Annotated in this window: 29 protein-coding genes and 3 pseudogenes; 15 read left to right on the top strand and 17 right to left on the bottom strand. The window is 66.6% G+C overall.

Annotated features, from left to right (window positions below; all coding sequences use genetic code 11):
* Positions 1-106: 106 nt before the first annotated feature.
* Together AWC27_RS33340 and AWC27_RS33335 are read left to right on the top strand one after the other, a co-directional pair.
* Positions 107-238 (top strand): annotated as a pseudogene (locus AWC27_RS33340) (hypothetical protein); the annotation flags it as partial.
* A gap of 3 nt (positions 239-241) precedes the next feature.
* Positions 242-12,028, top strand: a complete 11,787-nt coding sequence (locus tag AWC27_RS33335; protein ID WP_211281695.1) for a non-ribosomal peptide synthetase/type I polyketide synthase — start codon at positions 242-244, stop codon at positions 12,026-12,028.
* Positions 12,029-12,353: 325 nt separating this feature from the next.
* On the opposite strand, the gene AWC27_RS23135 is transcribed toward AWC27_RS33335, so the two are convergent.
* The gene (locus tag AWC27_RS23135; RefSeq protein ID WP_085672610.1) at positions 12,354-13,523 is read right to left on the bottom strand and encodes an FAD-binding domain; all 1,170 of its coding nucleotides are present in this window, start codon (positions 13,521-13,523) and stop codon (positions 12,354-12,356) included.
* A gap of 97 nt (positions 13,524-13,620) precedes the next feature.
* On the opposite strand from AWC27_RS23135, the pseudogene AWC27_RS23130 reads away from it, so the two are divergent.
* Positions 13,621-14,910, top strand: a pseudogene (locus tag AWC27_RS23130) (TIGR03086 family metal-binding protein).
* Positions 14,911-14,923: 13 nt separating this feature from the next.
* On the opposite strand, the gene AWC27_RS23125 reads toward AWC27_RS23130, so the two are convergent.
* Both AWC27_RS23125 and AWC27_RS23120 read right to left on the bottom strand, forming a co-directional pair.
* Positions 14,924-15,277, bottom strand: a complete 354-nt coding sequence (locus AWC27_RS23125; RefSeq protein WP_245847446.1) for a SpoIIAA family protein — start codon at positions 15,275-15,277, stop codon at positions 14,924-14,926.
* Between the two features lie 16 nt (positions 15,278-15,293).
* On the bottom strand, positions 15,294-15,653 hold the full coding sequence (locus AWC27_RS23120) for a hypothetical protein (RefSeq protein ID WP_085672608.1): 360 nt from the start codon (positions 15,651-15,653) through the stop codon (positions 15,294-15,296).
* 106 nt (positions 15,654-15,759) lie between these two features.
* Between AWC27_RS23120 and AWC27_RS23115 the strand changes: the two genes are divergently transcribed.
* Positions 15,760-16,173, top strand: coding sequence for a MerR family transcriptional regulator (locus AWC27_RS23115; RefSeq protein ID WP_085672607.1), 414 nt, complete (start codon positions 15,760-15,762; stop codon positions 16,171-16,173).
* Between the two features lie 36 nt (positions 16,174-16,209).
* Here AWC27_RS23115 and AWC27_RS23110 read toward each other — a convergent pair whose 3' ends face one another.
* Positions 16,210-16,512 (bottom strand): hypothetical protein, encoded by a 303-nt coding sequence (locus AWC27_RS23110; protein ID WP_139837166.1) that lies wholly within the window; start codon positions 16,510-16,512, stop codon positions 16,210-16,212.
* A gap of 373 nt (positions 16,513-16,885) precedes the next feature.
* Positions 16,886-18,079 (bottom strand): PPE family protein, encoded by a 1,194-nt coding sequence (locus AWC27_RS23105; RefSeq protein ID WP_169726847.1) that lies wholly within the window; start codon positions 18,077-18,079, stop codon positions 16,886-16,888.
* 500 nt (positions 18,080-18,579) lie between these two features.
* On the opposite strand from AWC27_RS23105, the gene AWC27_RS23100 reads away from it, so the two are divergent.
* From AWC27_RS23100 to AWC27_RS23085, 4 genes are all read left to right on the top strand, one after another.
* Complete coding sequence (locus tag AWC27_RS23100) at positions 18,580-21,543, top strand: PE domain-containing protein (RefSeq protein WP_085672616.1); 2,964 nt, start codon at positions 18,580-18,582, stop codon at positions 21,541-21,543.
* An 81-nt stretch (positions 21,544-21,624) separates the two neighbouring features.
* Positions 21,625-22,431, top strand: a complete 807-nt coding sequence (locus AWC27_RS23095; protein ID WP_085672615.1) for a PPOX class F420-dependent oxidoreductase — start codon at positions 21,625-21,627, stop codon at positions 22,429-22,431.
* Positions 22,432-22,618: 187 nt separating this feature from the next.
* Positions 22,619-22,975, top strand: coding sequence for a hypothetical protein (locus AWC27_RS23090; RefSeq protein ID WP_085672604.1), 357 nt, complete (start codon positions 22,619-22,621; stop codon positions 22,973-22,975).
* A gap of 158 nt (positions 22,976-23,133) precedes the next feature.
* On the top strand, positions 23,134-24,462 hold the full coding sequence (locus AWC27_RS23085; protein WP_139837165.1) for a PE family protein: 1,329 nt from the start codon (positions 23,134-23,136) through the stop codon (positions 24,460-24,462).
* Between the two features lie 10 nt (positions 24,463-24,472).
* On the opposite strand, the gene AWC27_RS23080 is transcribed toward AWC27_RS23085, so the two are convergent.
* Together AWC27_RS23080 and AWC27_RS23075 are read right to left on the bottom strand one after the other, a co-directional pair.
* Complete coding sequence (locus tag AWC27_RS23080) at positions 24,473-27,043, bottom strand: PE family protein (RefSeq protein WP_085672602.1); 2,571 nt, start codon at positions 27,041-27,043, stop codon at positions 24,473-24,475.
* Between the two features lie 112 nt (positions 27,044-27,155).
* Complete coding sequence (locus tag AWC27_RS23075; protein ID WP_085672601.1) at positions 27,156-29,924, bottom strand: PE family protein; 2,769 nt, start codon at positions 29,922-29,924, stop codon at positions 27,156-27,158.
* A gap of 245 nt (positions 29,925-30,169) precedes the next feature.
* On the opposite strand from AWC27_RS23075, the gene AWC27_RS23070 reads away from it, so the two are divergent.
* Positions 30,170-30,505 (top strand): DUF732 domain-containing protein, encoded by a 336-nt coding sequence (locus AWC27_RS23070; protein WP_085672600.1) that lies wholly within the window; start codon positions 30,170-30,172, stop codon positions 30,503-30,505.
* A gap of 226 nt (positions 30,506-30,731) precedes the next feature.
* Here AWC27_RS23070 and AWC27_RS23065 read toward each other — a convergent pair whose 3' ends face one another.
* Entirely contained in the window at positions 30,732-32,789 is a 2,058-nt protein-coding gene (locus tag AWC27_RS23065) for a PE family protein (RefSeq protein WP_085672599.1), read from the bottom strand.
* 222 nt (positions 32,790-33,011) lie between these two features.
* Here AWC27_RS23065 and AWC27_RS23060 point away from each other — a divergent pair, with 222 nt between their 5' ends.
* The gene (locus AWC27_RS23060; RefSeq protein WP_169726846.1) at positions 33,012-33,671 is read left to right on the top strand and encodes a CDP-alcohol phosphatidyltransferase family protein; all 660 of its coding nucleotides are present in this window, start codon (positions 33,012-33,014) and stop codon (positions 33,669-33,671) included.
* A gap of 15 nt (positions 33,672-33,686) precedes the next feature.
* On the opposite strand, the gene AWC27_RS23055 is transcribed toward AWC27_RS23060, so the two are convergent.
* The gene (locus AWC27_RS23055; RefSeq protein ID WP_085672614.1) at positions 33,687-34,184 is read right to left on the bottom strand and encodes an Rv2253 family sensor-like surface protein; all 498 of its coding nucleotides are present in this window, start codon (positions 34,182-34,184) and stop codon (positions 33,687-33,689) included.
* Here AWC27_RS23055 and AWC27_RS23050 point away from each other — a divergent pair.
* On the top strand, positions 34,183-35,019 hold the full coding sequence (locus AWC27_RS23050; RefSeq protein ID WP_085672597.1) for a thioesterase II family protein: 837 nt from the start codon (positions 34,183-34,185) through the stop codon (positions 35,017-35,019). The genes AWC27_RS23055 and AWC27_RS23050 overlap by 2 nt on opposite strands.
* 11 nt (positions 35,020-35,030) lie before the next feature.
* Here AWC27_RS23050 and AWC27_RS23045 read toward each other — a convergent pair whose 3' ends face one another.
* The gene (locus tag AWC27_RS23045; protein ID WP_211281697.1) at positions 35,031-35,516 is read right to left on the bottom strand and encodes an NUDIX domain-containing protein; all 486 of its coding nucleotides are present in this window, start codon (positions 35,514-35,516) and stop codon (positions 35,031-35,033) included.
* Positions 35,517-35,600: 84 nt separating this feature from the next.
* Between AWC27_RS23045 and AWC27_RS23040 the strand changes: the two genes are divergently transcribed.
* Entirely contained in the window at positions 35,601-36,524 is a 924-nt protein-coding gene (locus tag AWC27_RS23040) for a DUF2971 domain-containing protein (protein ID WP_139837164.1), read from the top strand.
* Between the two features lie 5 nt (positions 36,525-36,529).
* Here AWC27_RS23040 and AWC27_RS23035 read toward each other — a convergent pair whose 3' ends face one another.
* Entirely contained in the window at positions 36,530-36,997 is a 468-nt protein-coding gene (locus AWC27_RS23035) for an SRPBCC family protein (protein WP_169726845.1), read from the bottom strand.
* A 95-nt stretch (positions 36,998-37,092) separates the two neighbouring features.
* Here AWC27_RS23035 and AWC27_RS23030 point away from each other — a divergent pair, with 95 nt between their 5' ends.
* Positions 37,093-38,763 (top strand): NAD-binding protein, encoded by a 1,671-nt coding sequence (locus tag AWC27_RS23030; protein ID WP_211281694.1) that lies wholly within the window; start codon positions 37,093-37,095, stop codon positions 38,761-38,763.
* On the opposite strand, the gene AWC27_RS23025 is transcribed toward AWC27_RS23030, so the two are convergent.
* Complete coding sequence (locus tag AWC27_RS23025) at positions 38,760-39,638, bottom strand: LLM class flavin-dependent oxidoreductase (protein ID WP_085672593.1); 879 nt, start codon at positions 39,636-39,638, stop codon at positions 38,760-38,762. The genes AWC27_RS23030 and AWC27_RS23025 overlap by 4 nt on opposite strands.
* A gap of 38 nt (positions 39,639-39,676) precedes the next feature.
* Here AWC27_RS23025 and AWC27_RS23020 point away from each other — a divergent pair, with 38 nt between their 5' ends.
* Both AWC27_RS23020 and AWC27_RS23015 read left to right on the top strand, forming a co-directional pair.
* Positions 39,677-40,090, top strand: coding sequence for a VOC family protein (locus tag AWC27_RS23020; protein WP_085672612.1), 414 nt, complete (start codon positions 39,677-39,679; stop codon positions 40,088-40,090).
* A gap of 92 nt (positions 40,091-40,182) precedes the next feature.
* Positions 40,183-40,569: a VOC family protein gene (locus tag AWC27_RS23015; RefSeq protein WP_085672592.1), complete on the top strand. Its 387-nt coding sequence runs from the start codon at positions 40,183-40,185 to the stop codon at positions 40,567-40,569.
* Between the two features lie 28 nt (positions 40,570-40,597).
* On the opposite strand, the gene AWC27_RS23010 is transcribed toward AWC27_RS23015, so the two are convergent.
* The 5 genes and pseudogenes from AWC27_RS23010 to AWC27_RS32890 all read right to left on the bottom strand — a co-directional run.
* Entirely contained in the window at positions 40,598-41,080 is a 483-nt protein-coding gene (locus tag AWC27_RS23010; protein WP_085672611.1) for an Rrf2 family transcriptional regulator, read from the bottom strand.
* 49 nt (positions 41,081-41,129) lie between these two features.
* A complete protein-coding gene (gene cysC / locus AWC27_RS23005; protein WP_085672591.1) occupies positions 41,130-42,986 on the bottom strand; it encodes an adenylyl-sulfate kinase in 1,857 nt (618 codons plus the stop codon).
* Positions 42,986-43,915: a sulfate adenylyltransferase subunit CysD gene (cysD, locus tag AWC27_RS23000; RefSeq protein ID WP_085672590.1), complete on the bottom strand. Its 930-nt coding sequence runs from the start codon at positions 43,913-43,915 to the stop codon at positions 42,986-42,988. The genes cysC and cysD overlap by 1 nt, the downstream gene beginning before the upstream one ends.
* 256 nt (positions 43,916-44,171) lie before the next feature.
* Positions 44,172-44,663 carry a beta-class carbonic anhydrase gene (locus tag AWC27_RS22995; RefSeq protein ID WP_085672589.1) on the bottom strand — a complete coding sequence of 164 codons (492 nt, stop codon included), beginning with the start codon at positions 44,661-44,663 and terminating at the stop codon, positions 44,172-44,174.
* Positions 44,664-44,805: 142 nt separating this feature from the next.
* A pseudogene (locus tag AWC27_RS32890) lies at positions 44,806-45,511 on the bottom strand (PE family protein); the annotation flags it as partial.

Raw genomic sequence — 45,511 nt, 5'->3', positions numbered from 1 at the left:
CATCCACACCCCCCGCCTCACCCGAACCACCACCCTGACACCACCACCCACCCCCACCTGGCAGCTCGACACCACCGGCAAGGGCGACATAGCGAATCTGGCCTTGGTGCCAACTGAGCCCACCGCGCTGGCTCCCGGGCAGATCCGGGTGGCGATCCGCGCTGCCGGCTTGAACTTCCACGACGTGGTCGTCGCTGTAGGCGCTATCCCATACGAGGGCCTCGGCGGTGAAGCTGCCGGGGTGGTCGTCGAGGTTGCCGACGATGTGCACAGTGTGCAGTGCGGGGATGCGGTGATGGGGTTGTTCCCCGCCAACGCCTTTGCCCCGACGGCGGTCACCGATCATCGCATGGTGGTTCCCATCCCAGCGGGATTGTCGTTTACCCAGGCCGCGTCGGTGCCGGTCGCGTTTCTGACCGCATATATCGCCCTAGTCGAGGTGGGCGGGCTGACTGCCGGCCAGCGGGTCCTCATCCACGCCGGCGCCGGCGGCGTCGGCCAAGCCGCGATCCAGATTGCCAACCACCTTGGGGCGCAAATCTTTTCGACCGCGCATCCCAACAAACAACAGATACTCACCAACCTAGGAGTCCCGCCCGAGCAGATCGCCTCCTCGCGCACGCTGGATTTCGCCGACGCCTTCACCGCGGCCACCGACCACCAGGGCGTGGACGTGATCCTCAACAGCTTGGCCGGCGACTTCGTCGATGCTTCGCTGCGATTGCTTTCTCGCGGTGGGTCTTTCATCGAAATCAGCAAGACCGACATCCGCGTGGCCGACGAAATCGCCGACGCTCATCCCGGCGTGACCTACCACGCCTACGACCTGCAGACGGCGAGACCCGAAGACCTGAACCAGGCATGGGCCACGCTGACCGACCTGTTCACCGCGGGCATCTTGGCGCCGTTGCCCACAACCACCTACAGCCTGCTGCAAGCCCCACAAGCCTTCCGCGACATGAGCCAAGCCCGGCACACCGGAAAGATTGTGCTCATCCCCCCCAGCGAACTCGATCCTGACGGGACCGTTTTGATCACCGGAGGAACCGGGATGCTGGGCGGGGTTTTCGCCGAGCACCTGATCACCGAGCACAGGATCAAGCATCTGTTACTGGTGTCGCGCCGCGGGGCAGCCGCCCCGGGCGCCGAGGAACTGGCCCAGCGGTTGACCGAACTAGGTGCACAGGTCACGATCACCGCCTGCGACACCAGCAACCGCGCGGAGTTGGCCACGCTGCTGGACTCCATCCCCACCCAACACCGGTTGACCGCGGTCATCCACACCGCCGGCGTCCTCGACGACGCCGTCGTCACCGAACTCACCGAAACCCAACTCGACACCGTGCTGGCCGCCAAAGCCGACGCCGCCTGGCACCTGCATCGCCTCACCGCAGAACACGACCTGGCGGCGTTCGTCCTGTTCTCCTCGGCCGCAGCCACTTTGGGCAACCCCGGCCAAGCCAACTACGCCGCAGCCAACGCCGTCCTGGACGCCCTGGCCCACCACCGACACCGCCACCAATTTCCGGCCACCAGCCTCGCGTGGGGCTACTGGCAAAGCGCCTCGGAAATGACCGCCCACCTCAGTCAGCTCGATCAAGCCCGCATCGGGCGCGCCAGCCTGACCCCGATCACCACCCAACACGGCCTGGCCCTGTTTGACGCCGCCCTGACCTACCAGCAACCCGCGCTGGTCCTGGCCCCGCTGAATCTGCGAGCTCTAAGCCGGCGCACCGACATACCGCCGATCCTGTCGGCACTGACCACCACCCGCCCCCAGGCGGCCACCGCCAGCCCACACACCCTGACCACCCAACTCGCCAGCCAAACCCCCGACCGACAACGACACACCCTGACCACCCTGGTCGTCACCACCACCGCCACCGTTTTGGCCCACCCAGACCCGGCCAGCCTGAACCCTGAACAGCCCTTCAAAGACCTCGGCATCGACTCGCTGACCGCACTCGAACTACGCAACGCCCTAACGCAACACACCGGCCTGAAGCTGGCGCCGAGCCTGATCTTCGACCACCCCACCCCCAGTGCCCTGGCCCACCACCTCCACCAACAACTCGGCGGCATCCAGTCCGAATCCGACGAAGCAAAGCTGCGGCTCGGGCAAGCCGACCAGGAAACTCTGCGGCGCACCCTTGGGTCCATCCCGGTCGACGAGCTCCGTGACGCGGGCCTACTGGACAAGCTTTTTTCCCTGGCACCCAAGGGCACGGAGCCACAAAGCCATCAGAAAACGCTCAAAGATTTCAACGACTTCGTAAGCCTGCGAGAGCCGATCGCTGTGGTGAGCATGGCGTGTCGCTACCCCGGTGGGCTGGATTCGCCTGAAGATTTATGGAGCGCCGTCGCCGAGGGCCGCGATCTGGTGTCGGGCTGGCCGACCGATCGCGGCTGGAACGCCGACAGCAATTCCCATGTGCGCTTTGGTGGATTTGTGTCCGGCGCCGCCGACTTTGATGCGGCATTCTTCGGGATCAGCTGGCCCGAAGCCTTGACTATGGATCCCCAGCAGCGACTTGCACTTGAGTCTGTGTGGGAGCTCTTCGAACGAGCGGGTATCGATCCGGCGGCGGTTCGGGGAAGCGACACGGGGGTCTTCCTCGGAATGATGCCCAACATCCGAGGGGGTACTGAGCCCGAGGATGAGATCCCCGACGCCGGCTTGCCCTACTTGACGACCGGCAACGCGCCCAGCGTGGCTGCCGGGCGGATTTCTTATTTCCTAGGCCTTGAGGGGCCAACGCTTGTTCTCGACACTGCGTGCTCATCGTCCTCGGTAGCCATCCACGAAGCCGTGAAATCCCTGCGATTACGTGAGTGCTCGTTGGCGTTGGCCGGCGGAGTGACGGTGATGTCGACTCCGGCAGTTTTCACCCAGATCCCGGGACAGCAAACGCTGGCTGCCGACGGACGGTGCAAGTCATTCGGGGCAGCCGCCGACGGTATCGGGTGGGCTGAGGGTGTCGGCGTCCTGTTGTTGGAGCGGCTCTCGGACGCACGCGAGAACGGCCACCGGGTATTGGCCCTAGTACGGGGTTCGGCGGTTAATCACGACGGGGCGTCCAACGGGCTGACGACGCCGAATGGCTTGGCACAACAGCGGGTGATCCGACAGGCACTGGCGAATGCCGACGTTGAAGCGGCTTCGGTGGACATGGTGGAGGCACACGGCACCGGCACAATGTTGGGCGATCTGATCGAAGCGGGCGCACTGATGGCGACCTACGGCCGCAACCGGCCGCCAGGTCGGCCGGTATGGCTCGGTTCGCTCAAATCGAATATCGGCCATACTTCGGCCGCGGCCGGCGTTGGCGGAGTTATCAAGGCGATCGAGGCGATGCGCCACGACGTCATTCCGCCGACACTGCACGCGAAAGAACCTGCGCCATTCGTGGATTGGTCACCGGAAAGCGTTTCGCTGGCGATCGCGCCGCAGCCGTGGCCGCGCCGGGGTGAGGCGCGTCGGGCCGGTGTGTCGGCATTTAGTTTAAGCGGCACCAACGCGCACTTGATCATCGAAGAAGCTCCGCAAGTGCCTACCGCGGATGGCACTGATGATGCGTCGAACGATGAACTTATCCCGGTTATCCCCTGGGTGGTTACCGCGAAATCCGAAGAGGCACTGCCGATGCAGGCCGCTCGGCTGGTGAAGCTGCTTGAGCAGAATTCTGATTTGCGTCCACTCGACGTCGGGTTCTCGTTGGCCAGTTCTCGAGCGCAGTTCGAGCATCGCGCAGTCATCGTCGGGCGGGATCGCGACGCATTGCTCGGCGGCTTGCGAGCGTTGGCGACGGACGCGGCGTCATCGGCTGTGGTGCGTGGCGTAGCAGGTGTGTCCACGAGAACTGCGGCCGTATTTCCTGGCGACGGCGGACAATTGCTGGGTGTCGGAGACCAGCTGTATGCAAGTTTTCCGTTATATGCCAACGCATTCGACGAAGTGTGCTCTTTCTTCGGCACACGGCTTGAGCGACCGGCGCGCTTGTTTGCTATCGAGGTTGCGCTCTTCCGGCTCGCCGAGTCCTGGGGTTTCCGCCCGGACTTCGTAATGGGACATTCCGCCGGCGAAATCACCGCCGCCTACGTGGCCGGCTTGTGGTCCCTGGCAGACACGTGTGCTCTGGTAGCGGCCACGGCCGCAGATGCCATCGCGGTGTGCGAGCGTCTGAGTTACCTAACCCCGACGATCGGGATCATCTCGGGGGTGACGGGCAAGCCTGTCGAGAGCGCTGTGCTGAGTCGCCCCGAATATTGGGTTGATCGACTGAAAGAATCTGTGCCCGGTACAGATGACGGCCGGGCGCCGGGCGAGGTTGACAATGTCCTCGAAATCGGTCCGGCATTGTTGCAGCAATCTGAATCCGACGAAACACTATCGTTTGCAGCGGAATTGGCCAGGGTGTATGTCTGTGGTACGCCAATCGATTGGCCCAGCGCGTTCGCGGGCTCGAGCGCCCGACGCGTGGATCTGCCGACATATGCCTTCCAGCGCAAGCGGCTTTGGCTTGACCCTGCGGTGAACGGCAACGCCCCGCCACGCACCCGCAGTGCTGCTCGGCCGCCGACGTCGACGACGCAGGGCAACGCGTCGAGCGAACCGCCGCGCACCGATACCGAACGAACCCTTGCCGCAACCATCGAGCAGGTCCTGGGCGTCCAGCACGTCGGGCGCACCGATCAGTTCCTCGCCCTCGGCGGTGACAGCATCAGTTCCTTGCAATTGGCCAACCGTGTCCGGGCAGCGGGCCTGCCATTGTCCCCACAGATGGTCTTCGAGCACCGCACCATCATGGAGCTAGCCGCGGCCTTGGACGAGGCTGAAACAGAGTCTGGCAGTGACACTTTCGGGCTGAACGATGATGACGTCCGCTACCCGCCGATGAGCATGTCGGGATTATCGCCCGCGGAGCTGACGGCTCTGCAGGCATCCGGCCTAGACGACGTCATGATGCTCAGTCCCCTGCAACAGGGGCTGTTGGTGTTCGCCCTCCTCAACGACACACCGGCTGACGACCCCTACGTGATGAGGGTGGCCGTCGACGTGTCCGGATCTCTAGACGCCGAGTTGTTGCGCGACTGCGTGTCGGCGACGCTCAATCGCCACCGGAATGTGCAAGTCAGTTTCATCACTGATGGCCTGCCCCATCCGGTACAGGTAGTGCCGTCTGAAGTGGACCTGCCGTGGCGGCAGCTGCAGGTCGACCCGGAGGCGGCGGCTGCGTTGGAGACCGAGGAACAACGACGCGGATTCGACCTCGAACGCGGTCCGGCTATCCGCTTCCTGCTCCTCGAATTGCCCAATGCGCGTTGGCGATTCCACATTGCCGTCCACGCCATTGTGCTTGACGGCTGGTCGCTGGCACTGTTCGTCGGCGAGCTCTTCACCCTGTACCACGCGGGCGGCAATGTTGCTGCGCTTGCTCCTGCACCGCGACCGTATCGCGACTACATCGGCTGGCTGAACCGGCGCGACCTGGCGCCCAGTGAACAGGTTTGGCGCGAGCACCTCGCGGGTCTGCCGGCACCGACGCTGCTATCAGAGGCCGTGTCAGCATCACCCTCCGGCGGGTTACCCAAGCGCGCAAAGCTGGTACTGGACACGGCTGCAACCGCTGGCCTGGTCGACTGTGCGCGCAACTGCGGGGTCACCGTGAACACGCTGACGCAGGTCGCCTGGGCGCTGGTGTTGTCCGCGCTGACCGGCCGCGAAGACGTGGTCTTCGGGGTCGCGGTTTCGGGTCGGCCTACCGAACTGGCCGGTGTCGAATCGATGGTCGGTCTGCTTATAAACACCGTGCCCCTGCGCGTTCGGCTCGACCCCAAATCAAGTGTGGCCGAACACTGCTCGACCGTACAGCGGGATGCCGCCCGACTGCGTGAGCACGCCTACTTCAGCCATGCCTGGCTGCGTCAGCTCGCCGGGGTCGGCGAAATGTTCGACACCCTACTGGTATTCGAGAACTTTCCGTCCGACGGGCTGTTCGTCAACGACTTGACTGCCGGCGCCGCGACTTTCCATTTGTCGGAAGTGGTTAGCCCGACACATTTTCCGGTCACCGTCGTTGTCGAACTGATAGCCGGGGAGTTGACGCTGCGGGTAGAAACCACCGTCAACTCGGGTGTGCTAGCCGCGCCAACGGGTCTCGACGTCGCCGACCTGGCGGACCGGGTGGCGCGGGTGTTGGTGGCGATGGCGGCCGATCCGGCCCGAGCATTGTCGTCGATCGACATGCTCGACGAGGATGAGCACACCCGCCTGGATGGGTGGGGCAACCGTGCGGTATTAGCGGCCTTGGCCGAGCCGGCCACGCCACTGTCGATTCCGGAGATGTTCGCCGCGCAGGTGCAGCGCAGCCCGGCGGCCGTCGCCGTGGTGTCGGGCGAGCGTTCGCTGAGCTACCGCGAGCTCGACGAGGCCGCTAACCGATTGGCGCACTTACTGATCGAGCACGGAGCGGTACCCGGCACCAGCGTGGCGCTGCTGTTCACCCGCTCTCCTGAGGCGATCGTGGCGATTCTGGCGGTGCTGAAAACCGGGGCAACGTATCTGCCCATCGATCCGATGCACCCCCAGGCGCGGGTGGAGTTCATGCTGCAGGACGCACGTCCGGTGGCCGCGGTCACCACCACCTCCCTGCGGAAGCGACTGGCCGGACACGACCTTTTGGTGCTTGATATCGAGGCCCCCCGCATGGCCGCCGGCCCCTGCACCGCCTTGCCGGCGCCGGCCCCCGACAACATCGCCTACATGATCTACACCTCGGGCACCACCGGCACCCCAAAGGGTGTGGCAATCACCCACCAGAACGTGACCCAGCTCCTCCGGGCATCGAATGCGGGCCCGGCGTCGGCGCCGGGAAAGGTTTGGATGCAATGGTTTTCGTACGGATTCGACACCTCGGTGTGGGAGATCTTCAGTGCGCTGGTGCACGGAGGGCGGCTGGTGGTGGTCCCCGAGTCGGTGACACGCTCGGCGACGGACCTGCACGCCGCGCTGGTGGCTGAACAAGTCGAGGTGTTAATCCAAACCCCGTCGGCGGCGGCAGTGTTATCGCCGCAGGATCTGGATTCGCTGGCGCTGATCGTCGGGGCCGAGGCTTGTCCGGCCGAGGTGGTCGACAAGTGGGCGCCGGGGCGATTGATGGTCAATGGCTACGGCCCCACCGAGACCACCATCACCTGTTCGACCAGCGCGCCGTTGCTCCCCGGGTCAGGGGTGCCGCCGATTGGCAGACCGGTGTCAGGGGCAGCGTTTTTCGTGCTCGACGGGTGGTTGCGGACGGTACCGGCGGGCGTGGTCGGCGAGTTGTATGTGGCGGGTCGCGGGGTGGGCTGCGGATATGTGCGCCGGCCGGGGTTGACGGCGTCGCGGTTTGTGGCGTGCCCGTTTGGCGGACCTGGTGCGCGCATGTACCGCACCGGGGATCTCGTGCGGTGGCGCACTGATGGACAGCTGGATTATGTCGGGCGAGCCGACGAGCAGGTCAAGATTCGTGGGTATCGCATCGAGCTCGGCGAGGTCGCATCCGCCCTGGCGCAGCTCTCGGGGGTAGAGACCGCAGCGGTGATCGCCCGCGAGGACAGCCCCGGCAAGAAGCGGCTGGTCGGTTATGTCACCGGGACGGTGGATACCCGCTGGGCGCGCGAGGCGCTGGCGGACAGGCTGCCGCCGTACATGATCCCGGCGGCGGTGGTGGTTTTGCCGGCGTTGCCGTTGACCGTCAACGGCAAACTCGACAAACGCGCCCTGCCGGCACCGGAGTACGGCGACGCCGAACGTTACCGGGCGCCGGCGACGCCCGTCGAGGAGACCATTGCCGGCATCTATGCGCGGGTGCTGGGTATTGACCGCGTCGGCGTGGATGAGTCGTTTTTCGACTTAGGCGGAGATTCGCTGCTGGCGATGCGGATGATCGCCGCGGTCAACTCCTCCCTCGGCGCCCAGCTCGTGGTGCGCAACCTGTTCGACGCACCGACCGTTGCCCGGTTAGCGGAGCACATCGATGCCGGGCGCGCGGGGGCGGCAAGGCGTACACCATTGGTGGCAACCGAGCGACCGCCGGTGATTCCGCTGTCGTTCGCGCAAAGCCGGTTGTGGTTTATCGATCAGTTAGAGGGACCCTCGCCCGTCTACAACCTGGCTTGGGCATTGCGGTTGCGCGGGCGGCTGAATATCGATGCGCTGCGCCTGGCATTGGCTGATGTGGTGGCGCGCCATGAGAGCCTGCGCACAATATTTGTGGCGGTCGCGGGAGTACCGCAACAGGTAGTCCTGCCCGCTGAGGGCATCGACTTCGGTTGGCAGGTAACGGATTCGGCCGCGTGGCCGGAATGGCGGTTACATGAAGCCATCGACGCGGCGGCACACTACAGTTTCGATTTGGCGAGCGAAATCCCGTTGCGCGCCCAGCTTTTCCGGGTTAGTGACGACGACTTCGCGCTGGCGGTCGTCATCCATCACATCGCGGCGGACGGCTGGTCCTTGCGACCTCTGGTGCGCGACCTGGGTGTGGCCTATGCCAGTCGGTGCTCAGCGCTGGCCCCGGATTGGCCTAGCCTGCCGGTGCAATATGTCGACTACACCTTGTGGCAGCGCGCGATTCTGGGCGAGCTCGCCGACAGCAGCAGCGCTTTCGACACTCAAGTGAATTATTGGGTTAAAGCGTTGGCGGACATGGACGATTGGCTACAGTTGCCCACCGATCGGCCCTATCCGCCGATGGCTGACTACCGCGGCGCCACTGTCAGGGTGCAATGGTCAGCTCAGCTGCAGCAGCAGGTGGCCCGGGTGGCGCGCGAGCACGATGCCACTAGCTTCATGGTGATCCAGACCGCCCTGAGCGTGCTGTTGTCCACGATCGCGGCGACCAACGATGTCGCGGTGGGCTTCCCGGTGGCCGGTCGTGATGACCCGGCGCTGGATGAGTTGGCCGGATTTTTCGTCAACACGTTGGTGTTGCGGGTCCAGGTAGCCGGTGCTCAGAGCTTTACCGAGTTGCTGGCCCAGGTGCGTGAGCGCAGCCTGGAAGCGTTCGGGCATCAGGATGTGCCGTTCGAGGTGCTGGTGGACAAACTCCATCCGCGAAGGTCGTTGACTCATCACCCGCTGATCCAGGTGATATTGGCCTGGCAAAACGATCCCCCGGCCGAATTGGTGCTGGAGGATCTGAAAGTCGATTCCATCCTGGTGAACACCCACACCGCCCGCATGGACCTGGTTTTCTCACTGGCACAACGCTTTAGCGACACCGGTGAGCCCGCCGGCATCGGCGGCACGGTGGAATACCGCACCGACGTGTTCGACGCTGCCAGCATTGCGCGGCTCGTTGAGCGGCTAGAGCGTGTGCTGACGGTGATGACCTCCGACCCGGCACGGTTGCTTTCGTCGGTGGATGTGCTCGATGAGGTTGAGCATGCCCGGCTGGACGAGTGGGGCAACCGAGCGGTATTAGCGTCCCAGGCCCCGCCAGCTTTGGCGTCGCTTCCGGCGCTGTTCGCCGCGCAGGTGGCGCGCACCCCGGAGGCGGTAGCGCTTAGCAACGGAGCGCGCTCGTGGACATATCGGGAGCTTGATGAGGCGACAAACCGGTTGGCGCACCTACTGGCCACTCATGGCGCAGGCCCGAAACAATTTGTCGCCCTGCTGTTTTCCCGATCCGCCGAGGCGATCGTGGCGATACTGGCGGTGCTCAAGACCGGGGCGGCCTATCTGCCGATCGACCCCGCGCACCCGGCGGCGCGCATCGAGTTCATGCTCGCCGACGCCGCGCCGATCGCCGCGATCACCACTACCGGACTGCGCACCCGGCTGGACGGGTACGACCTGCCCGTCATCGACGTCGAAGATGATGTCAGAAACCCCGCTCTTGCCAGCCAACCCAGCACGGCCCCCCCGGCACCGCGCGCCGATGACATCGCCTACCTCATCTACACGTCGGGCACTACCGGCGTGCCCAAAGGGGTAGCCATCGCCCACCACAACGTCACCGCGCTACTGACAGCACTGGATGCCGAAATGGACCTGGTGCCGGGGCAGGCGTGGACACAGTGCCACTCCTACGCCTTCGACTATTCGGTGTGGGAGATCTGGGGTGCGCTGCTCAGTGGCGGCCGGCTGGTGGTGATATCCGAAGAGGTGGTGCGCTCACCAGAGGACCTGTACGCCATCCTGATTGCCGAAGAAGTCAGCATCTTGAGCCAGACGCCGTCGGCGTTCTACGCGCTGCAGGCCGTCGACGCGCGCAGGCAGGATCCGGGACAGCAGCTGAGCCTTCGTGCGGTGGTGTTCGGCGGCGAGGCGCTGCAACCAGACCGTCTCGGGACGTGGCTGCACAAGCACCCGGGATTGCCGTGCCTGGACAACATGTACGGCATCACCGAGACGACGGTGCACGCCTCGTTCCGGCAGATCGTGGAAAGCGACACCACCAGCGGTGCCAGCCCGATCGGAGTGCCGTTGGCGCATCTGGCATTTTTTGTGCTGGATGCATCGCTGCGTCCGGTGCCGGCCGGCGTGGTCGGCGAGTTGTACGTGGCGGGTTCTGGTCTGGCACTGGGCTATTGGTGCCGGGCAGCCTTGACCGCGTCGCGGTTCGTGGCGTGCCCGTTCGGCGGGCGCGGCACGCGCATGTATCGCAGCGGAGACCTGGTGCGGTGGCGTCTTGATGGCCAACTCGACTACGTCGGGCGCGGGGATAAGCAGGTGAAGATCCGCGGGTATCGCATCGAGCTCGGTGACGTACAGGCCGCGCTGGCCGAGCTGGATGGGGTGGAACAGGCGGTGGTGATCGCCCGCCAGGACGGACCCGAAGAAAGACGCCTGGTCGCTTATGTCACCGGGACAGTCGATCCGGTGCAGGCACGTGTCGCGTTGGCGAGTCGATTGCCGGGTTATATGGTGCCCGCGGCGGTTGTGGTGTTGGAAGAACTGCCGTTGACGGTCAACGGCAAACTCGACACCCACGCCCTGCCAGCCCCTTACTACGGGGATACCGACAGGTTTCGGGAGCCGAACGGTCCGGTGGAAGAGACCCTGGCCGGTATCTATGCGAATGTGTTGGGACTCGAGCGGGTTGGGGTCGAGGACTCGTTTTTCGATCTCGGTGGCGATTCCCTGTCGGCGATGCGGGCCATAGCCGCGATCAATGCGTCTTTGGACGCCGATGTTCCGGTGCGGGCGTTGTTTGAGGCGCCGACGATTGCAGGGCTGCGCCGGCGGCTGGACGGTCCAATCGAAGCCGCGCCACCTGAATTACTTGAGATAGCCAAACAGGGTGATGGAATTCCGTTGTTCTGCCCCCCTCCTGGAGGAGGATTCAGCTGGCAATACCGGAACCTGGCGGCATATGTGAACTGTCCCGTCATCGGCTTCCCGCTGCCACCAAACGGGGAATGGCTTGGATCAATCCGCGATATCGCCGCAAAGTACGCCGACACGGTTCAAAAGTTTCATGCCACTGGGCCGTACCATCTTTTGGGCTGGTCTTTTGGCGGCGTCGTGGCACATCAGGTGGCCGTCGAGCTGCAGCGACGAGGATGTGCGGTGCGGCGCCTGCTCGTCCTAGATGCGATTCTGGCCCCAGCTGGTACCGGTACCATCGATAAAGACTCAGAGCTGGTTACCGAAAGCAGTTTACTCATCACTCTGTTGCAGATGAATGGCATCAATATCGGCGGAGAATCCCGAGTACTCACTTATCAGCAGGCGGAGCTAATATCGCAGCGCCACGAGATGACGGAATTTTCACTCCCGCCCCAGCCGATTGTGGAGACCATGGTCAATAATATGAATTCCAGTATTCGGCTTCTTTCACAACATGTCCCGGATGTATTCGACGGCGACATGATCATCTTCTCGGAGAAGCGCGGCGACGGCGCAGGGCTTCAGACGATGTGGCGACCATACGTTGCCGGCAACATCACCGAACATCTCGTCGATTCCACACATTTCGAGATGCTCAACCCGAAACCGCTGACATTGTTCGGCCAGCAACTCGCGTCGTATCTTCGCTAGTTTCGCTAGTCAGGTGGCCTGAGATGGGCGCCCCGCGAGAGCAGGAATCGGCACGGTGGCCGCGCCTCGTGTTTCAACTGTCATGGGGCGGCAGTAGTAGCACAGGGCTGGTCCGAGTGTGGGGTACCCGCAAGCGGGACAGATAGCAACGGTCATCGCGATCCCGCCCCCTTCTAGTCGACGTGTGTTCAATGCTTACCCCGAGCTTCCCCCGATCGGCGGCTGCCTAAACGTGACATTCGATTCGGCAACCAGCCGGCGGGAAGGCACCCTACCCGATCACCGATGGGCCGTCAGCGATGCACACGCCGGCCTTCCCTGTGACTCAAGGCAATTCGTAATCCGGCAGTTCGAAGTCATCGCGTATGCCCCTGCTGAGCAGGCTCGCCAGTGGCCTGAAATTCATCGTGCGCATCGCCACATTGCGCAACCACAGACCGAATCGGGTCCGGGTGGCGAAGAACGAGATGAACCGCACCGCACCGGCTTGCTTGGCCTCGACGAAGGGGCGCAGGCGAGCCTCGTACGCATCGAAGGCGCCACGGTAGTCGGCGCCGGCGCGCATGAGTTCGCCGGCGAGCACGTAAGCCTCGGTGATCGCAAGGCCGGTACCCTCGCCGCCGAGCAGCGAGATGCAACCCGCCGCGTCGCCGATCAGCAGCACCCGGCCGCGCGACCAGCGGTCCATGTGGATCTGACTGACGACATCGAAATACAGGTCGTCGACGTCGTCGAGCGCGGCCAGAACGTCCCGGGATTCCCAGCCGGCGGCGCCGAACTGGTTGCGCAACTGGTCTTTTGGTGCCACGCCGGCACTATCGTGCTCCGCGCGGAAGATGAACAAGAACATGGTGCGGTTGCCGCGCAACGCGAAGCGGCCCAGTTGCCTGCCGGGCGTGTTGTAGGTGACGTAGCTCAACTCGTCGCGCGGCTTGTATCCATCGACCACGCAGGCCGCGACCTTGCAGCCGAGGTAACGCTCGAAGTCTTGCTCCGGCCCGAAGACCAGACGGCGCACGTTGGAGTGCAAGCCGTCGGCGCCGATAACCAGGTCGAAATCGCGCGGGGCGGTTTTCTCGAACGTCAGCCGGACACCGTCGGCGCGTTGCTCAATGGCAGTGATGCTGTCACCGAAGATCGTTTCGACCTTGCCTTCGATGGTCGAATAGATTGCTGCGGCCAGGTCGCCCCGGGGCAGGCTGGTGAAATCGCCGCCGAAGGTGGGGCGCAAAACGTCGACGTCTACGTCGGCCTTGACTTTGCCGTCGGCGCCGACGGCGCGCAGCCGTTCAATTTGGTAGCCGGCGTTGCGGATCTGGTCGGCCAGGCCCATGCGTTTGGCCACTTGATAGCCGACGCCCCAGAAGTCGATCACATAGCCGCCGGTGCGGAAGTGCGGGGCCTGCTCGATGACCGTCGGCGTGTGGCCCGCTCGATGGAGCCAGTGGGCGAGCGCCGTTCCCGCCACACCGGCACCGCTGATAGCTACTTGCACACTGCAATTGTGCCCTTCGGCAGGACTCGCGAAACTCGCACCCCGAGCCCATTGTTTAATACGTTAGCGATCACTAACGTATTGGCGTGTGCTCGACTTGCTGGAAGTGGCGGCAGAGCCAACCCGGCGTCGGCTGCTGCAGCTTCTGGCTTCAGGCGAGCGCACCGTCACCCAGCTCGCGTCGCAGTTTTCCGTTACCCGTTCGGCGATCTCCCAGCACCTTGCAATTCTCGCCGAGGTTGGTCTGGTGACCGCCCGCAAACAGGGCCGCGAACGGTACTACCGCCTTGACGAGCCTGGGATGCGACGCCTGCGCGCTCTCATCGCGGCGTTTTGGACCGATGAGCTGGACCGCTTGGTCGTCGATGCCACCCGCTATGCACCGTCATAAGGAGAGTCCGTCATGCCATTCGAAAAAGCAGTCGTCGTGCCCTTAGATCCGGCTGGCACGTTCGCGTTGATCACCGAGCCCGATAGGCTACGGCGCTGGATGGCCATCGCAGCACGTGTGGAGCTACGTGCCGGTGGTACCTATCGATGGACCGTGACCCCGGGACACACCGCAGGGGGCACCGTCGTGGAGCTCGAGCCCGGTAGGCGGGTGGTCCTCTCCTGGGGATGGGAGGAACACGGTGACCCAGCGCCAGGAGGGTCGACGGTCACCGTCACACTGACCCCGGTCGACGCCGGCACCGAGGTGCGGCTGGTCCACGACGGGCTGACCGAGGAGCAGGCCGCCCGTCACGCCGAAGGCTGGAATCACTTCCTCGACCGGCTGGTCGCCGCCGGCCGAAACGGTGACGCCGGTCCTGACGAATGGGCGGCAACGCCCGGCACGCTGAACGAATTATCTTGTGCGGAAGCAACATTGGCGGTACTCCAACACGTGCTGCGCGGGCTTGACACCGCTGACTTACCCAAGCAGACGCCATGCAAGGAATACGACGTTTCGCAGCTTGCCGATCACCTGATGCGTTCTATCACGATCCTCGGTAGCGCCGCAGACGCGCAACTTCCTCTCCGAGATCCGGATGCGCCGCTAGAAACTCAGGTGGCTGAGGCGGCGCAGGCCGCGTTGGAAGCGTGGCGGGGAAGAGGTTTGGACGGCACGGTCGAGCTGAATGCGCAGCAGGTGCCCGCGGCCGTGCCGGTCGGGATCCTCTGTCTCGAGTTTCTTGTTCACGCTTGGGATTTCGCGATCGCGACCGGCCGTGAAGTGGTGGTCTCCGAGGCAGTCTCGGAGTTCGTGCTGGCCGTTGCCGGCAAGGTCATCACTGCTGCAGCCCGCAATTACGCGGGTTTCGCGGAGCCGACGGCCATCGGATCCTTCGCCCCGGTCCTCGATCGACTGATCGCCTTCACCGGGCGTCAGCCTGCGCAGCACTAGCCGCGCGCGCATTTCACGCGCGCACCCACTGCCAAGCAACCGCCAGTCGATCGCGGTCGTACGTCCGCAGTTTGCCGCTCACCACGCATGCAGCGGCGAGGTTGACGCACCATCGCTCCCATCGTGGCGCGCCGACAATCGCGATTTTGGCGAAATATCGACGGTGCTTGAAATCGAACACCGTGTTGGCCCAGGCCGCACCCATGCTCCAACCACAAAAGGGCTCGTCCATCAGAAACAGCACTTTCAGTGTGCAGAAACGGTCGAGCAGCATTTTCACCTGAGGCGCCAGCACGTCGCGGTAGTCGGCCGTGCTCAGCTTTCCGGTAGCCCGCAATGCGAGTACATCTCGGTCGCTCTCGCGCATGACTTCGAGCATCTTGCTAATGCCTTTCGAGTGCCGCGCTACGTGGGCCGTGGTGATGGTCGGTTGCGCTACCGGACGCGAACAAGGCGTCTGCAACCGTACCCAGTTCGGCGGGCGCTTCGATTATCACGACGAATCCGTCTTGGGCTTCTTCGGTGGCGAAGCGAAGGAAGGGGCAGCAGGTTTGCTCACGGAGTATCAACGCCCGAGCCTGCTCGGCCGCCGCGGGGTCATATCCGAGTCGAATCCGGCGGCCGTCGCGGTGGTAGCTGCGTAGCCAGCTCGTGTTGAGGTCTTCGATCCAGGCGATCCGACTCTCGTAGTCCGCCGCTCCGAGACTGCAGCCAGCTAGCGGGTATTCACGATTTGTGCTCATCTGCTACTTCTTCCGCTTCGGTTCTTGTCGGCAAACGCTGCCGATATTGACCAGCATCGGCCTTGAAGTCGCTTGAGGGTCAAGCGGCTGAGCGAGACAATCGGATATGACTCTCAGAATCGGCGAGCTCGCCTCTGCGACGAGGACTTCGGCTCCCGCGATCCGGTACTACGAAGCGATCGGCCTTCTTCCCAGCCCGCGGCGGGTAAGCGGTCAGCGTCATTACCGCGACGATGACGTGCGACGGCTGACGTTCATTCGTCGCTGCCGTGATTTCGGCTTCTCGGTCGAGCAGGTTCGCACCCTCGTCGCGCTGGCCCAAGATCGCGACCGTTCCTGCCTCGAGGCTCGTGAGCTGGCAGAAACCCATCTCCAAGCCGTCCGCGCGAAAATTATTGAGCTGCAAGCACTTGAAAACAGCATCGCCAAGCTGATGGAGGTCGCAGAACCGGACTGCGCCGGCGGCCCCGGCCTGGAATGCGTTGTGCTCGAGCGACTTTCCCAGCCTGCCACTAGGTAGCCGGATCGCCGCCACGGCGCTGTTTCACTTAGACGTTCACTTAGGCCCGGGGGATTTGGATTGCGACGAGTTGTCGATGACGTCTTTCAGATAGCGCAGCTCCGTCCCGGTGTGCTCGCGGTCCTTCTCGACACCGTTGAGCAGTCGCGTGAACGCCAAACTGGCGATGCGGCCCACCAAATGGCGCGGGAATGTCGCCCACACCCGCGCACTGACGCGGGTCGTTGCGCTGCCTGACGGCTCGACGCTCCAGGTGACGCCCTCGTCCACCCGAACCGGGATGCCGAGCCAGCGATACCGCGCGTCTGCTTCCCAAGTGACTGATTCGCCTGGCGCCACCGCCGTGATCGTGCCCGTTGCGACCCCGGGTATTCCGCCGATCTTTTCTCATATTCGCAACTGTGCGCCGACTTCCGTCGGCGGTAAGGAATCCAGGTGTTCCAGCCCTTCGTGTTCGCTATTGGAAGCCAACCACCATCGGTCAATATCGCTCAGCAACTCCCACACGTATGCCGATGGACTCGCTACCAGCACCGATTCAGTGAATTCGAACAACTTCGCCACGTTTGGTTTTCGGTCCCTAAGTACGGCTTAGCGACCGAGTACCCAGTCACCGGCACCGAATATGCGCATCACCGATGACGTAGCTCTGGCGGGGCTGCCCCAGCGCGATTGAAACCCTTGCTGAGCTTCAGCAGGGCCTCGTCGGCAGCTAGCCGGCGATGTGCAGTGGACCGATTCCGATCAGGTGATCACCAGTAAGCCCAATGCCGATGTTGTAGTTCCCGGTGTTGAACAGACCCTGGTTGAAGTCGCCGTGGTTGCCCACGCCCAACGAGCGCAAGAAGTCGATCGGCAGACCCACATTGTTGCTGCCGACGTTGCCGATGCCGATGTTTGCCAGGCCGTTGTTGAAGAAGCCCCAGTTACCGGTGCCGACGTTGCCGTAGCCGTAATTGGGCAAGTCATGTATGTGCAGCGGGCCGATACCGATCAGGTGATCCCCGGTGAGCCCCATGCCGGTGTTGTAGTTGCCGGTGTTGAACAGGCCCTGGTTGAAGTCGCCGTGGTTGCCCACACCCAAAAAGGTCAAGTAGCTCAGGGCCAGACCCTCGTTGTTGTTGCCGACATTGCCGATGCCGACGTTGTTCAGGCCGGAATTGAACAGCCCGAAGCCGCCGAACTTGGTGAGGTTGTCCGGGTCGACGTCGAAGAGCGGGCTGATGTTGCCGATGCCGAGATTGGCGCTGCCGATGTTGCCGATACCGATGTTGTACAGGCCGTTATTGAAGAACCCGATGTTCCCGTTACCGACGTTGCCGTAGCCGTAGTTGACGGCCGCCGCAGCCTGCGCGGCCGCGGCTTGCGCGGTCGTGCCGAAGTTGGGTACCAACGCGCTCGCCGTCGAGGTCAACTGCGCGGCCGCTGCCGCCGCCCCGCAGTGGTAGCCGACCATCGCGGCGACGTCTTGCGCCCACATCTCCTCGTAGATGCCTTCGGTGGCAGCAATCGCCGGAGCGTTCAACCCGAACAGATTCGACATGACCAGCGACACCAACTCGGAACGATTGGCCGCTACCAATGCTGGGTGCACCGTGGCCGCAAGCGCCGACTCAAACACTCCCGCCACCGCATCGGCCTGTGCAGCCGCCCCGGACGCGTGGGCCGCCGCGGTACTCAACCAATTCGCATAGGGCACCGCCGCAGCTGTCATCGCCTGGGATGCCGCCCCCTGCCATGCATTGCCGGTCAACCCTGAGGTCACCGATAAAAACGCCTCCGCAGCCGAGTCCAGCTCAGCGGCCAATCCCGCCCAGCCGGCCGCGGCCAAGTACATCGGCCCGGAACCGGCACCAGAGCGCATCAGCTCGGAAATGACCTCCGGGGGTGATACCAAGAATTTCATCGCTGCCCCTTTCTCGGAATGCATCCTGAGGCGGACTCACGCGCATCCGAAGACACCGGAATCGAGCTGGCCCGGCGCCTGACCCCCAGGCGTTGTGCTAGTTGGGTAAAACGTTGCCGGGCAGCGCATGTGAGAACGTTGCTGTTTTGTTGAACGGGCCTGTCAGGGGACCCGCCAAACCATGAGCCGCGATCGCTGAATCAATCAGCCGGTAAGACCGGCAAGACCGGCACCGCCCCCGCACCCATCTCGGGAACAGCGGGCGGTGGCGGGTCCGGAGGCAGCGGCGGTCTCGGTGGACCGGCTTAGGCGGGTTAGCCACTGACGTTTTACCGCCCAACGAGGTCGCAGCACCCACCCCGTGAAGACAACGTGCACACCACCGTGCGGACACATTGACTCAACTCGCCGTAAAACTCTCGTTTTCCCTCATGTGGCCTGGGACACAATTACGCTCTTGTTTCTCGTGATGCCGAAGTGAGCCGAAAAGGGAGATGGCCATGTCGTTTTTAATCGCCGAGCCGGACGTGGTGGCGGCGGCGGCCGGGAGTTTGGCCAACGTTCGGTCGGCGTTGAGCGACGCCGCAGCCGCAGCAGCCACGCCCACGACTGGGCTGGTGGCGGCGGCCGGCGACGAGGTGTCGGCGGCTATCTCACAACTGTTCGGCGCGTATGGCCAGCAGTTCCAAGCGCTCAATGCCGAGGCGAACGCATTTCACGCGGAGTTCGTACGCCTACTCAATGGCGGCGCGGTGGCCTACGCGGCCGCCGAGGCTGCCAGCGCATCGCCGATGCAAGCTGTCCTCGACGCGGTGAATGCGCCTACCCAGTCGCTGCTTGGCCGTCCGCTGATCGGCAACGGCGCCGACGGAGCCGCCGGGACCGGGTCGAATCCCGGCGGCAACGGCCAGCCTGGCGGCATTTTGTACGGCAATGGCGGCGCGGGTGGCCAGGGCGGGCCCAGCGGCGGCGCCGGCGGTAGCGGCGGATCCGCCGGACTGATCGGCAACGGCGGGGCCGGCGGCGCCGGCGGCACCGGCGCGGCCGGCGGAGCCGGTGGTGGCGGCGGCTTCCTCTACGGCAATGGCGGAGCCGGTGGCAATGGAAACGGTGCCGGGGCCGGCGGGGCCGGCGGCAATGCCGTGTTCTTCGGCAACGGCGGGAGCGGGGGCAGCGGGCCTACCGGCGGTACTGCCGGACACGCCGGGCTGGTTGTCGGCAATGGCGGCAGCGCGGGTGCCGGGTCTGGCCTGGCCGGCGCCGATGCCGGGCTGTTCGGCAACGGAGGCGCCGGTGGTTCCGGCACCACTATGGCGGGCGGCGCAGGCGGGAATGCCTTCTTCGGCAACGGCGGTGCCGGTGGTGATGGGGGCGTGGCCGGGTTTACGGATATCCTGACGAGCACGTCCGGCGGGTCGGGCGGAAATACCTTGGTCGGCAACGGTGGTGCCGGTGGTGTCGGCGGCGTCAACTTCATCGGCATGGGTTCTGCCGGCGGCACCGGTGGCAGTGTTGGACTGTGGGGCGTCGGCGGCGCCGGCGGGGCCGGCCATGCCGGCACGACGGTTGCCGCCGTCGGCATGGACGCCGGCAGCGGTGGCCGCGGCGGCAACGGCGGTCTGCTGTACGGCGGCGGCGGTGCCGGCGGGGCCGGCGGCACAGGTGGGGATACCTCTCTTCTCGCGACCAGCGCCGGTGCCGGCGCTAACGGAGGTGCCGGCGGCAATGCCAGCTTGATCGGTAACGGTGGTGCCGGCGGGGCCGGCGGTGCCGGCGGTGCCGCCGGTACCCTCGCCAACGCCGGCGGTGCCGGCGGGGCCGGCGGGGCGGGCGGGGCCTCAGGGCTCTGGTACGGCGACGGCGGATCCGGCGGGGCCGGCGGAAACGGGGGCTCTGCGGCGGGCGCAGGTAACGCCGGTATTGGCGGTGCCGGCGGCAACGGCGCCAACGCGTCCTTCATTGGCCACGGTGGCGCCGGCGGGGCCGGCGGTAACGGTGGAGCCAGCACCCTTTCCTTGCTCGCCGGTAACGCCGGTACGGGCGGTGCCGGCGGACACGGCGGTGCCGGCGGTGCGCTGTACGGCGACGGAGGGATCGGTGGGGCCGGTGGCGTCGGCGGCAAGAGCGCTGACTTGCCCGCCGGTACCGGCGGCGCCGGCGGAAACGGCGGCAGCGCCCAATTCATCGGTAACGGTGGCACCGGTGGGGCCGGGGGCACCGGTGGGGCATCAACCGTGACGTTCACCGGCGACGCCGGCGCCGGCGGTGCTGCCGGAAACGGCGGCAACGCCGGAGTGTTCTACGGCAACGGCGGGGCCGGTGGAGCCGGTGGAGCCGGCGGGGCCACCAGCGCCTCCCTTAGCGGCAAGGGCGGGGCTGGTGCCAACGGCGGTACCGGCGGCAATGCCACCATCTTCGGAAACGGCGGCGCCGGCGGCGCCGGCGGGGCCGGCGGCACCGGTCCCACGCCTGGGGCCAATGGAATCGGCGGCAATGGTGGCACCGGCGGGGTGTTCGGTAAAGGCGGCACGGTCGGCCCACCTGGCGCGGCCGCGGTGGGCTTCCCCAGCCTGGCTGACAGCATTTCCGCTGCCGGGCCGTATCAGGACCTGATCACCAACACCATCACCAATTTGCAGACCATCGGCAGTGGCGTGCTTGCCAACCCGGCGCCATTCCTGGAGCAGTTCCTGGCCAACCAGTTCGGCTACGGCCAGCTGACCCTGACGGCCCTCACCAGCGCCACTAGGGACTTCGCCATCGGACTGGCGGGCATACCGCCGAGCCTGCAATCGGCCCTCCAAGCCCTCGCTGCGGGCAACGTCAGCGGCGCGGTGAGTGACGTGTTGGGCGCGGTGGTGAAGGTCTTCGTCAGCGGTCTCAACGCGAGCGACTTGTCGAACATCTTGCTGGTCGGACCGGTGGGAGACTTGTTCCCCATCCTGAGTATCCCCGGACTCACGTCGCAGAACTTGACCAATGTGATCACGACGCTCACGAGCACAAACCTCGCCTTCACGATCACGCTCGACCCTGTGGGCGGGGCGATGAATATCGGGCTGCCGCTGGCGTTGACCCTTGACGCGCTGGGTTCGCCGGTCACCACGGCGATGGCGTTTGCGGATAGCACCACGACCTTCATCCATGACCTGCAGGCCGGAAACCTGGTGGGCGCAGCGACGGCCCTAATCGACGCACCGGCCAACATCGTCAACGGCTTCCTCAATGGTGAGGGCACGATCCCGCTGGCACTACCGACGTCGACGACGGGGGGAATTCCGGTGACTGTAGACATTCCAGTCGGAGGCATCCTGTCGCCGCTGCGGCCCTTGACGGCGACGATTGATGCGAAGCCACCGATCGGGACGCATACCCTGACGCTCGGCGGTACGCCTGCCGGTGGCATAGTTCCCGCGCTACTGAGCTACGCGCCCGAACAGCTCGCGAAGGCAATCGGCGCTTAGGTCCTAATCGGCCGTCACACCTTTGCACGCAGTCTCGTCTGACACATAAAGACGAGAAGCTGAATGCAAAGGACGGCCATCATGAATCCCATTGGACCCGCGGGGCGCCGGTACCTGATCACGGTCACGGCACTGATCGGACTGCTGACCATCGGCATCGGGGTTTGGTGCCTGATCGATCCCGGCTCCTTCGCGCAATTCGTCGGATTCGGCGAGCACGAGCACTTCCTGCATGACGTCGGCGCCTTTCAGGTCGGTCTGGGTGCAACGCTGCTGCTCGCGCTGATCTGGTCGGATGCCTTAGCCACGTCCATCGCCGGATTCCTGCTGGCCAACACGATCCACACCGTCAACCATGTGGTGGACCGGCACCTTGGCGGTTCGCCCGCCCAAGCCTGGTTGCTGGGAGCGGCCTCGGCCGCACTTGTTTTCGCTTTGGTACTGCGACTGCGTCAGCTCGGCTATGTACTGGGCAACGTCTCCTGCGCCAGCGATCCTGCATTGGCCCGCTTCGTCCATCAGAAAACCATCAGGCTCACCACATTTCGTAAGGATGGTTCACCAGGGACGAGTCCGGTCAGCATCGCGGTGGACGGTGATCGCGCGTATTTCCGTAGTTTCGAGCGGGCCGTCAAGGTACGCCGGGTTCGACGGAATCCACATGTCGAATTCGGCCCGGCGACGATGTCGGGAAACGCGACCGGCGACATGCAGCCGGGTCGGGTGCGGTTGCTTGACGGCGCCGAATCCCAGCAGGCGGCGCGCCTCCTTCGGCGCAAGTACCCGTTGCTGCACGGCGTGTTCGTCCCGGCCGCACACCGGCTTGGCAGGTCAAAGTACGGCCGCACCGTGCATTTCGAGTTGGTGCCGTCCATGAGTTGCCTATGAACGCCGCGCACGTCCGATTCCGCACACAAATTTGCTGATACCTTTGACTGCGGGCGCCCAAAGCCGGAAAACACGGGCTAAGGGCGGAATAATGAAGATCAGATGCATCATTGCGGCGACGGCTGTATTTGCTGGCGCGGGACTATACGCGACCGGACCGGCGGCAAAGGCGGAAGTTCCAGCAGCAATGGACGGTGTCTACACCTACGCGGACGAAGACGGCGTCACAGCAACCTGGCTCATCCGGACGGCCTGTACGCCGGGCTGCGTCGCTCATGTGACGACCGGGCCGGGCCGGGGCTTTGATGCCCCTCTAGTCGATGGCCGTTACACCGTTACCCGGACCGTTCCCGAGGGGGCGGTATGTCCCTCATACACCGTCGGCGACAACGGTTCCTGGTTCGAGGGCGGTGCACATCCAGTCACCGTCACTCAATGGTGGGACCCGCTGACACTCGCCGGCGAGGTGGACTTCTTGGAGAGCCCGGCGCCCTGCGGTCTCGGTGACTGGCATGACCATTTCACTCTGACGAGGGCCGGCTGACGACAAGCGCGGTTTTGGTCGCGCAATTTCGCAATTTGTGTGGATTGTCCGATAACCGAAAATTAGCGGTAAAACCATTCCCTAATCTGCATGTTTCAATCGGTCACTTTAGTCCATTTCCTGTTGGGCGCAAGTTCAATAGCCCCGAGGAGATGGCCATGTCATTTGTCGTCACGACGCCGGAATGGATGCAGTCCGCGGCACAAGAATTAACGGCCATTCGCTCGGCGCTGATCGACGCCGCGACTTCTGCTGCGGCGCCTACCGTCTCGGTGGCGCCGGCCGGCGCCGACGAGGTGTCGGGCGCTCTTGCGGCGATGTTCGGAAACCTAGGCCAGGAATATCAAGCCGTCAGCGCGCAGGCGCAGGCGTTCCATGCGGAGTTCGTCAAAGTGCTGGACGCAAGTGCGCAGGTGTACCTGGGCACCGAGACGGCCAATTCGGTGTCGGCTCCCAGCGCTGCGAGCGGGGCCACCAGTTTGGCGCTCAGCAATCTTGTCGGCGGCGGGCTGCCCGCGCCGGGGCTGCCCAGCCTCCCCGGACTAACGGGTCTGACCAGCTTGTTGGGGCTGCCCGCGCTACCGAGCTTGCCCGGGCTACCGAGCCTGCTGGGATTACCGGGTCTGGGCGCATTGCCCGGTCTAACCGTAACCGGTTCTGGCGGTAATACTTTTGCCGCTATCGCCGGGCCGTATCAAACGCTTTTCTCGAATACCGTCGCCAACCTTCAAAACCTCGGCAATGCCTGGCTTGCGAATCCGGCACCCTTCTTGCACCAATTCATCAACAATCAGATCGGCTACGGACAAATAATCAGTGAGTCCTTCGGAAAGGCCGCTCAAGACTTGGGCACCGGGATGGCGGGTATGCCCGCCGCTCTCCAGGACCTCGGGCCGATCACCACCATTCCCGGCAGAATCGCGCAAAACGCGCTGAACGTGCTCAGGACGCTGACGGACGTCTCGTTCAACATCGCGGTGGACACCAACCCGCTGAACCTCGGCCCCGCCATCTTAGGTCTGCCGATGGCACTGGCCATCGACGCGATAGGTTCCCCCGCCACCACGATGAGCGCACTGGGTTCCAGCGTGGCGGCCTTCATGAGCGCGGCCCAAAGCGCAGACGTGGTGGGCGCTGCGGTCGCGGTAATCACCGCTCCCGCCGTAGTCGCGAACGGCTTCCTCAACGGTCAGGTGTCGTTCGGAGTTCCGCTGCCCTCGGTGAGCCTGCTCGGCGTGCCACTCGCCGTCCCGGTCACGGCGGGCATCCCGCTGGGCGGAATCCTCACGCCGCTGTCGGTGGTAACCGCATACGTCGGGCCCGTTACCAGCCCAGCGGTCATTCCGCAGACGGCAGTTCCACTCGGCGGCACGCCGACCGGCGGCATCATCCCGGGCTTGCTGATCTACCTGCCCCAGCAGCTGGCGCAGGCAATCGGCGCACCCGCGCCTGAGGCGCTACCGGTATCGGTGTCAATAGGCTTGTAGCGCTTGGGGTTTAGCGCGGCTTGCCAGGTAAGCCGGCGGCGCCCCAGAACTGTCCGCCGGCGCCGCCGTCCTCGCCGACGCCGGGGGTCCCGGTGCTACCGCCCAGCCCGCCGTTGCCACCGTTGCCGCCGGTGCCGATCTGGCCGGTGCCGCCGCCGACGCCGCCACGCCCACCGGTGCCGCTATCCGTAGGGGGGAAGGATGCGGCTTGGCCGCCTTCGCCCCCCCCACCGCCGTTGCCCCACACCCCGCCGCCTCGACCGCCATTTCCACCGTCGCCACCGGCGGTGAGGACGCCCAATCCGCCGCCCCCGCCGGCCCCGCCGAAACCGAACTGGCCCGCGTTACCGCCGGCTCCGCCGTGGCCGCCGACGAACCCTTCGCCGCCGAACCCGCCGAATCCGCCGGTGCCGAGGAATCCACCGTTGCCACCGGCGCCGCCCTGCCCGCCGGCATTGGTAAGGACTGGCGCAATACCACCATCGCCGCCGTTGCCGCCGCTGCCGCCGTTGCCGAACCACGTACCCGCATTGCCGCCGTGGCCGCCGGCGCCGCCGGGTGCACCCTGCTGGCCGCCGTTTCCGCCGGCCCCGCCGGAGCCGCCGAGCCAACCCGCATTGCCTCCGGCTCCGCCCGCACCTTCGACGGAACCTACCGCGCCGTTGCCGCCGTTGCCCCCGCCCGCGCCAACCAGGCCGCCGAGCGCACCTCCGGTACCGCCCGCGCCGCCCGTGCCACCGGCCATCCCGCTGACTTTGCTGACTCCACCGGCGCCGCCGTCGCCCCCGGCGCCCAGCAACCCGCCGTTCCCGCCGGCTCCGCCCGCGCCGCCGTTGCCGCTGCCGCCCAGCGCATATCCACCAGCCCCACCGATCCCGCCGTTGCCGGACAGCAGCCCGCCGGTACCGCCGGCGCCGCCCGCCCCGGCAGTGCCGACGGCTGTCACGAAGCCGCCCGCGCCGCCGGCGCCGCCGGTGCCGAACAGCCCGGCGGCTCCGCCGGCACCGCCGTGCTGGCCAATGCCGCCGGACCCCCCGGCGCCGCCGTCGCCGAATAGGAAGCCGCCGGCTCCACCGGCTGCACCGGTTCCGATGCCACCGTTTGCCCCGTTACCGATAAGCGGACGTCCGAACAATGCCTCGGCGGGACCGTTGACCGCGTTGAAGACGCCTGCAAGCGGCCCGCCGGAACCGTTGGCCGCGGTGTGGCCGAAGACCGGGCCGAAGCCGCCATTGCCACCGTTGCCGCCGGTGCCGAGGAACACGGCATTGCCGCCGACACCGCCGGCCCCGCCGGTTGTGGTGCTGTTTCCGCCGGCGCCGCCCGCGCCGCCATTGCCGATCAGCTGGCCGGCCCTGCCTCCGGCTCCGCCGGCGCCACCGTCACTGTGATAACCGAATCCACCTGCGCCACCAGCGCCGCCGTTGGACAACAGCGCACCCGCGTTGCCGCCGGCCCCGCCCGCGCCTCCGGTACCGCCGAACGAGCCTGATGTGGATCCGCCGGCCCCGCCGATGCCGCCGCTGGAGAACAGCGCACCCGCGTTACCACCGGTCCCGCCGGCACCCCCGGTCGCGTCGAGCGAGTCTCCGCCCGCTCCGCCGGCCCCGCCGGAGCCGAACAGCCAGCCCGCGTTGCCGCCCGCTCCACCGCCGCCACCGTGTTCCTGGACACCGAATCCGCCGGTCCCGCCGGCGCCGCCGGAGCCGCCGAGCAGACCCCCGACACCGCCGGCGCCACCAGTCCCGCCGATGCCCTCGGCGCTGAAGCCGCCCGTCCCGCCGTGGCCGCCGCCCACACCCACTAGGCCGCTTAGGTTTCCGGCAGCGCCGCCGGCTCCGCCGGTACCGCCGGCGAGAACCTGGCTCGCGCCGCCGGACCCCCCAAGCCCGCCGCCGCCGAACAGCCCGCCCACTCCACCCGCCCCGCCGGCGCCGCCGACTCCGGCAGTGCCGATGCTTGAGCCGCCGAACGCTGCCCCGCCGAGTCCGCCTGTTCCGCCGGTACCGAACAACTGTCCGCCGGCACCGCCGTTGCCGCCCATCCCGCCGTTGCCGTTGAAGGTGCTACCGCCCGCGCCGCCGGCGCCGCCGGTGCCGAACAATCCCGCGGCCCCGCCGTTACCGCCACGCATGCCCGGAGCGCCTGACCCGCCGGCCCCGCCGTTGCCGAACAGCAGGCCGCCGTCGCCGCCGTTCAATCCCGAGCCGGGGGCGGCGTTGGCGCCGTTGCCGATCAGCGGTCGCCCGTAGCGGGCCACGGTCTGAGCGTTGAGCGTGTTCAGCAGATTCTGCGACGCGCTGGCGATGTCGGTGGTCAGATAGGCTGCGGCACTGGCACTCATGGCCCGCACGAATTGGTCGTGGAACGCCGACACCTGGGTGCTGATCGACTGGAATTCCTGGCCGTAGCCGGAGAACACCGACGCGATTGCCGCGGAAACCTCGTCAGTGCCAGCCCATTCCACCTGGATCGTCGAGGCCGCCGCGGCCGCCCTGGCGCCGCTGATCGCAGACCCGATATTGGACAAATCTTGCGCTGCTGCCGCCAGGGATTCCGGCACTGCGGTCACGAACGACATGACTACCCCTCACACTTCGGCGAACCCGGGTTCTCCATTTGGTCCCCGACTGTCCCGGACAGGTCGTGAGTAAAGGCTGTAGAGAAATGGAATGCGCCGCGTACGGCGCTAGTCAGCCGTTGCCGGATCCGCCGGCTCCGCCGGCGCCACCGGGTGCCCCGTAGGAGCTGTTGGGCCCCGAGCCCGGCCCGCCGGCCAACCCGGTACCGCCGGGACCGCCTATGCCGGAACCGCCGGTCCCGCCATCGCCGCCGCCACCGCCGGAACCGCCGAAGCTGAAACCGCCGTCGCCGCCGACGCCGCCACCGCCGCCGGCGCCGCCGTCGCCGCCGGACCCGGTGTTGCTCGATCCGCCCATGCCGCCCATACCGCCGGTCCCGCCGTCGCCGCCGGCACCGAAGTTGTTGGTGGGGCTGCCGACGGTGCCACCGGTGCCTCCCGTCCCGCCGACGCCCCCGGTGCCGCCGACGGTGATGCCGCTGCCCCCGGCACCTCCTGCGCCGCCGTCACCGGCCCGGCCGCCGGTCCCGTAATCACCGTCGACCGGACCGCCGGTGCCGCCTATGCCACCGGTTCCGCCGGCACCGCCGGCACCGCCGATGTAGCCGCTGCCGCCGGTGCCGCCTATGCCTCCCCCGCCGCCGGCGCCGGCCACGGTCCGAGGCGTGCTGTCGTCACCGCCCTGGCCGCCCTGGCCGCCGATTCCGCCATCGCCGCCGGCGCCCTGGTTGCCGGACGAAGCCTGACCGCCCGATCCGCCGCCACCGCCATGGCCGCCACCACCGCCGGATCCCGGACCAGCGCTGGCCCCGGCGTCAGCGCCGGTGCCGCCCATCCCGCCGGTCCCGCCGGTCCCGCCTTGCCCACCGTTGCCGCTAGTGACACCACCGGCGCCACCGGTTCCACCGACTCCGCCGCCCCCGCCGGTAGTCCCCGCCGCGCCGGAATCTCCGGCGAAACCGGCCCCGCCGGTCCCTCCCATTCCACCCGTGCCGCCGTCGCCCGCCTGGCCGCCGTTGCCCCCGACGCCGCCTGCGCCACCACCGCCGCCGGTAAAGAAGCCGCCGCCCGAGGCGCCGCCGGTACCGCCGGCACCGCCGGTTCCGCCGGTGCCACCAGAGGCGTTGGTCGCGCCGCCGGCACCGCCGGTACCACCATTTCCGGGAGCGTTGCTGGAGTCGCCGGACGCACCGGCGCCGCCGGCACCACCGGTGCCGCCGTGTTGACCGACGCCCCCGGCACCGCCGGTGCCGCCGTTGCCGGCAGGTCCGGCGGGCAGACCGCCAGCAACTCCGCCGCTGCCGCCGGCGCCGCCGGTACCGCCATTGCCTTCGGCGCCGCCGGCCCCGCCGACGCCACCGGTGCCGCCGTGGCCGGCCGCCACACCTTGGAAGCCCGCTCCACCGGTACCGCCGGCGCCCCCGGTGCCGCCATCGCCGTACTGCCCGCCGACGCCGCCCGCACCGCCGGTGCCACCGGCGCCACCGACCTGAGTGAACCCGGCGCGGCCACCGGTGCCGCCGGCGCCGCCGGTGCCGCCGTTGCCCACCAGTCCGCCGTTGCCGCCGGTCCCGCCATTGGCGCCGGCGAGGCTCAAGCCATTGGCGGCAGCGCCGTCACCACCAAGGCCGCCGTTGCCGCCGCTGACGGCGGCGCTTCCGGTTGCGCCGTTGGCGCCGTACAGGCCGCCGCCGCCGCTGCCGCCGGCCCCGCCCAGGCCACCGCTGCCGGGGTCGCCGCCGTTTCCGCCGGTCCCGCCGACACCGTTATTGATCGTCGATATGCCCAGGGCGCCGGTCCCGCCGTCGCCCCCAAGGCCAGCGGCACCGCCGGTTCCGCCGGCGCCGCCGACGCCGTGTCCGCCCACCTGGCCCCCGAACAGGCCGTGGCCGCCGCCCACGCCACCGTCGCCGCCATTGCCACCGCCGCCGCCATTTCCGCCATTACCGCCGCCACCAGCGGCGACGGTCGGCGAGGTGCCAGCCACACCAACAGCTCCGGCGCCACCATGTCCGCCGGCACCGCCGCCACCACCAGCGCCGCCCTCGCCGCCGTTGCCGTACACCAGGCCGCCGGCCCCGCCGGCCCCGCCGGCTCCGCCGGTGCTTCCGTGTCCGCCGTCACTGCCTGTTGGCCCGCTACCGGTAAACGATCCGACAGCACCGTTTGCGCCGCTAGCACCGGCTCCGCCCGTCCCGCCGGCGCCGCCGGTGCCGAGCAATCCGGCGTGACCGCCGTTGCCGCCAAGCCCGCCGGTGCCGCTGGTGGCGACGCCACCAGCCCCACCGGCACCGCCATTGCCCCACAACCAGCCGCCGGTGCCGCCGGCACCGCCGGCCGAGCCACCGGCCCCACCTGCGCCACCGGCACCGCCGTTGCCGATCAACCCGGCAGCGCCACCGGCGCCGCCGGCCACCCCGGCAGCCGTCGCGGAATACCCGTTGCCGCCGTTGCCGTACAGCAGTCCGCCCTCCCCGCCGGCCGGGTTTACTGCCGTGCCGTCGGCGCCATTGCCGATCAGCGGCCTGCCCAACAATGCCTGAGTGGGCGCATTGATCACTCCGAGCACGCCCTGTTCGAGCATCTGTAGCGGCGACGCGTTAGCCGCCTCGGCCGCTGCATAAGATCCGCCGGCGGCGCTCAGTGCCTGCACGAACTGGTCGTGAAACGTTGTCGCCTGCGAACTCAGGGCCTGAAATTCCTGAGCATGAGCAGAAAACAGTTGCGCGATCGCCGCGGATACCTCGTCGCCGGCTGCCGCGGCCACCTCAATCGTTGACGCCGCGGCCGCAGCCCGGGCGCCGGTGATCGCCGACCCGATATTCGCCAAATCCTGCACTGCTGCTGTGAAGGATTGCGGCACAGCTGTCACGAACGACATGGGCATCTCACGCTCCCGACCCGGTCTCAGTTGATGCCTCGACTGTGTCGCGGGCGTACTGAATAAAGACTGAACAGAAATGGAATGCGCCGCGTGCGCCCCGTTATGGCGCCAGAAAGGGCCCCGAAAGGCCGTGTCTCGATTTCGCCAAGGATTTATAGAGAATCCGTCAAGGCACCCGGCTGAGTCTTTTGTTAACGCAATCCAGCGTCCACCACCAGTTCATAGCAGCACCGGAGATACCAATGTTCACTCGCCGTTTCACCGCCAACATCGCCCGCACCACCCTGACCGCAGCCGCCCTCGGCCTGGCAGCGCTGGGCTTCGCCGGCACCGCCGGAGCAAGCTCAGCCGACGACGCCTTCCTGGCCCAGCTGCAGACGGACGGGATCACCCCGCCGAGCGCCGCTCGCGCTATCAGCGAGGCGCACACCGTCTGCAAGAGCCTCGACCAGGGGCAGTCGAGCACCGAGGTCATCAACGGAGTCGCTAAGCGCACCGGCCTGAGCGCCAAGGGCGCCAAGACCTTCGCCATCGACGCCGCCGAGGCCTACTGCCCGCAGTACGTCACCTCTGCGTAAGCGGGTAAGAGAGCCAAACCGAGGAATGCGGGGACCCCACCAGGGTCCCCGCATTCGTCGTCGCGCCGGAAAGCCCAGAGCTGACGTCGCTCGCAATACTGACTGGGCACCGCAACGCCAGATCTGAAGGGTCTCCGCGCCGGCTAACGCCATCGGCGGCACCGGCGGCGCGGGCGGCCCAGTCGCACCCGGCAGCGACGGTCACGCGCTGTCCCGTAATGGACGCTTAGCCCGGTTGGCCAGCGGCACCGTCGTTGCCTTGCATGCCGATATTCCCCGCGGAGCCGTTCAAATTTCCGCTGCCACCGCCGCCCGCGGCCCCGTAGGCGCCGCCCGCGCCGCCGAAACCACCGGCACCGCCGGAACCGGCGCCGCCGTCGGCCCCTGGCGACCCGAACAGTCCACCCGGGCCACCGGTACCGGCCACGCCGGCCGCGCCGCCATCGCCGCCGTTACCTCCGGTTCCCCCGTTACCGCCGTCACCTCCATTGCCACCGAGAACAAGAATGCCGCTTTGAGCATTGCCACCTTGTCCGCCGGCGCCGGCCGCTCCCCCGGCGCCGCCGATACCGCCGGCACCACCGATGCCCGCGTCACCACCAGCCCCGCCGTTGCCGATGAAGCGTGCGCCTGCGCCGCCATGACCGCCGGGACCACCGTCGCCGCCGCTACCGCCAGGGCTCCGAGCGTCGGCTCCGTTACCGCCGTGGCCCCCGGAAACGGTGGAAGCATTCGGATCAGTGCTGTATGGATAGCCGTAGGAGTTGAAGCCGCCGGCGGCGGTGCCGCCGGCTCCCCCATCGCCACCGGCACCACCCGGCGCGCCGGCACCACCCGCACCGCCAGTCCCGCCCTGGCCGCCGGCTCCCCCGCCCCCGAACAGCAGCCCGGCGTTACCACCATTGCCACCCGCGGCCCCGGCTCCCCCGTTGCCACCCGCAATGCCGCTGGGCGCGCCGTCGCCGCCATTTCCACCGACTCCGGCATACGCGTCGCCCTGTGATGCGCCGCTCGAGCCGCCCGCGCCTCCAGCCCCGCCCGATCCGCCGGGGCCGCTACCGTTGCCGCCATTGCCCCCGTTGCCGCCGAAGGCGTTGACCCCGAATTGAGTGGGGGTGTTGCCGGTGATGCTCCCGACGCCGCCGGCTCCGCCCGCTCCACCGGTGCCGCCACCGGCACCGCCGGAGCTCCCATCGGCGCCGTTACCGCCAGTCGGAGAAGCACCGCTGGTATAGACGGAGCCGCCGGCACCACCGGGGGCGCCGTCCTGACCATTGGCGGCGGCGGGCCCTGGCTGCCCGTTACCACCGGTCAGGGAGGGGGCGTCTTGACCGTCGGGATTACCCGGGGCGCCGTAACCGGTTCCGGTTTGGCCCGCTGAGCCGTTCGGGGTTGCAACGGGATTGACGCCGTCTGCGCCGGCCAGGCCGTTGCCCCCTGGTCCCCCGTTACCGCCGGCACCGATCAGATAGGCGGCGTTGCCCCCGTCGCCGCCGTTGCCGGGGTTACCGCCGTTGACGCCGGCTACCGCCGCTCCGCCCTGACCCCCATTGCCGCCGTTGCCGTACCACCATCCGCCATTGCCGCCGTGGCCGCCGAGTGCGCCCGTGCCGCCGGACCCGCCGTCACCGCCGTTACCCCACCACGGTCCGGCGCTGCCGCCATGGCCGCCGGGGCCGCCATGGCCGCCGGGAATTCCCAGCCCGCCCTGGCCGCCGGTCCCGCCGTTGCCCCACAGCCAGCCACCGTTGCCGCCGATACCGCCCGCCGCACCGGCTCCGCCGGCGCCGCCTACTCCACCGCTGCCGAGGAAGCCGGCGCTTCCGCCGTTACCGCCGGCTTGGCCGGCCGCTCCGGACCCACCGTTGCCACCGTTGCCGAACAACAATCCGCCGGGCCCGCCGGCGGCTCCGCTGCCTGGTGCGCCGTTGACGCCGTTGCCGAACAGCGGGCGTCCCAGCAGTGCCTGGGCAGGCGCATTCACCAGGTTGAGGAGCTGTTGGTTGCCGGCTTCCGCGCTGGCATAGGTGCCGCCGCCGGCGTGCAACGCCGCCGCAAACCGTTGATGAAACAGGTTGGCCTGATCGCTCAGCGCTTGATATTCGTGCGCATGAGCACGGAAAAACGCGGCTACGGCAGCCGATACTTCATCACCGCCGGCGGCCAGCAACATGCTGGTCGGCGCCGCAGCAGCCGCGTTCGCCTCGCTTATCGACGTGCCTATTCCCACCAGATCACGAGCCGCCGCGATCACCACTTCCGCCGATACGCTCACCGACGACATCTGGGTTCCTTTCACGGCAACGCAAAGACCACGCGCTTCTGAGTCACAACGGCACGCTAGGCCGGGCGTATAGCGGCGTCTAGTAGAAATTTCGGAACGAATTCTTGTATCTGACGCAAGAAAGAGCTTGCGTACCGCAAAGTCGCCAGAGTGCTCCCGAAACCCGGTCCGCAGGCTTATCGTGTGTGCTCAGGGCCCATGGCACCCGGAGGCCGATTGAGGATGTCAACCACGACAGCACGCCGCCTGGTGTTCGGTGTCACGATGGCCAGGCTCCCCCTCGCGCTTGCGTTCTTGGTCTGCTCACAGATCCCCGACAGCCGGGCGCGATGGTCGATGGTCGTGCTTGCGGTGCTCGTTGAACTCAGCGACGTTCTCGACGGCCAGCTCGCGCGGCGGCTCGGCGTGGCGACGCCGCTGGGCGCGATGGCCGACAGCACGGTAGATCACGTGGCGCGCACCACCGAGGCGGTGGCCCTGCTCGGCGTCGACGTATTTCCCGCGCCCCTACTCGCGGTGATGATCGCGCGCGATGCCGCCGTCTCGACCGTGCGGCAACTCTCGCTTCGCCGGTCGGGCCGCGACGGCGGAACGCGGTGGAGCGGCAAGTTGAAGGGAATTGCTCAGGGTCTTTGCATCGTGACTTTGACGATCTACTACGCCGCCGCACCGCCACCAAGCGTCGGCTGGCGCGCGGTTACGTCGGTGGTGATCGCGCTGGCTTTGCTCGTCACGTCGATTTCGCTGCTCGACTACGCGGGTGCATATTGGCGATCGAAGGAATCTTTGCACCGGCTGGCGCAGCTGCCGGAGCCCGCACTGCGGGTTCGCCACCGCATCGACCACCCCGCCAACGTCGTGAGCGATCCGGCCACGCCCTGAACACAGCGGAGCCCGTCAGCGCGGGCCAACCGGAAACGCCGCCACCGGCATTTCAACCGATCCGCCACACGGGCCGCCGGAGATGTCGGTGTGCCAGGTGCCCCGTAGCGATCCGTCTGGCTGCGGCGTGTAGAACGCCCACGAGCGTGCCGGCGCCCAAACCTTCGAAACCCCTTCGCCCATATAGCAATCCCACTGGAAATCGAAGTGCTCAACCCATTTCGTTCCGTCCCACGCGTAGTGCGACGGCACCGGCAGCGTGGGATTTTTTGGCGTGGGCCCGTTGGTCGCGGTGGCGACACACTGCCCTGACGCACACGCTGTGACGAAGACGTAGTCGGCACTGAACGTCGGCTCGGGCTGGCTTGCGGCCACGCTGCTGCCGGATTTGTCGACGGCGTACCTCACCAGCGAGTACTTGCCGTTCCACGCCGGACTCGCCGCGCGCACGCAAACCGTGGGACCGCCGAACGCCGCGACGGCAACCGCGCCGAGCGCCACAACTGCTCGCATGCGCCGTCGCGTGTTCATCTTCTTCATGGTGTTGGTTCGACGACGCGACGAGATATCGGCGCGGCTACGATCCGCGCCAGATCCCGCCCGGATCCCGGATCCCGAACCCCCGCAAGGTTTCTTCAAGAATTCACCAAGCGGCCTGCGGATAGTGAGATTCGTGCGATTGTTCTGCTTTCATCACGCCGGAGGCGGTGGGCTGGCTTTCAACGCCTGGGGCAAGGCGTTGCGGCCGGCCTTCGATGTGATCGCGGTCGAAGTCGCCAACCGTGAACGGTTCACCACGTTGCGCCACCTCGTCGACGAGGTGAACGATCAGCTGGGATCCAGCCTGGATGAGCCGCACATGTTCTTCGGCCACAGTTTCGGCGCACTGCTGGCGTACCGGTTGACGTGCCTGCGGGCGACGGCGGGTTCGGCCCTACCGCGGGCGGTTTTCCTATCCGCGTATGCGCCACCGCATCTGCGGCCGCCGATTCACGTCGTCGATCTGCACGACGACCACCAGCTCGCCACCTTCCTCGCTGATCTGGGCGGGATGCCGTCGGGACTGAGGCGATGGCCCACCCTGCAAGAACGGGCCGTCGCGGCCACCCGCCACGACCTGCGGCTCTGCCTGACCGACGAGGAAACGAACACACCAGAGCTGCCCTGCCCGATCCATGTCTTCGGCGGCAGCGAAGACCCGCTGGTCACCGAATCCGACTTGTACCAATGGCGTTCCCGGACAACGGCGGACTTCTCGGTGCAGATGCTTCGGGGTGGCCACTTCTATCTGCGGGATCGTCACCGGCTGTTCGAAACGCTTCGGCCGCTGATGGCCACCATCACATGACAGGTCGGAGTTCATCGCCTCCGCAACAGGAACAGGCCATAGGCAGCGATCGACTGCGAGTCGACGATCACCTGCGCGCGCATCATCTCCTCGACGTCTTCGCGCGCGAACCACGCACTGCGCATGTCCTGCTCCTCGTGCTCGCGCTCAGCTGCCCCTTCGGCGATTCCCGTCGCCAAGAACACCCACCCACGCTGACTGGTCAGCCCCGGCGCGGTGTCGATCTGGCCGAGCGTCTCGAACGTCGTCGCGTGTAGCCCGGTCTCCTCACGCAGCTCGCGCCGGGCCAGCTCAACGGGCTCGGCATCGGCCAGCCCAGGCGCGGTGCCCTGGGGAAACTCCCAGCGGCGCGCGCCGACGGGATAACGGAACTGCTCGACCAACCGAAAGCGCTGCCCGTCATACGGCATCACCAGGGCATACGTCGGCTTGTCCACTACCCCGTAGATACCGGGGCTGCCATCCGGGCGGCGGATGTCGTCCTCGCGCAGAACCATCCACGGGCTCCGATAGATCTCGCGGGAGGCGATGCGTTCGATAAAAGGCACGCCGCCAGTATCGGCCCGTGCTTCACTAACGACATGCCGGATGCTGTTGAACCTGGCCTATCACCAGAGGAAGTACACGACTGGTCGGTGCACACGCGCAGCGCCGCGGCGCTGGGGCAAAGCGACGGCAGTCTCTACCACTACACCGACGTCAGAGGCCTCAAGGGCATTCTCGACTCAGCCCACATCTGGGGCACTCACGTCGCCTACCTCAACGACTCGCAGGAATTCTCGTACGGCATGGAAGCCATCTGCGCAATGATCGAAACGCACGGCCAGGAGGTGGAGTCCCCCGTGCGATCCTCGACAATCCTTGGCCTGTGCCGAAATGTGTTGCGCACCAAGGATGCGCTGGAAGAAGACGTCGGCCCCTTCGTGACGTGCTTCTCGATGTTCGGCGACGAATTGTCCCAATGGCGCGGATACGCGAACGGCGGCTACGCGATTCGCTTCGACAGCGCGGTCATGGAGGAATCGGTCCGGCAAGCCACCGTTGCCGGCGACCTGCCGATCTCAGCAACCGCGCCGTTACCCGAGCTGCATCCGGTGGAGTACCTGCCGGCAAAACAGAGCGCCCGAGTGGCACAGCTGGTGGACGAACACGTCGAGGAGTTGATCGACGCAGCCAAGATCGGCGCCGCAGTCGACCTCGGGCCCGCTCATCAGCGCCTGCTGCGACACATCATTCCGCTGGCAGCCTCGATGAAGCACCGTAAGTTCGTCGGCGAAGCAGAACAGCGGCTCATCTCGCACACGTCGGAGACGTTCTATTCCGCCTCTCGCATCGGCCTGGTTCCCCGCGTCAGGTTCGAGTTCGATCGAAGCGCCGTCACCGGGGTGTTGGTGGGACCCAGCGAGCACTGCGACGTCAAGGAGCTGTCGTTGTATCGCTATCTACGGCGTAATTACCCCGGCGCCGAGGTCATTCGCTCCAACGTTCCCTATCGCGACATCTGATCCGTTCAGGCCGGCGTTTCGGCGGCGCGCTTAATACGGCGCAGCGTCTCCTCGATGCCCCGATTCACCTGGCGTCCCCGCGGGATCAGCACCTCGGCCAGCCGGTTGGGCACTGAGCACCATAGGAATTCAAAGGATTCGGTGAGCAACGTGCCCGCCGGCGACGGCCGCATCGTGTAGCGCCAGCGGGTTTCCGCCCGAGCGGCATCGTCATTGATTGTCGTGAACGCGAATTCGCGACCACGCTCGGCGGAGTCGATCACCACGGTTCGCTGCCAGCGCATCAGGCCGAGCCGGTTGTATCCGCGAAACCGCTCCCCCGGGGCCGCAGCCGTCGCGCCGTCCAGCCACTCGCAGCGGTAACACTCCGGACTCCACTCGCCCATCCGGCTGATGTCGGCGATGAGGTCGTATACGAGTTCGGGGGGTGCGGCAATGTCGATGCTGTGTTGGCCGCGCCGGGCGGTAGGCATGCCGTGAGTATTGCACTGGCACATATCGGTACGGTGCCCGATAGTCATAGCAGCGATCAGCACAAAGGGGTGTGTATGCCGGACAACCGGGACGCATGACCATGCGTCGTCACATCGTGGTCAGCGGCGACGACGCACTGGCGACGACCATCGTCGAGGAGCTACAGGCCGGCGGCGAGGACATCGTCAAGCTGTCCGGCGACGAGCTCGCCGACGCCGACCTGGCCCCCGCGAGCGCCATCATCTGCGCCGGGGACGACGATGCGCAAAACCTCGAAATCGCTTTGTTGGCAAGGAAAGTCAACTCGCGGGTGCGGGTGGTGGCGCGACTGGCCAACGACGTGCTGCGCGAAGCGATGGCCGCCGACAACGGGCCCGGCGCCATCCTGGACGTCGCCGACCTCGCCGCGCCCTCGGTGGTCGAGGCGTGCCTGTCGGACAACACCCACCCATTCGAGGCGGCCGGCATCGAGTTCGTGGTCTCGGGCGCCGAGGCACCGCGAAGCGCGACCCTGCGCGAGATCTACGGCGACCTGGCACCCGTGGCAGTGATCCACGGCAAGAATTCCCCCAGCCCAGGTGAGGTGGTCACCTGCCCGGGCCGCGATCTGACGGTGCATGCCGGCGACTGGACCGCGATGATCGGCACCAAAGACGAGTTGGCCGCTCGCGGCATCAAGCTGCCCCGGCCGGCGGCGAAGCGCTACCATCGTCCCCGGCTGCGGCGCATCTTCGACTCCGTACGCACGGTGCGCGACGACGTGAACCCGATGTTTTATCGCGCGGTGGCAGCCATGTTGATCCTGCTGATCGGATCGACGATCCTGTTGCGCGTCTGCTATCAGCTGCCCGGTATGACGTGGATCGACGCGTTGTACTTCAGTACCGAGACGATCGCGACGGTGGGCTACGGGGACTTCAGTTTCAGCCACCAGCCCACTTGGCTGCGATTGTTTTCCATCTCGCTGATGTTTGCCGGCGTGATCACCACCGCGGTCCTCGTCGCTTTCGTCGCCGACCTCTTGCTCTCCCGACGCTTCGCGAACTCGGCCGGTCGCAGGCGAGCACGTCATCTGCGAAATCACGTCATCGTCGTCGGGATGGGTTCGTTCGGCATCCGGGTAGTCAGCGATCTGATCGCCGCCGGCTACGACGTCGCGGTGATCGAGCTCGACGAGAACAACCGCTACTTGTCCTCGGCGACCGAACTCGACGTGCCGGTCATCTTCGGCGACGCAACATTACGCCAGACGCTGGAGTCGGCTCGCGTCGTGCACGCCCGCGCCGTCGCCGTGCTCACCCAGGACGACATGGTCAACATCGAGACCGGGATCGTCCTTCGCGAAATGTTGAGCACCAACTCGCGTCCCCATGTTCCGGTGGTCCTGCGGATCTACGATCGCAGGCTGGGCAGCGCGGTGGCCGACCGTTTCGGTTTCGACAATGTGCGCTCGACCGTGGAGCTATCGGCACCGTGGTTCATCGGCGCCGCGATGGGCCTGCAGGTGCTCGGGACGTTTTCGGTCGGGCAGCAGTCCTTCATGGTCGGCGGGATGCATGTGGCGGCCGGCAGCGAGCTCGACGGGCTGCCGATGCTCGAGCTGTCCACCCAGACCCGGGTCATTGCGATCACCCGGCCGGACGCACCCGTGCGGCTACACCCTCGCCGCGATGCCCGGCTGCAGGCCGGTGACACCGCCTACCTGGTCGGGCCGCACCGCGAGCTGCTCGCGACGCTGCGCAAGGGCCTGCCCGCGCAGAGCTAGAACTCGGCGGCCACCTCGGCGGCTCGGTGCAGCTGACCGATGTCGGAACTGGTCGGGATCAGGTGGACCTCGTCGGTGCCGATGTCTTCGAAGCGTCGTAGCACCGCCGTTAGCTCCTCTTCACTGCCGGCCCAGCCGGTCATCGGCGCCATCGCGTCGACATACTCGGCGGGAATCCAGTTCATATAACGCCGCAGATGGGCATGCACCTGGGCACGAGCCTCGTCCGGCGATCCGATGGCGAACCAGAAAGACGTCGCCAGGTGGGGTTTGGGCTTGCCGGCCTCGGCCCACGCCGTCCGTGCCACGTCGTACAGCTCGTTCTGCTTGACGACGTCGAGGTCCAGCGTGGTGCCGGCCATTCCGTCGGCCCACGCCGCGGCGCTGCGCACGGTCTTGGGTCCGATAGTGCCCACCAGCAGCTGCGGCCCGCCGGCCTGCACGGGCATCGGGCCCACCGGGCGCACCGAGTCGGTGGTCTTCTCACCGGCCCACACCCGCTTCATCACCGCCACGCGTTGCGCCATGGCGCGCATCGTCTGGGTCTTGGGGTCAGCGCCGACGGCGTGGTAATCCTCGTGCCTGCCGCCCACGCCGATGCCCACCGTCAACCGGCCGCGGCTCAACATATCGCCGGTTGCCAGCGCCTTGGCCAGCATGACCGGGTCGTGCAACTGGGGCACGATCACCGTCGTCACCAGCCGCACCCGGTCGGTCCAGGAAGCCAGCGCGCCGAGCAGCGTGAGACTGTCGGGATTGTCGAACGCGATGCGCTCCCCCCAGCACAGTGACGAGAACGGCCCCGTATCGATTGCCCGGGCCCAATCATGCAGCACGGCCGCGTCGACGTCAGGCTCCATCACCGGCAAAGTCATCCCAATCCGCACGAACCGATTCTGGCAGCATGGAGTGGATGGCCCTCATCAGCACGTCCATTGCCCATGTCCGGCTCACCGTGACCGACATCGAGCGGTCCCGCGCGTTCTACGAGAGCGTGTTCGATTGGCCGGTACTCATCGAGCTTCCCGAGAACGCCGACGAAGCAACCCGGCGCCAGCTGGGCTTCTTGTTCGGCGGTGTCATCTACGACCTGGGCGGCGCGCTGCTGGGACTGCGGCCGGTGAGCGCAGACCGCTTCGACGAAAACCGCACCGGCTTGGACCACATCGCGTTCCGGATGGGCAGCAAAGCCGAATTGGATGCGGCCGCAACGCATCTCGACGATCTCGGTATCGTGCATGAACCGGTCAAAGACATTGGGCCGTCCTACATTCTGGAATTCCGCGACCCCGACAACATCGCTCTCGAGCTCACCGCCCCGAAGTAAGCGCGGCGTGGGCCGCGAGCGTGCACAGAATGACAGCCGTAGCGGCGTGTCACTGCACAGACAGGCACGCTCGCCGAGCAGAAGGGAAGCAGATGGGCATCAGTTTCAACCACACAATCGTCGCGTCGCACGACAAGCGGGAGTCCGCGGAGTTCCTCGCTGAGCTGTTCGGTCTGCCCAGCCCGCAACCGTTCGGGCATTTCCTGGTCGTCACGCTCGAACATGGCGCCAGCTTGGATTACGCCGACGTCCGCGACGGCGACGAGATCAGGCCACAGCATTATGCGTTCCTGGTTTCCGACGAAGAGTTCGACGCGATCTACGGCAAGATCACCTCACGCGGCTTGGCGCATTGGGCGGATCCACGGGCCGAACGCCCCGGCGAGATCAACACCAGAGACGGCGGCCGCGGCGTGTATTTCCGCGATCCGGGCGGGCACGCCATGGAGATCCTCACGCGCCCTTACGGCTCGGGCTAGCCGGCGCAGGCAGGTCGCCGGACAAAAGTCAGTCGCCGCGGGCGGCGCCGTGGCGCTTGCTCTCCTGTTCCCGATAGGCGTCTGCGAGTTGCGCCACGTGTTCGGGTAAGGCCCCGCCGGCAACGTCAGCCAAGGTGGTTTCCTCCAGCACCGACCGCATGCTGGCCCGCAGCGCCCGCCACACGTCGGTCAAGGCCACGGTGGGCCCGGAATAGGGCAGGTCACCCAACCCGATGTCGCGGACGCTGGCCAGTGGCCCGTCGATACAGCGCAGCACATCGGCGATGCTGATCTCGTGCCCCGGCCGGGCCAGTTCGTAGCCGCCCTCGCGGCCGCGGTGGCTGCGGACCAGCCGATCGGTGCGCAGATTGGTCAGAATGTCGACCAGAAACTGCGGCGGGATGCCTTGTGCCTGCGCCAAATCATCGGTCTTGACCAGGGTGCCGCTGTCGGCGGTGGCCAGCTGGATCATCGCCCGCACCGCGTACTCCGCTTTGGCCGACATCCGCATGGTCACCGATTGTGCCACCACGGCGCTGCGAGTTTGCTGTGGCCAGACGCTACGACCGCGGCCCCAGCAGGTCGATGACGGCGTCGGCCTGCTCGTCTAACGACAGCTCAGGGGTGAGTCGCAGATCTGGATTCTTGGGCCGCTGATACGGGCTGTCGATACCGGTGAAGTGGGTGATCTCGCCTTTGCGCGCTTTGGCGTAGAGCCCCTTGGGGTCACGGCGCTCACACTCCTGCAGCGGCGTATCGCAGAACACCTCGAAAAACTCGAATCCGGCGTCCGCGTGGACCTTTCGGGCCATCTCCCGGTGCTCGTCGAGCGGGCTGATAGCGGGCACCAGCACGATTTGACCGGAGTCGGCGAGCAGCGTCGCCACGTGCGCCAGGCGGCGCAGGTTCTCCGCACGATCGGCCATGCTGAACCCGAGATCGGCGTTCAGGCCGTGCCGAAGGTTGTCGCCGTCGAGAACGTAAGCGGGAATACCGCTTTCGAGCAGCTTCTGCTCCACCAGCATGGCCACCGACGACTTTCCGGCACCGGAAAGGCCGGTCAGCCAGATGGTCCGGCCGCGGCACGCCCGATCTGCCGCGGTCACAAGCGATTTGTGCCGCACCGTGTTCGGGCTAGCGGTGCGGGCCGTGCCGTCGCGCAACACCATGCCGGCCGCCACCGTTCCGTTGGTGTCGGGGTCGATGAGGATGAACGAGCCGGTGCTGGCGTTGCGGGTGTACTCGTCGAGCAGCAGCGGCACCTGGGTACGCAACGAGATGCGGCCAAGTTCATTGAGTTTCAGCGCCGTTGCGCTCTTGTCGCGGTGCAGGGTGTTGACATCGAGCCGGTAGTCGAGGGCGGTCACCCGGGCACGGGTGGTGCGGGTGGTGTGCTTGATGACGTAGTCACGTCCCGGCTCGAGCGCCGCGGAATCGGCCATCCAGCACACGGTCGCGTCGAATTCCTGGGTGACCCTGGGCTGGTTGTTGGTACGGGCGATCATGTCGCCGCGGGATATGTCGATCTCATCAGCCAGGCTCACCGAGACGGCCATCGGCGGAAAGGCTTCTGCCACAGGGCCGGTCGCGCCCTCGATTGCGGTGATCTTGGTGGTCTTGCCGATCGGCAACACGACCACCTCGTCACCCGGACGCATCACACCGCTGGACACCGTGCCCGCGTAGCTGCGATGGTCCTGATGCTCGAGGGTGTGTGGCCGGATGACGTACTGCACCGGGAACCGCACGTCGACCAGGTTGCGGTCACCGGCGATGTACACCTCTTCGAGGTGAGTCAGCAACGCCGGACCCTCGTACCACGGGGTCACGTCGGACTTGGTCACCACATTGTCGCCATTGAGCGCGGAAAGCGGGATGGAGGTGACGTCCTGCACGTCCAGGCGGGCGGCGAAGGCATGGAACTCGTCGCGGATCTCTTCGAATTTCGTTTGGTCCCAATCGATCAGGTCCATCTTGTTGACCGCGAGCACCAAGTGGCGGATGCCCAGCAGCGACGCCAGAAAAGCGTGCCGGCGGGACTGCTCGAGCAAGCCGTGCCGGGCGTCGACGAGAACGATCACCAGCTGGGCGGTGGAAGCGCCGGTCACCATGTTGCGGGTGTACTGGATGTGCCCCGGGGTGTCGGCGATGATGAATTTCCGCTTGGGAGTGGCGAAATAGCGGTAGGCGACATCGATGGTGATGCCCTGTTCGCGTTCGGCCCGCAGCCCGTCGGTGACCAGCGCCAGGTCGGTGTAGTCGTGACCGCGATCCTTCGACGTCTGCTCCACCGACGCCCACTGGTCCTCCATCACCGCCTTGGAGTCGTAGAGCAGTCGCCCGATCAAGGTGGATTTGCCATCGTCTACGGAGCCGGCCGTAGCGAGCCGCAACAGGGTCGTAGCAGATGCAGTCATCAGAAGTACCCCTGCCGCTTACGGTCTTCCATCCCTGCCTCGGAGATGCGGTCGTCGGCGCGGGTCGCGCCGCGTTCGGTCAGCCGCGACACCGCGGTCTCGGCGATGACTTCGGCGACAGTGGCGGCGTCGGACTCCACGCAACCGGTGCAGGTGACGTCGCCGACAGTGCGGAATCGCACCGTCTTCTCGAAGACCTCCTCGCCGGCCCGCGGCTGCATGTGCCGGTGCACGGCCAGCAGCATCCCGTCGCGTTCAAATACCTTGCGCCGGTGGGCGAAATAGATTGAGGGCAACGGAACCTTCTCCGCTCCGATGTAGGACCAGATGTCGAACTCGGTCCAGTTGGACAGCGGGAACACCCGGATGTGCTCACCCTTGTGATGGCGGCCGTTGTAGAGGTTCCACAGCTCGGGCCGCTGGGCCTTGGGGTCCCATTGCCCGAATTCGTCGCGGAAGCTGAACACGCGCTCTTTAGCCCGCGCCTTCTCCTCGTCGCGCCGCGCTCCCCCGAATGCCGCGTCGAACCTGTTCTCGCCGATGGCGCGCAGCAACGTCACGGTCTGGATCGGGTTCCTCGACGGGATCGTCTCGACCACCCGGCCGGCGTCGATGTCGTCCTGCACCGACGCCACCACCAGCCGCACGCCCGATTCGGCCACCAGCTCGTCGCGCGTGGCGATTACCTCATCGAAATTGTGACCGGTGTCGACGTGCATCACCGGAAACGGCAGCCGCCCCGGCCGAAACGCCTTGAGCGCCAAGTGCAGCATGACGATCGAATCCTTGCCGCCGGAGAACAACAACACCGGCCGCTCGAATTCAGCGGCGACCTCGCGGATGATGTGGATCGCCTCGGCTTCCAGCGAGCGCAAATGGCTCAACTCGTACTGCCCGGCCGCGGGGCCGACTGTCACGGTGCCGGTCATCTGCTTCCTTAATATTTCTCAGTAAAGTTGGCCGAATTGACCAAGTTTGCCATCATTACCTGCCATAGAACCAGCCAGAATGGGCCGTGTCAATGACGGTTCGATTGAGAAACCATTGGCCAAGGCGCCACCTGTCAAGGTGGGCCGACAGACATCGCGACACAGAAACCAGGCACACGACACGCCGCGGCGGGTGTGCCTGGCTGCTGTCTCGCCGACGCGAGACAGCGCGAGAAGAACTACAGCGTGAAAAGAACTACAGCGTGACCTCTTCGAGTTTGCCGGAGGCGACGTCGAAGATGAACCCGCGCAACGACACATGCTTGGTCACAAACGGACTGTTTTCGATGCGCCGCAACGACTGCCGGACGTCCTCGGCGATATCGGGGAACGCCTCGGCCGCCCACGGCGGCTTGATTCCGGTCTCGTCCTGGATGCTGCGCTTGAAGTCGTCGTCGGTGAATGTCAGCATCCCGCAGTCGGTGTGGTGAATCAGGATGATCTCCTGGGTGCCCAGCAACCGCTGGCTGATGGCAAGCGAGCGAATAGCGTCGTCGGTGGCCACGCCGCCGGCGTTGCGGATCACGTGTGACTCGCCCTCTTTGATGCCGAGCACACGGTAGACGTCGATCCGGGCATCCATGCACGCCAACACCGCGATGTGCTTGCTTGGCGGCAGCGGCAACGGCCCTTGGAAGCCGCCGGCATATTCGGCGTTGTTGGCCAGGTAGTCATCGGTAACCGTCACGCCAGTCTCCTCGGTTTTCGCGGGATGGAATTTGCTGCCAGATCCGAAATCGTGGTGGATCTTAACAACCGGCTACGCGGAATTCACCCGTGAGAATCAGCCCGATCGCAACGGTATTGGGTGCCCGACAAACGCGCCCGGGCTACCTACCGGCGCCCAGGCCGCCGGTCCCGCCGGCGCCCCCGTACCCAAGCGCAGCGCCCCCGTTGCCACCATGGCCCCAAAGCGGCAGATCCTCGGCGACGGGCGGACCACCGGCCGCACCGATGGCACCGGTCTGTACCAGCAAATGCGGCTGAACCGATTGTGCGGCCTGTGCCAGCAGTGCGGGCTGGCCGGATTGCACGGCCTGCACAACCGTGGCCGCAGCTTTGGCGAGGTTGTCCGAACCCGGTAGCCCGGACATGCCGTAGCGCTGCCCGCCCGCACCACCGGTGCCCCCGACGCCGCCGGTGCCGGGCTCGGCGCCCTGGTAAATGCTGACGCCGGCGGCACCGCCAGCACCGCCGTTACCGCCGTCACCGCCGCTGTGCTGCAGGAAGTTGCCGCTTCCCAAGTACGCGGAGGCGAGCCCGCCCGCGCCTCCGGCACCGCCGTCGCCGCCGGCGCCGCCGTTACCGTTGCGGCCGATGCCGCCGTCGAACGGCTGAGCCACCGCGCCGCCACCCTGGCCGCCGACACCACCGCCGCCACCGGCACCACCTGGTCCGATAAGCCGGGTGTCACCGCCCATGCCGCCGTGTCCGCCCTCCCCACCTGCAAAGCCGTTGAACCCGCTACCACCGATGCCGCCGGCCCCGCCGGTCCCGCCGGCGCCCCCGTACCCAAGCGCAGCGCCCCCGTTGCCA

It is taken from the genome of Mycobacterium szulgai (assembly GCF_002116635.1).
GTDB lineage: Bacteria > Actinomycetota > Actinomycetes > Mycobacteriales > Mycobacteriaceae > Mycobacterium > Mycobacterium szulgai.
Note: the sequence above shows the minus strand (reverse complement) of the source record. Positions and strands in the feature narration are given on the sequence as shown.

Excerpts from the sequence above, each read along its gene's own strand:
- AWC27_RS23115 (WP_085672607.1), top strand. The coding sequence starts at position 15,760 with ATGACTCTCAGAATCGGCGAGCTCGCCTCTGCGACGAGGACTTCGGCT.
- AWC27_RS23055 (WP_085672614.1), bottom strand. The coding sequence starts at position 34,184 with ATGCGAGCAGTTGTGGCGCTCGGCGCGGTTGCCGTCGCGGCGTTCGGC.
- AWC27_RS23075 (WP_085672601.1), bottom strand. The coding sequence starts at position 29,924 with ATGTCGTTCGTGACAGCTGTGCCGCAATCCTTCACAGCAGCAGTGCAG.
- AWC27_RS23030 (WP_211281694.1), top strand. The coding sequence starts at position 37,093 with ATGACCATGCGTCGTCACATCGTGGTCAGCGGCGACGACGCACTGGCG.
- AWC27_RS23065 (WP_085672599.1), bottom strand. The coding sequence starts at position 32,789 with ATGTCGTCGGTGAGCGTATCGGCGGAAGTGGTGATCGCGGCGGCTCGT.
- AWC27_RS23100 (WP_085672616.1), top strand. The coding sequence starts at position 18,580 with ATGTCGTTTTTAATCGCCGAGCCGGACGTGGTGGCGGCGGCGGCCGGG.
- AWC27_RS23020 (WP_085672612.1), top strand. The coding sequence starts at position 39,677 with ATGGCCCTCATCAGCACGTCCATTGCCCATGTCCGGCTCACCGTGACC.
- AWC27_RS23120 (WP_085672608.1), bottom strand. The coding sequence starts at position 15,653 with ATGAGCACAAATCGTGAATACCCGCTAGCTGGCTGCAGTCTCGGAGCG.
- AWC27_RS23095 (WP_085672615.1), top strand. The coding sequence starts at position 21,625 with ATGAATCCCATTGGACCCGCGGGGCGCCGGTACCTGATCACGGTCACG.
- AWC27_RS23080 (WP_085672602.1), bottom strand. The coding sequence starts at position 27,043 with ATGTCGTTCGTGACCGCAGTGCCGGAATCCCTGGCGGCAGCAGCGCAA.
- AWC27_RS23035 (WP_169726845.1), bottom strand. The coding sequence starts at position 36,997 with ATGCCTACCGCCCGGCGCGGCCAACACAGCATCGACATTGCCGCACCC.
- AWC27_RS23025 (WP_085672593.1), bottom strand. The coding sequence starts at position 39,638 with ATGACTTTGCCGGTGATGGAGCCTGACGTCGACGCGGCCGTGCTGCAT.
- AWC27_RS23070 (WP_085672600.1), top strand. The coding sequence starts at position 30,170 with ATGTTCACTCGCCGTTTCACCGCCAACATCGCCCGCACCACCCTGACC.
- AWC27_RS23015 (WP_085672592.1), top strand. The coding sequence starts at position 40,183 with ATGGGCATCAGTTTCAACCACACAATCGTCGCGTCGCACGACAAGCGG.
- cysC (WP_085672591.1), bottom strand. The coding sequence starts at position 42,986 with ATGACTGCATCTGCTACGACCCTGTTGCGGCTCGCTACGGCCGGCTCC.
- cysD (WP_085672590.1), bottom strand. The coding sequence starts at position 43,915 with ATGACCGGCACCGTGACAGTCGGCCCCGCGGCCGGGCAGTACGAGTTG.
- AWC27_RS23060 (WP_169726846.1), top strand. The coding sequence starts at position 33,012 with ATGTCAACCACGACAGCACGCCGCCTGGTGTTCGGTGTCACGATGGCC.
- AWC27_RS23090 (WP_085672604.1), top strand. The coding sequence starts at position 22,619 with ATGGACGGTGTCTACACCTACGCGGACGAAGACGGCGTCACAGCAACC.
- AWC27_RS23045 (WP_211281697.1), bottom strand. The coding sequence starts at position 35,516 with ATGGTTCTGCGCGAGGACGACATCCGCCGCCCGGATGGCAGCCCCGGT.
- AWC27_RS23010 (WP_085672611.1), bottom strand. The coding sequence starts at position 41,080 with ATGCGGATGTCGGCCAAAGCGGAGTACGCGGTGCGGGCGATGATCCAG.
- AWC27_RS23105 (WP_169726847.1), bottom strand. The coding sequence starts at position 18,079 with ATGAAATTCTTGGTATCACCCCCGGAGGTCATTTCCGAGCTGATGCGC.
- AWC27_RS23050 (WP_085672597.1), top strand. The coding sequence starts at position 34,183 with ATGCGCCGTCGCGTGTTCATCTTCTTCATGGTGTTGGTTCGACGACGC.
- AWC27_RS23125 (WP_245847446.1), bottom strand. The coding sequence starts at position 15,277 with ATGCGCGAGAGCGACCGAGATGTACTCGCATTGCGGGCTACCGGAAAG.
- AWC27_RS23085 (WP_139837165.1), top strand. The coding sequence starts at position 23,134 with ATGTCATTTGTCGTCACGACGCCGGAATGGATGCAGTCCGCGGCACAA.
- AWC27_RS23040 (WP_139837164.1), top strand. The coding sequence starts at position 35,601 with ATGCCGGATGCTGTTGAACCTGGCCTATCACCAGAGGAAGTACACGAC.